Here is a 54,721-nt window from a genome sequence, read left to right on the forward strand (position 1 = left end):
GCTGCTGCGCGTCGAGCGTAACTGGACCCAGGAGCAACTGGGTCAGGCGCTTGGGGTCTCGCGCCAGGCCGTCAACGCCCTGGAAACCGAGAAGCACGACCCCTCTCTGGACCTCGCCTACCGCATCTCCGCCCTGTTCGAACGGCCGGTGGAGGATGTCTTCGAGAATCCCCACGTCTGACGCCTCTGTCAGTCAAACCTTACTTTCCGAAAAGCCGCCTTCTCCCTTCGCTCCGGGCCTGACCCGGGGATCGGTCCCGCACGCCTGATGTGCGGCGGGTCCGCCAAACACTCAAAGGAAACGCCGATGTCCAAGATCTCCGCTCCCGCCAGAACCCTCCGCGCCCTGATGCTGGCCGCCGCCGTCGGCTGGGCCGCCGCCAACATCTTTTCCCCGGCCCACGCCGAGACCGTTCGGGTCGAGCCGGCGCGGGTCGAGGCGCCCGCCTTCGCTTCTGACCGTCTGTCGGTCGAGGTGATCGGACAGGGCCCCGACGTCATCCTGATCCCCGGATTCGCCTCCTCGCGCGAGGTGTGGCGGCCCCTGGCCCAGCGCCTGTCGGCGACACACCGGGTGCATCTGGTGCAACTGGCCGGTTTCGCCGGAGAGGCCTGGACGCACGGCGACGGCGCCTTCATCCAGCCGGCGGTCGACGAGGTGGCGCGCTACGCCAAGACCCTGAACAAGCCCGCGATCATCGGCCACTCCATGGGCGCCCTGACCGGCCTTCTGGTCGCGCAACAGCATCCTGAGGCGGTCGGCAAGCTGATGAGCGTCGACAGCCTGCCCTTCTTCAGCGCCATGTACGGCCCCCAGGCCACGGCCGAAGGCGCCAAGCCCTTCGCCGACCAGGCGGCGGCGGCCATTCTGAACGCCGACGCCGCCGGCTTCCGCACGCAACAGGAGCGCGGCGCCGTGGGCCTGATCCGGAACGAAGCCGCGCGCCCCGCCATGGTCGAATGGTCCATGGCTTCCGACCGTCACGCCATGGCTGCGGCCATTCGCGAGGTGATGACCACCGACGCCCGTCCGGGCCTGGCCGCCATGACCACGCCGGTCTGGGCCGTCTACGCCTCGGACGCCAACGGCGGCGCGCCGGCCGCCGTGGCCGACGCCATGTGGGGCCGCGAGTACGCCGCCCTGCCCGGGGTTAAGCTGGTCCGCGTGGACGACAGCCGCCACTTCATCATGACCGACCAGCCCGCGCGACTGGACGCCCTGGTGGACGAATTCCTCGCAAAGGCCGACTAAGGCCTTCAGGCTTTAAACAAGGTCGCGTCCAGGACCCTTCATGAGAACCGACACTCCCTTCCTGCAGATCGACACGACGGACGAGATCGTCACCCTGAGAACCGAACGGCTGACGCTGCGGCCGCAGGTGTTGGACGACTTCGCGGCCTACGAGGCCTTCCTGGCTTCGGATCGATCGGCGGGGATGGGCGGGCCGTTCGACCGGCGGGCGGCCTGGGGCATGTTCTGCCACGACCTGGCCATCTGGCGCTTCTTCGGTCACGGCGCCCTGATGATGGTGCTGACAGAGACGGGGGAGTGCATCGGCCAGGTCGGCGTCAACCACGGTCCCCTGTTCCACGAGAAGGAACTGGGCTGGCTGCTGTACGAGGGGCATGAAGGGAAGGGCTATGCGACCGAGGCGGCCGCGGCCCTGCGCGACTGGGTCTGCCGAACCCTGAAGCCGCCGTCCCTGGTCAGCTATGTGGCGCCGGGCAATACAGCCTCCTCGGCGGTCGCGCTCAGGCTCGGCGGCGTGCTCGATCCATCGGCGCCGAGGGAGGATCCCGACGACCTCGTCTATCGCTATCAGGTCGAATAAGGGGGACCGACCGCCGGAAAGCGGCCGGTCCCGGAACGTCAGGCCTTGGGCCGCAGGTCCTCGGTCACGTCGCCGGCCTTCAGCGGCTGGCCGCCGAACTCGGCGGCGTAGGCAGGGGCCAGCAGGCCCTGGAAGGCGGACGCCGGCAGGGTCAGGTAATAGGCGCCTTCGACATAGGGGCCGACCGCATAGGCGTCGAGCAGGAAGGTCAGACCGCCCGCCTTGCCCTGGACGGAGCCGGGGGCAAGAACCACGGCCGTCTTGGTCAGCTTGGGGCAACTCCACATGTCGCCGCCGGCCGTGACCGGCTCGGCGCCGGGGCGGCCCTTCTTCGCCGTGTTGACCGCCGTGCACAGGGCGCGCTCCAGGGCGGTCAGGTCGGCGCCCTTGGCGAAGAGGTCGGCGGCGGTGACGCGTTTTTGCTCCGTCTTGTCCCACAGCAGGCCGGTCGCGACGGTGTTCGGGTGGGCGCCGCCCGAATAGTCGAAGTCGGTACGCATGGCGCTGAACAGGCGGCCGGTCTGGACGGCGCCGCCGTAGACGATGGTCTTTTCATACGGACCCATGGCGCTGTCGCCGCCGGCCTCGGTGCGGTCGGCCTGGGCGCCCTCGGCGTAGCGGCCGAGGTCGGCCACCTCCTGGCGATAGAGGTCGGCGTAGAGCTTGGGTTGGGTCTTGATCGCCTCGGGCAGGGTCAGGCTGACCTTGGCGTAGGGGGTGGCGCTTTCATAGGAGAGGGGGCCGGTCGCGGCGGCTTCGGCCGCGGGCGGTGCGGCCTCGGGCGAGGCCTCCTTCTCCTTGCGCTGGCAGGCGGCCAGGGTCGCCGCGACGGCGACGGTCAGAAGCAGGGCGCGGGCGGGGCGCGAGGGGATCATGCCGGACTCCTTGGGAAGGCTCGATCAGAAAGCTATGCCGTTGAACGCGATGGCGGCCAGAAGGATCAATCCCGCGTCGCGATTTGATTTGAACAGGCGCAGGGCCAGGGCGGGGTCGTCGGGTCGCAGCCGCCGCACCTGCCAGACGAAGTGCAGAGCGTAGAGGGCCAGGCCGACATAGAAGATCGGCCCCAGTCCGGCCGCCCAGCCTGCGGCCCCTGCGAGAAGCACGGCCAGAACGTAGAAGAGGCCGACGCCCTCCTTCACTCTGGCGCCCAGGCGACGCGCCGAGGACTTCACCCCGGCCATGGCGTCGTCCTCAATGTCCTGAAGGGCGTAGATGGTGTCGTAGCCCAGGGTCCAGAACAGGCCGCCCGCATAGAGAAGGCCCGCCGACAGGGCCAGATTTCCCATGCGGTTCAAGCCGTCGGCCATCCAGTAGGAATCACCGCTGAGTTTGACCTCCAGCACATAGAGCCAGCCCAGGGCGAACAGGCCGCCGGTCGCCGCCGCGAAGCCGAGCAGGGCGCCCCAGTTGAAGGTCAGTCCCAGCCAGGCCTGGGGCCACCAGGTGATCCGCTTCATGAAGGGATAGGCCGCGACCAGGCCCAGCGACAGGGCACCCAGCAAGACCGAGGTCAGGTTCATTGTCAGCAGGATGCACAGGCTGACCAGGCTGAGGCCGCCGACGAAGGCCCAGGCCTGCTTGACGCTGATCTGGCCCGCCGGGATGGGGCGCATCGCCGTGCGCGCCACCTGGGCGTCGAAGTCGCGGTCGACGATGTCGTTCACGGCGCAACCCGCCCCGCGCATCAGGGCGGCGCCGACGGCGAAGCCGATGATCAGCCACAGCTCATAGCCGCCGAAGGGGCGGTCGTACTGGTTCAGCGCCAGCAGGATGCCCTGCCAGCCGGGCAGCAGCAGCAGCCAGGTCCCGATCGGCCGGTCAAAGCGGCCCAGCTTCAGCCAGGGCTTCAGCCGCTCGGGCGCATGGCGGTCCACCCAGTTCTGGCGAGCGGCGTCGGGAAGCGGGGCTGTGCTCATGCAGGGGTCTTAGACCCGGAAGCCGTCGCGGGTGAAGGCCCTGCGTCCGATCCGCGTCATGCGAGGACGCTTGCGCCGCCGCGCGACGCCGCCCTTATTGACGACAGACAGAGAAAGAAAGCCGCCGATGACCGAAGCGCCGATCAAGGGCCCAGCCTCCTACTTCCCCTCCATTGAAAAGAAATACGGCCGCCCCATCGCCGAATGGAAGGCGGTCGTGCGCGCCGGCTATCCCGCCAAACACATGGAACTGGTGGCCTTGCTGAAGGACGAGCACGGCATGGGCCATGGCCACGCCAACGCCCTCGTCGCCCACACCCTGGCCGAAGACGGATTGAAGTAGGGGGCGCCTAGACGCTCTCCGGCCATAGCTGCTGTCGTCCCTGCAGCGACGGAATTGTGAAGTTTGCGTTCGAAGCTGGACTTGAGGGCCGGCGTCGCTCACGAAGTGCGAATGCCTCGCAATTCTATTCCTCGCAGCGTCTGGGTCCTGGGCGTGGTCAGCCTGCTGATGGATGTCTCCTCGGAGATGATCCAGACCCTGCTGCCCATCTATCTGGTGGTCGGGCTGGGCGCTTCGGCGGTGGTGATCGGACTGGTGGAGGGTTTTTCCGTGGTCGTGGCCACGGCGGTGAAGTTCCTGTCGGGCTTCTGGTCCGATCGTATCGCCCGGCCCAAGTGGCTGGCGGTGGCGGGCTATGGGCTGGCGGCCCTGTCCAAGCCGATCTTTCCCCTGGCGGCCTCGGTCGAGGGGGTGTTGCTGGCCAAGGGGGTGGATCGGATCGGCAAGGGGATCCGCACCGCGCCGCGCGACGCTCTGGTCGCGGCGGTGACGCCGCAGGAGATCAGAGGCCGCGCCTTCGGCCTGCGCAAGTCGCTGGACACGGTCGGCGGTTTCGTCGGACCCTTGCTGGCCATCGGGCTGATGGTGCTGCTGGCGAACGACATCAAGGCGGTCTTCTGGCTGGCCTCCATTCCCGCCTTCCTGGCCGTGGCCCTGCTGATCGGCGGGGTGTCCGACCCGCCGCGCCCGGACGAGGTCGCCAGGAAACCGCCCAGTCTGAAGGGGGCGATCCGCCTGGACGCCGCGACCTGGACCATGATCACCCTGACGGCGGTGATCGGCCTGGCGCGGTTCAGCGAGTCCTTCCTGCTGATGAAGGGCCTGGACGTGGGCGTTCCCGCCGCCTTCGCTCCGGCGGCGACCGTCCTGCTGCACCTCGTGTTCGGCCTGGCCGCCTTCCCGGTGGGGGCGCTGTCGGATCGGATCGGGCGCACCTCCTTGCTCTTGCTCAGCCTGGTCTTCCTGGCCGCTGCAGACGTGGCGCTGGCTCTGGCCGGAAATCAGGCGGTCTACTACCTGGGCGTGGCGCTGTGGGGGCTGCACATGGGCTTTTCGCAAGGCCTGCTGATGACCCTGATCGCCGATGCGGCGCCCGCCCATCTGCGCGGTTCGGCCTTCGGCCTGTTCGCCCTGATCTCGGGTCTGATCGCCCTGATCGGCAATCTGGCGGCGGGTCTGCTCTGGGACGGCTTCGGTCCCCAGGCGACCTTTGCGGCGGGCGCGGCCCTGAGCCTGGTCTGCGCCGTGGGCGTGGCCGTGTGGATGCGGCGTCAGGCCGCGCGCAGTCGCTCCAGCGCCTCGGCGTAGCGGCGGGATAGGGGAGCTTCGAAATCACCCAGCTCCACCGTCCAGTCGCCTGAGCCTTCGGGCCGCAGGCCGGTCATCCGCGCGCTGTTGACCAGCCATCCGCGGTGCGTCCGCACGAAGCCGCAGCGCGCCAGCTCGGCCTCGACCGCCGCCAGGGTGACGCGCATCAGCGGCCGCCGTCCGTCGACGAGAACGAACTCGACATAATTGCCGGCCGAAGCTGCGGCCAGGATGTCGTTCAGGGGCGCCCGGATCAGTCGCGCTCCGTCGCGGATGTCGAAGCTGACGGGCCGCAGCGGCGTCTCGCGCGCTTCGCGCAGATTGTGCACGGTCCAGAAGACGCCGAGGAAGAGGGCGTAACTGAGCAGATCCTTGCGCAGTTCGTAGATGAAGCGTTCGATCGGCGGGCCGTAGTCATAGGTCTCGCCCAACAGGGCGTAGACGCCGTGGCGCATCGTAACCATCATGCCGACGTGCAACAGGCTGTAGAGACAGGCGGCCGTCAGATGGACGGCGAGGAAGCGTCCGCGACCATTCCAGCCTTCGCTCAACAGGGCCGGCGGGGCGACCGAACCAGCCAGCCAGGGCAGCCAGACCAGCAGCGACAGGGCCAGGGCGCTGGACCCTTCCCATACCCAGGGCGCCCAGGGACGCAGGTCGGGCTGATCGGCCAGAACCGTCAGGGCGTTGACCACCATGAAGCCCAAGGTCACGACGATGATGACAGGCCAGCCGGCCAGCAGGTCGCGGCGGTTCGCTCCGCTCGTCCCTGACGGCGCGCCGCTCGCCCCCGTCGCCGGCGATCCGGCCCGGCTCGAGGTCCGCCGGTCCCGCTCCGATTGCCGGACGCGGGGCGTCGATGACAGGCCGGGGTTCGTCGTCTCCGTCATCCCAGGTCGCTCATGTCCGTCACACCCCTCGTCGCAGATCGCCGTCGCCATGACCTGGACTGGATCCGGGTCTGCGCCTTCATGCTGCTGATCCTCTATCACGTCGGCATGTTCTACGTGCCCTGGGACTGGCATGTGAACAGCCCCCGGCCTGTCGAGCAGTTGGAGCCGGTGATGCAACTGACCAATCCGTGGCGGCTGACCCTGCTGTTCCTAGTGTCGGGGGCGGCCACGCGCTTCCTGTTCGACAGCTTGCAGCGCGACGGAAGAGGCGCCGTGCGACGCTTCGCCGGATCGCGCACCCTGCGCCTGCTGCCGCCGCTGCTGTTCGCCATGTTCGTGATCGTGCCGCCCCAGTCCTATTATGAGGTGGTCGAGGCGGCGCAGGGCCTGGGGATCGTCGATCCCGGACGATCGCACTGGCTGGCCGATTTCTGGATGAAGTATGCGACGGCGTCCGGCGGCTGGTGCGACGCGGACGGATGCCTGACGACGCCGACGTGGAACCACATGTGGTTTGTGGCCTATCTGTTCGTCTACTGCCTGATCCTGGCGGGACTGTTGCTCTTCGGGCGGCGGTGGTTGCCCGTTTTGCAAAAGGGGCTGGAGCGGGCGCTGGGCGGATGGGGCCTGCTGGTCTGGCCCGTCCTCTGGCTCTTTCTCCTGCGCTGGACCTTGGGACCTGTCTTCCCGACGACTCATGCCCTGACGGACGACTGGTACAACCATGCCGTGTCGTTCGGTGCCTTCCTGTTCGGCTTCCTCAGCGCGCGGTCATCGCTGTTGCAGGCTAGATTCGAGAAGGTGAGGCTGCCGGCCCTTCTGCTCGGTCTGTGCGCCTGGGCCGGATGGGCGGCCTATAGCTGGACCTATCGCGACGGCGGGGTTCCGCCGGAGGCGCTGCGAGGGGGGATGCGGTTCGTCTACGCCCTGGATCAATGGGCCTTCATCGCGGCCGCCCTGGGCTACGGCGCCCGTTATCTGAACCGGGACGGGCCGCTGCTGCGCTATCTGACGGGCGGGGTCTTCTGCTTCTACATCGTCCACCAGACGATCACCGTGGTCGCGGCGTATCATCTGGCCAGGCTGGGTCTGCCGCAGGGACTGGAGGCCGCAGTGCTGATCGCCGTCACCTTCGGGGGCTGTCTGGCGGCCTATGAGATCGCGCGGCGCGTGGGGCCTCTGGGTCTGCTGCTCGGCGTCCGGGCGCGTTCCGCTTCTCGACCTCGCCTTGCCGGTGAAGCGGGTCCGGCCTTAGTCTGACGGAAAGGTCGACCACGGGAGAGCGCGGCATGGACGGCGAGCGTCGGGACAGGCGTCCCCCGATCATCCTCTATCCGACCTGGGCGATCCTGATCGGCGCGGCTGTGGTCGGCTTCATCACCGATGAGTTCAGCGTGACCTTCGTCGGGATCGGAACCCTGTTGCTGTCCCTGGTCCCGATCTGGCTGGGCGAGAAGGTGGGGGTCGCCCTGCCGACCGCCTTTGTCAGCGCCATCGCCGCCTTCCTGTGCGCCACCCTGCTGCTGGGCGAGGTCGGCGACTTCTATGAGCGTTACTGGTGGTGGGACGTGGTGCTGCACGGGGGCTCGGCCGTCGGGTTCGGGCTGGCCGGCACCCTTTTGATGCTGATGCTGGTGCGCGGGAACCGGCTGACGGCGGCGCCCTTCACCGTGGCCTTCTTCGCCTTCTGCTTCGCCGTGATGATCGGTGCGGTGTGGGAGATCTGGGAGTTCACCCTGGACCAGGTGTTCGGTCTGAACACTCAGAAGTCCGGCCTGGTCGACACCATGTGGGACCTGATCGTCGACGCTGTCGGCGCCCTGATCGGGGCCGGGGCGGGCTGGGCCTATCTGAAGGGCCGTGAGGGCGGGCCGCTGGTCGGAGCGATCCGCGCCTTCGTCGATAAGAACCGCCGCCTGTTCGGCGACGACTGAGACGTCAGGTCGCCTCGCCGGGGTGTCGCCCGGCGCGCTGGGGCAGGATCAGGATCAACGCCAGGATCACCGCCGCCAGAACGGCGGAGGCCAAGGGGCGGCTGAAGGCCAGACCGCCGTGATCCAGCGGCTTGTCGAGGAAGTCGCCGACCGTGGCGCCCAGAGGCCGGGTCAGGATGAAGGCGGCCCAGAACAGCATGACCCGGTTCACCTTCGTCCAGAAATAGAGGCCGGCGACGACGGCCAGCAGGACGCCGAAGACCAGGGCCGCGCCGACATAGCCCAGCCCGCCGGTGTCGGCGGTCCAGTCGCCCAGCGCCGTGCCCAGAGTCTGGGAAAAGGTGATGGTCAGCCAGTAGAAGGCCTCGGCGCGAGGAGAGCTGATCGCATCGGAAGCGATTGAGCCGGTGGTCCAACGCCATGCCGCCAGCGACGCAAGCACGCAGGTCAGCAGCAACAGCGATCCGCCTGTATAGCCTATGCCCAGGGATCGGGTGGCGAAGTCGGCCAGGGCCGTGCCCGCCGTGGTCGAGGCGATGATGGTCGTCCAATAGAGGAAGGGGTGGAAACGCCTGGCTGCGATCTGACGCCAGACCAGCACCGCCAGGGCGGCCATGAAGACGCCTGTCCCGGCCAGATAGCCCAGCTTCATCGTCATGGTGACGGTGTCGCCCGCCGTCTCGCCGAGTGTGGTGGCCAGGATCTTGATGACCCAGAAGCCCAGGGTGACGGCAGGGACCTTGCTGAGGATTTCGCTCTCTTGCCGGGTCATGACCGGTCCTTCGGGAGGAGTGAGGGAAGACCTTATTTCGCCAGCCGCCCCTCGGCCTTGTCGCCGGGGAAGACGATGTCGCTATCGGGCTTGTTGGCCTCCAGGCCGGGGTAGTCCAGGCGGCGCAGGACGTGGCGGATGATGTTCAGCCGGGCCTTCTTCTTGTTGTCCGTCGCCACCACCGTCCAGGGCGCGTAGTCGAGATGGGTGCGCTTCAGCATCTGATCGCGGGCGTCGGAATAGGCGTCCCAGCGAGCCTGGGCCTCGGCATCCAGGGGCGAGACCTTGAAGCGCTTCAGCGGGTGATCGCGGCGCTGCTCCAGACGACGGGCCTGCTCCTCGCGGCTGATGTCCAGCCACAGCTTGATCAGCAGGACGCCGGACTGGGTCAGCATGCGTTCGAAGTGCGGAACGTCGTGCAGGAAGCGCTCATGCTGTTCGGGCGTGCAGAAGCCCATGACCGGTTCGACTCCGGCGCGATTGTACCAGGAGCGGTTGAAGATCACGATCTCGCCCGCCGCCGGCAGATGGGCGGCGTAGCGCTGGAAATACCACTGGGTGGTCTCGCGCTCGGTCGGCTTAGGCAGGGCGACGACGCGGGTCTGGCGCGGGGCCATGTGCTCGGTCATCCGCTTGATGGCGCCGTCCTTTCCAGCCGTGTCGCGGCCCTCCAGGACGATGACGACCTTCAGGCCCTGCTCGATGGCCCAGGCCTGGCTTTCGACCAATTGAATCTGCAGGGCTTCCAGGGCTTCGTCGTAGTCGATCTTGGCCATGCGCTTTGCGTCCTTGTGTCGCGATAGGCCTACATTGCGGCGAATTCACTGGCGTCGCCAGAGGCGGGCGGCAGGCTGGGCTCGCAAAGGAGCATGAAATGATCGATCGCCGCAAAGCCCTCATCGCCGGAGCCGCCGTGGCGGCCGGGTCCGGCCTGGCCGCAGACCCGGCCGCCGCGCAGGCGGAAACTGCCGGGCGCGACGCCGCCTTGGCCAGGGCGTTCGAGCAGGTGAAGCCGGTGGCCCTGGCGGGCGGAATCGCGACGCGACAGGGACTGGCCTGGTCGGGAGCGACAGGCCTGCGCCGCGCGGACGGCGAGGCTGTCGTGAACGCCGGGGATCGCTGGCACCTGGGCTCCAACACCAAGGCGATGACGGCCGCGGTCCTCGCCCGGTTGATCGAGCAGGGGCGGGCGCAGTGGGCCATGCCCCTGGCGGCGGCCTTCCCCGGCATGACCATGGATGCGGGTTGGTCGGGCGCGACCCTGGACGACTTCATGTCCCATACGGCCGGGCTGAAGGACGACGCCGTCATGGGCATGGCCTGGCTGATGACGGCGCGGGCTGACGCCAGGTCCCTGCCGCAGCAAAGGCGGGCCATCGTCGAAAAGGCCCTGGCCGCGCCGCCGTCGGGGACGCGCGGGACCTTCGAATACGGCAACGCCAACTACGTCCTGATCGGGGCGGCGATCGAGGCGATCACCGGCCGGTCGTGGGAGGATGTCATGCAGGCCGAGATGTTCGCGCCGCTGGGCCTGGCTTCGGCGGGCTTCGGCGCGCCCAAGGGCGACAACGCCTGGGGGCACCGCAGGGTCGGGGCGACGGCGACGCCTATGGATCCCGAGGACTCCGGCTCGGACAATCCCCTGGCCCTGGGGCCGGCGGGGACGGTCCACATGTCGGCTGCGGATTACGCCCGCTTCCTGAAGGTCTTCCTGAACGAGGGCGACGGCTGGCTGAAGCCCGAAACCGTCCGACGCCTGATCACGCCCGCCGAGGGGCAGGCCTACGCCTGCGGCTGGATCGTTCTGCCGCCCCAGCCCTGGGCCAAGGGGGCGGTCGTGGCGCATGAGGGATCGAACACTATGTGGCACGCCATCGTCATCGTCGATCCGGCGGGCGGCCAGGCCGTCATGGGGATGTCCAACGAAGGCGTGCGCGGCGGGCCGGCCTGCCAGGCCCTGGCCCTTGGCCTGCTCGGAGCCTGATCAGGGAAGGCCGTTTCGCCGTCTGATCTTAACCAAGCCCTGCGGCGATCGGATTCGCTTTACAGTTGACGACTTGTGGATAGTCGGGTGACAACATCGCCGCAGTCCGGATTTCACGTGGGGTCCAAACCCGCGTCTCGCTCCTTCGCCTGAACGAGCTTGTCCCAGATGGGCTGACGGGTGCTCCCGTGTGGACGCCCGCCTGGCAAAGCGCGTTTACGGAGACGCAGATATGGCGACCGGCACGGTCAAGTGGTTCAACCCCACCAAGGGCTACGGCTTCATTCAACCCGACACCGGCGGCTCGGACGTTTTCGTCCACGTCACGGCTGTTCAGAAGGCCGGTCTGGCCGGTCTGGATGAAAACGCCAAGGTCGAATACGAGCTGGAAACCCAGCGCGGCAAGACCTCGGCTGTGGACCTCAAGGTCCTCTAAGGCCCTGGAGCCTACGGGTTCCGACGATTGAAGACGCGGGGGGCGACCTCCGCGTCTTTTTTGTGCGCTATCGCTTGCCGCGCGGCGGCTCGCTGCTTGAGCGCGCGGGGTTATTCGCGGCGTCGGGCTTGAGCGTGGCGGCGCTTGAGGATCAGAAGCCCAGTTCGACCTTCAGGGCTTCGGCCGTCATGCCGCTTTCGCGCAGTTCGGCCAGGGTGACGGAGCGGTCGCGCTTGGCGTAGCGGCGGCCGTCGGGGCCGGTCAACAGGCGGTGGTGGCGATAGACGGGCTCGGGCCAGCCCATCAGGGCCTGGATCAGGCGCTGGACATGGGTCGCTTCGAACAGGTCCTGGCCCCGGATCACATGGCTGATCCCCTGCAGGGCGTCGTCATGGGTCGCGGCCAGATGATAGGCGGTTCCGGCGTCCTTGCGCGCCAGAACGACGTCGCCCGCCGTTTCTGGCCGGGCGCGGATGCGGCCTGTCTCGCCGTTCGGGCCCTGGCCCTCCTCGAAGAAGCTCAAGCCGTCCCAGGCCTCGCGGCCCAGGGCCTCGCGCGCCCGATCCAGCGACAGCCGCCAGGCGAAGGCTCGTCCCTCGGCCGACAGCCGGGCCTCTTCCTCGGCAGGATGCGGGCCGGGGCGGGCGGCTTCGACCGGTCCATGCGGCGCATCGCCGATGGCGTCGAGAATTTCCTTCCGTGTACGGAAACAGCGGTACAGAAGACCACGCGCGGCCAGGGCCTCGACCACGGCGGCGTAGTCGGCCAGATGATCGGACTGACGTCGCACAGGCGCTTCCCAGCCCAGACCCAGCCAGTCCAGGTCTTCAAGGATTCCGACCTCGAACTCGGGTCGACAACGCGTCGGGTCGATGTCCTCGATCCGCAGCACGAACCGGCCGCCGGCCGCCCTGGCCGCCATCCAGGCCGTCAGGGCCGAAAAGGCGTGGCCCCTATGCAGTCGGCCGGTAGGGGAGGGGGCGAAGCGGGTGGCGAACATGGCTCGAGTTGGGTTTGCGGCTGTTGGTTGATCCGACATCTGTGCGGGCGGCAGCGCGGCGACTCGGATGGAGTCTGAATTTATTGCATTGATTTTTAACAAATTAATTTTTTATATCAACGATATTCAAGCCTGAGTGTCGGGCTGTCTCATTCTCTCAGGGTTCGCTTTTGGGCGATCGCTTGTTGGAGAGAATATCTTGAAGTCACATTTTCAGTACACCCGGGCCGCAATGTTCGCTGGCGGCGCCCTCGCGGTTCTCGTGAGCGCTGGTCCCGCAGCGGCGCAAGCAACGCCGACTGATTTCCTGACGCAGATGGTCTGCGTGGACGCAAACGACACGGCGATCAGCGCGGACCCCGTCGGCTGCCCGAACTCGCGCAGAAAGCTTCGTGTCGGCGAGGCCTTGCCGTATCACAAGATCGACTTCCTGGACGTCCAGATCAGCGACTCCTACCCGATCGCCGACACGGCAGGTGTGTCGCGCGGCGTCCAGACCTACTTCTATGCGTCGGAGATCAATGACGATCCCCTGTTCCCGGGGATGGTCAACTTCAACGCAGAGCACGGCGGCTACAACATCCTGGGCGCCGACGCTCAGAATGTCTTCTTCCGCGGCACCTTCGATCCGAGCGGCGGTTGGCAGCCCTGGTGGACCTCCGACTGTCGGGCGGCGGGCTGGAAACTGTTCCCGAACTCGTCAGCGGCCTTCGCACAGGGCGGGTCCGCGTCCCCGACGACCTATGCTCCGGCCTGCCCGGGGCAGATTGCGACGTCCGCAGCCACGGTGGATTGGGATTGGGTTCCGTCCCAGACCTATGCGACGGGGAAGACGATGGACACGATCCGAGTTCATCATTTCGCGCCCAACAGCGATGCGGTCGAGGTCAACTACTTCACCCGCGAGTACGGCGTGACCCGCTGGGAGGCCTGGCGATTGGGCACGGGGCAGACGCCGCAGCTCATCAAGGACCAATGCCCGAACAGTCTCTATGACGCTCAGATGCGGAAAAAGGCCTTCTATCTCGCCGACTGTCATGACTGGTCCAAGGTCGTGCCGTTGACGACGCCGTGGCAGCCGGCGGGCGTGTCGCCGGTCGACAGTCGTGCCCTGACCTGGCCGGTCGATCCGCTCTACACCTCGCGGAACCACCTTGCGAACACGCATGTCGGCGGCCCCTACGCCTATCCGGGCTCCAGCTCCGTCTGCCAGCTTTCGCCCTGGACGACCATCAATCCGACATCGAGCATGACGATGGGGTGGCTCGCCGGCGCGCCGTGGAGCACCAACGGCAACTGCACCATGACCTTCAAGGTGTCGCAGGTTCCGAACGGCGAGGTCGTGGCCCAGACCATCCCCAAGCCGAACGTCGCCGGGGCGCTGCGGTACGGGGCGATGATGTTCGCGCCTGACTGGCAGGCGGGGCAGCCGAAGCCGGCGGTTCAGGTCCAGGTGATCGAACGCGACAGCACGGGCGCATTGACGGGATCGGACCTGATGACGGTCGAGCTGACGAACCAGCCGCAGACCTTCCAGAAGGCCTTCACCCCGAATGCGAACACCGACTATCTGATCTTCGCCCTCTATCCGCTGACGGCGAACAGTCGCTATGCGGCGACCGGAGCCTATGTGGCGAAATAGAGCAGTCCAGCGCGGCCGGGAGATGTCCCGGCCGCGCGTTCGCATCGGGGATGGCGGTTTCCGGACATGGACCGCCTTGTCGCCGGACAAAGCGCTTTCAAGCGAGGGCGGCCTCAGCCTAGCATGGCGACATGCCCGTCGCTCCTTCCTCCGTCGCCCTGGCCGCTGCGCGCGAAGCCCTGGCCGCCGCCGATCCGGCGCTGGCGCGGGCGCACGCCTCCACCCCCGTGTTCGAGTGGCGGTTGCGGCCGGGCGGCTATGAAGGCCTGTTCCGCATGATCGTGGAGCAGCAGGTCTCGGTGGCCGCCGCCGCCTCCATCTGGAAGCGGACGGTCGAGGGGCTGGGCGGGACGGTCACGCCGCACGCCGTGCTGGCGCTGGATGTCGAGACCCTGCGCACCTTCGGCCTGTCGGGTCAGAAGGCGAAATACGGCCACGAGATCGCTCGCGCCCACGCCGAAGGCCGCATCGACTTCAATCATCTGGAACGACTGGACGACGCCGAGGCCGTCGCAGCCCTCGTCGCTATCAAGGGCGTCGGCAAATGGACGGCCGAGACCTTCCTGATGTTCTGTGAGGGACGTCTGGACGTCTTCCCCGGCGGGGACGTCGCCCTGCAGGAGGCGATGCGCTGGGCGGATCGCGATGAGACGCGGCCGAACGAGAAGCAGGCCTACGCCCGCGCCGAAATCTGGCGGCCGCATCGCGGAGTCGCGGCGCATCTGCTGTGGGGATGGTATGGAGGGGTCAAGCGCGGCGATATCGCGCTGGAGGACCTCTGACTTGACGCCTATCCAGCCCGACCTCGCACGGCCCGAAACCGTTCTGCCCCTGCTGGATTTCGCGGGTGTGGCCGTCTTCGCCGCCACCGGCGCCCTGGCCGCCGCGCGTGAGAAGCACGACCTCGTCACCTTCGCCTTCTTCGGGGCCATCACGGGCGTGGGGGGCGGGACGCTGCGCGACCTGCTGATCGGGGCGCCGGTCTTCTGGGTGCAGGACTGGCGCTATATCGCCGTCTGCCTGGCGGCGGCGGTGGGCTTCTGGATGCTGGGCGCGCGCAGCTGGCGTTTCCGGGCCCTGCTGTGGCTCGACGCCGTGGGGCTGGGCGCATACGGCGTGATGGGGGCGGCCAAGGCGGCCTCATACGGCGTGTCGCCCCTGATCTGCATCGTCATGGGCACGGTGACGGCCTGCTTCGGCGGCATCGTGCGCGACGTCCTGGCGGGCCAGCCGTCCATCCTGCTGCGACGCGAACTGAACATCACGGCGGCGCTTCTGGCCGCCACCCTCTTCGTGGTGTTGAAGGCCCTGACGGTTCCGACCTGGCCGGCGGTCGGGGCGGCGGTGGTCGCCGGTTTCGCCCTGCGGGCCGGGGCCCTGCTGTGGGGATGGAGCCTGCCGGGTTTCCCCAGCGCGCCCAGCCGATATTGAGCTCCTGAGAACGACGATATAAAGCTGAGCGGCGCCGGGCTTCGCCAGCGCTGTTCAACCGATATCGAGGTCCTGATGAACGCGATCCCCGCCGCCTATCGTGACGCGCCCCAGTGGCCCTTCGGCGACAGCCCTGAGCTGGCCGACGAACTGCTGGCCCTGGTGCTGGCGGGCGGCAAGCGTGCGACCTGTTCGTCCCTGGCGTCGTGCGAGGCCGACATCATGCCGACCGTGGGCGAGATCAGCGTCATCCTGGACGGAGCGGGAAATCCGCGCTGCGCCATCCGCACGACCGAGGTCGAGATCATGCCCTTCGAGGAGGTCAGCGAGGACTTCGCCCGCGCCGAGGGCGAAGGCGATCTGACCTATGAATGGTGGCGCGACGCGCACGAGGCCTACTACCGCCGCGAAGGGACCTGGGCGCCGGGCATGAAGGTGGTCTGCGAACGGTTCGAGCTGGTCGAGGCCTTCTGAAAGCAGCGTCACGAAAACGCTGCGCGACGGTCATGGCGATGAGCGGGAATCAGGCGTAGGCTTTCCCTGCAAGACTAGGGAAGGAGACGTGTCCTCACTCCTGTCGCCTCGATATCCCCCCGCGTGAACGGGAGGGCCCGATGCAGGTCCTGACCCGCCCTCCGTCCGGTTTTCCCGCCCTGGTGCTGAACGCCGACTTCCGCCCCCTGTCCTACTACCCCCTGTCGATCTGGCCCTGGGAAGAGGTCGTGAAGGCGGTCTGGCAGGAAAGGGTCGATGTGGTCGCCGTCTATGACAAGGTGGTGCGCAGCCCTTCGCTGGAGATGCAACTCCCCAGCGTCATCTCCCTGAAGTCCTATATCGACCAGGATCGCCAGCCGGCCTTCACCCGCTTCAACGTCTTCCTGCGCGACGGCTTCGCCTGTCAGTATTGCGGACGGTCCTCGCCGGCCCAGGACCTGACCTTCGACCACGTCATTCCCCGCGCCCAGGGCGGGCGCACCACCTGGCGGAACATCGTCGCCGCCTGCGGCCCCTGCAATCTGCGCAAGGGCGGCCGTACCCCCCAGCAGGCCGGCATGCCCCTGATGCGCCGCGCCGCCCACCAGCCCAGCAGTTGGGAGTTGCAGGAGGCGGGCCGTCGCTTCCCGCCCCATTATCTGCACCAGAGCTGGCTCGACTACCTTTACTGGGACATTGAACTGGAGCCCTGACCGCCTTGACGGCCGCCCGCCTCTGAGGGACAGTCCCGTCCAGCTAACACTGGTCCGGGGAGGGGCCATGGGTAAGCGATCATTGCAGGAAGCGCAGACCGTCGATCTGGATGCGGCCTGCCGCGAGCACGCGGCGGGCCTGCGCGCCATCACGCGCAAGGTGCGTGATGATGAAGCGGATCTGGCCCAGGACGCCTGTTTGAAACTGGTGGAGACGGCGCGGCGCGAGCCGGTTGCGGCGCCGGCGCATCTGCTGTTCCGCATCGCCCGCAACCTGGTGATCGACCGGATGCGCAGCCGCGGACGGGCGGCCCGCCTGTTCCAGGAGGCGACCGCCTATGAGCAGCAGCCTTCCTCGGCGCCGGACCCGGAGCGGGCCCTGCTGGCCAACGAACGATTGCGCCGGGCCCTGTCCGTCATCGACGGCATGCCGGACCGACGACGCGAGGCCTTCCTGCTGCACCGTATCGACGGGCTCAGCTATCCGCAGATCGCACGTCGCATGGGCGTCACCGTCAAGGCGGTGGAGAAGCATATCTCGGCGGCCATGCTGCAGCTGGCGCGCGGCATGCGAACAGATGACGGCGACGACTAGGGCGTAGCGCTGTTCACTCGTCTATGGTTGTATCGTTTCAACCTCCCCGGTTTCGCCCACGTTCTTGTGCATGATTGTAGACGACGACATCGAACAAGAAGCGGCCCAGTGGTTCGCGGCCCAGCGCCGCGGTCCCATGCCTCTGGACGAGCGTCAGGCCTTCGACGCCTGGCGCGCGGATCCCGTTCATCAGGCCGCGCTCAATCGCATGCACGAGGTCTGGGGCGAGGTGTCCAGCGTCGGGAAGATGGGCGTCGCAGCACGTCGCCGCGCCTTCCGGCCGAACCGCGCCGCGATCGCCGCCGTCCTCGTCCTGGGCCTGGCCGTCAGTCTGGGCGCGGGCGCCTGGTGGCGGTTGGATCGCCAGACCGCCCAAACCGGCGTCGGGGAGCAGCGCAGCCAGGAGTTGTCGGACGGCAGCATCATGGCCCTGAACGTCGTCACCCAGGCCCGATACGACATCAATGCCCGCGAGCGCGTCGTGCATCTGAACGAGGGCGAGGCCGCCTTCGTCGTGCGCAAGGATCCGGAGCGGCCCTTCCTGGTGCGCACGGCCGGCTATGAGGTGCGGGCCGTCGGCACCGCCTTCAACGTCCGCAATCGGGACGAAAGCCTGGACGTCGCCGTCAAGGAGGGCGTGGTCCAGGTTCGGCGATTGGACGGCGGAGGCAGGCCGGTCCTGTTGCGCGCTGGCCAGCGACTGCACGTCAAGAATACGTCGAGCCCGCCGCGCACGGACCTGAAGGTGACCCAGGTCGCCGCCGGCTCCGTCGATGAATGGCGTCAGCGCGTCCTGACCTATGAGGACGCGCCGGTCAGTCAGGTCGTCCGCGACGTCAACCGTTTCTATGAGCGGCCGCTTCTGGCTGATCCGATCCTGGGACGCCGCCATGTGACCCTGCGTCTGGTGATCGACGACCGTGCGGACACGGTGAAGCGGTTGGCTGCGCTGCTTGGGGCGGAGGTGCATGACGCCGGCCGCGAGGACGCGCTGAAAGCCGCCGCCTGACGGCCGCGTTCGGAAAAATCTTCATGCTTCGGTAGGGTGTCTGCGGGGCGGGAACGTCTACCTCCCAAACAACCATCTCTTGGGAGGGAGAGGCACATGGAAGCTCGGCCTACGCCTGTTCGTTTTTCGCGTCTGCGCATGTTGGCGGGGGCCGGTTGCGCCGCCCTCTTGATCGCGGTCTCGGCCGTCGACGGGGCTGCGGCCCAGTCCGCCCGAGCCAACTTCAACATTCGGTCCGCCGCCCTGTCGCAGAGTCTGCTGGAATTCGGACGCCAGGCCGGGATCTCCGTCGCCGCCGATCAATCCCTGACCGCGGGCCTGCGCGGCACCGCCGTCTCGGGCGAAATGCCGGTGGGTGAAGCGCTGGACCGCCTGCTGGCGGGCACGGGGCTAAAGGCCGAGTTCGCCGGTCCCAATGCTGTTCGCCTTGTGCGCGCGGGCCAGGGGGACGCGGGGGGAAACGACCTCAGACCGTCCGGCCAGGACGGGGGACAGGACGCGACCGCAGTGGCCGACGTCATCGTCACGGCCCAGAAACGTGAGGAATCCATCCAGGACGTGCCGATCGCCGTCTCGGCTTTCTCGGCGGAAACCCTGGATGCGATGAAGATCGAAGGCGGGTCGGAACTGCTGCGCGCCATCCCGAACGTCAGCTTCTCCAAGGCCAACTTCAGCATGTACAATTTCTCGATCCGCGGGATCGGGACCAAGGCCGTGTCTGCATCCTCGGATCCGGCCGTGGCGGTCAGCTTTAACAACACCCCCCTGATACGGAACCGTCTGTTCGAGCAGGAATACCTGGATGTGAACCGGGTCGAGGTTCTGCGCGGGCCTCAAGGCACTCTGTACGGGCGCAACGCCACGGCAGGCGTGGTGAACATGATCCCCAATCTGCCAGGGCCGGACTTCGAAGCGATGTTGAAGGCGGAAGCGGGGAATTATGGCTCCATGCGGGGTCAGATGATGGTCAATATTCCGCTCACCGACACCTTCTGGGTGCGGGCGGCAGCGGCGGTGACGAAGCGAGATGGCTTTGATCACAACACCTTTAACGATACGTGGGTAAACAATCGCGACCTATATTCGACCCGTCTGTCAGCGATGTGGGAGCCTAGTGATCGGCTCAATATCAACCTGATTTGGGAGCATTTTGGTGAAGACGATAATCGTTCCCGTACAGGAAAGCAGCTCTGCACCCGTGATCCAGGTCCGACCCAAATTGGATCGTATGCTGTAACGAGTAAAGTTATCCAAGGCCGTCTCAGTCAAGGGTGCCTTCCAGGTTCGCTATATTCAGATGAAGCTTATGGAACTCCCAATGGTATGGGAATGGCGCAGGTTTGGGCCGCCAGTGGAGTTCTTTACGGTGCTCGTCCCACTGGAAATCAGTATGTCGCTGTAAATGGCATAGATCAAAATATAGATCCCTATTCAGGTGTTGTTCAGTCCAGAAATTTGAGAGAAATATCTACAAGCTATGATCCAAAATTTATAGCAACAAACGACGTCTATCAATTAAATGTAAATTTTGATATCAGTGAAAATCTAAAATTCATATCGCAAACGTCATATAGTAAGGATGATTTTTGGTCGTCTCAAGATTATATGAGATTTGCTTCTAATGAAATTATAAATAATAGTGATAATTTGGTTGATGCTGTTTATTTGAGGCCGATACAAAATTCCCTGTCGGCCCCAGGTGGGGTATTTACAGACCCTCAACTCGGGCCATCTAGAAGGATGCTTGCTGCAGATTTAAGTAAATCAGACAATAGTCAATTGTTTCAAGAGTTCAGGCTGCAATCAAATTTTAATGGCGTGTTCAATTTTAATATAGGCGCAAATTATCTTAAATTTGATACAAAAGATGATTATTATGTATTCAATAATCTTTTCACTATGGTAGCTCAGTATTTTTATAATGTTGTTCTCCTTCCGGATGGAAGTAGAGTAACTAGCAATTGTACTGATGGTAAAAAGGCTGAGTGTGTTTATGTGGATCTTTCTCCTATGAGTAATTTGTCTGGAGATGGTCATAATTATTTTAGAAGTAAAAATGAAGTCTCAACTAGATCGTGGGGCGTATTTGGTGAGGGGTATTACAATATTTCAGATTCCCTTAGATTGACTGCCGGTTTGAGATACACGAACGATAAAAAGACATCGACTCCGTACCCTACGCAGCTATTGCTAGGCTCCAAAGATGATGGGCAGCCTGGGCCGGCGACTGGTGGGGCTGTATCCAGGGGGTTCCCCGCGTTGCCGGACATACGTCAGTCGTGGGGCGCGGTCACTGGCCGCTTGGTTCTGGATTGGAAGCCGTCGGATAATCTGATGGCTTATGCTTCCTATGCTCGTGGATATAAGGGGGGTGGATCGAATCCTCCCCGAGCCGATTTGGATCCGCGTGTGGTGCAATATCATCCCCTAGCAGAAACATTCGATCCAGAGTATCTCAATGCATTTGAACTTGGCATTAAATCAAAGCTTTATGATGAGCGTGTACGTTTTAACGCGACGGCTTTTTATTATGACTATAAAGATTACCAAGTTTCACAAATTGTGGACAGGATTTCTTTAAATGAGAATTTTGATGCTGTAATTTATGGGTTAGAATTTGAAGCAAATTACAATGTAACTCCGAAGTTTAGAATTGATGCAAATGTTGGATATCTGCAAACTAGGATAGATGATGGTGAGGGCTCTATTGATGTAATGAATAGAACTCAAGGTAATGATGATTGGGTTGTTTTGAGGCCATGGGTTCAGGTTCCATCCAATTGTGTTGCTCCGGCTAATATTGCTGAAAAAATATTAAAGTCAGCTTATCCGGAAGCCTTTAAGCTAAATGCTCTTCAGGTGCTTTGTGGGGGGTCGGCTCGATTGGGATCTTTTGATCCCGCTATGGTTGGTGGTTTGCCATTCTACAGGTTATTTGGCGTAGAGTATAATCCGCTTCGGGATGCTCCTAATCGTGGGCGCGGCTTTATGGCTGATCTGGGTGGAAATGAACTGCCAAATTCTCCGAGGTGGACTGCAAGCGTTGGTGCTCAATACGAGTGGAATATTGGGCATCTCGATATTACTTTAAGGGGTGATTATTATGCTCAGGCCGAAAGTTATTTTCGGGTATATAATACAGAGTTTGACAGAATAAAATCATGGAATAATGCAAATGTATCATTGAGTGTTGAAAATAGAAATAGTGGAGTGATGTTCAATGCATACATTAAGAATGTTTTCGACAATTCTCCAATTGTTGACGCCTTTGTTAACAGCGATGATACGATGTTAACTACAAATGTATTTACTCTCGATCCAAGAGTTTATGGATTTTCAGTAACTGCTAAATTCTAGAATTAACGATACAATTGCGTTGACTATTTTTTTCGATTGTTGCAGGTTTGCGTTGGTCAATTCATTCTGAATGATCAAATTTAACTATGGAGGTTGCTGTGAAGAAGTTTCTTACTGTCGCTTCGGCTGTAGCGTTTATCTCTGTTATGGGCGTTTCTGCTGCTAGTGCACAATCTTTTGTTACGCCTGGAAAGTATAATCTGAATGGTAACTTGAATTTATACCAAACCATTCCGGGTGTTGTCTGTGCTGCTCAGTTTGAGCTTGAGGTCTTTTCAAATGGAACGGCCCAGATCAATTCTGGAACCTTTGGTCCAGGGCTTCATCCTGCCTGCGGCGCTCCCGTAATCCCTGTTAACTTCCCGTGGAGCGTGACTGCTCTGAATGCGGCGACCAATCAATTCGAGTTCAATGTTGATGTTTTCGCTGTAAATGGCCAATGCCAAGGTACCCTGTCCGTTACGGGTCCTGATCCCTTCATCTCCGTTGTCGCCAATCCGGGCGAGATTACCATTCCGGTGGGGGCTACTTCGCCTGGCTATCTGTTCTCGACCGGCGCAAGTGCACCTTGCACGGTGGATGGTAAGCTGAAAGTGACGCCTACCACTGCAACCGGACCGCTTGATATCGTCTAGTATAGTGATGGTCTTTGGCCCGAAGATTAATCTTCGGGCCATATCCGGCGCAAGCGTTATGATTGTTGCTTGTTTTCTCTGATGTTTCCACATCATACTAAGCCGAACATTTAATGTTCGGCTTTTCTTTTAATTTACTTATATGTAATCGATTTATGTGGATTTCCATTTTTCTATATATTCTATTCTGCGTAGTACTTTTGATCGCGGGTCCAGTAAAATATGTGCCGCCTTTGGCGCGATGAAGCTTGCCTGCCCGCCCGTCATGGGCAGCGTGCGGATGCGCCCGTCTACCTCGACCTCAACCGGCAGGGGGAAGGGGCGGCCGTTTCCGGTCTTCCATTCCAGGGTCACCTGGTCGCCTTCGCGGGTCATGACCAGGTCAGGCAGGGCGGCCTGATACAGATAAGCGTCGAAGAACCAGGTCAGGTCGCGGCCCGTCACCGCGTTGACGATGGCGATATACTCCGGGGTCGTGGCGTAGCGCGGCGTGAAATTCCCCGGTGCAGGGTCCGGGCGGCCGTAGACCAGGCGGCGCAGGGATTCATAGAAGGCCTGGTCCCCGATGAAGAGGCGCAGGGTGTGGGCGATCAGCGCCCCCTTGTAATAGAGATCCAGCCCCGGCCCGGTGTCGTCGTCATAGACGGTCGCCGCGTCCTGCGGCCGGCCTGAAACCACGGGGAAGCGGTTCGACAGGGTCAGGCGCATGGTCTGCAGCTCCGCCTGCATGGCCCGCTCTCCGTTCAGCCAACGGGCGTAGAGGGGCTGCATGTAGGTGCCGAAGCCTTCGTGCAGCCACATGTCGTCCCAGTCGGCGTTGGTCATCTGGTTGCCGAACCATTCGTGGGCCAGTTCGTGCTGCAGCAGCCAGTCGTAGCCCTTGCCGTCCAGCTTGTAGCCGTTGCCGTAGGCGTTGATCGTCTGGTGCTCCATGCCCAGGTGGGGCGTCTCCACCACCCCCATCTTCTCGTCGCCGAAGGGGAAGGGGCCGACCGTCGCCTCGAAGAAGTCCAGCATCTTGGGGAGCTCGTCGAACAGGGCCTGGGCCTTGGCCGGATCGGTCGAGGCGAGCCGCCAGAAGTGCAGGGGCACGACATTGCCGAAGCGGCTGCGATAGTCGGCGCTCATCTCTACATAGGGCGCGACGTTCAGGGTGATGGCGTAGGTGTCGGGCTGGCGCGCGGTCCAGTTCCAGGTGGTCGTGTCGTCTCCGTTGTCGGTCTTGCCCAGGAAGCGGCCGTTGGCCGGGGCGCTGAGCTCGGACGGGACGGTGATGTGCAGGTCCGCCCGACCCGGCTCGCCCTGCGGGTGATCGATGCAGGGCCAGAACAGGTCGCAGCCCTCGCCCTGGACGGCGCTGGCGATCCAAGGCCTGGCGTCCGGCGTCGTGGTCCAGACGAACCCGCCGTCCCACGGGGCGCGCCTGGCCTGATGCGGCCGACCGGAATAGGCGATGCGCAGGCTGACAGGCTCGCCCGCCGCGAAGGGGCGGGGCAGGGGGATGGTCAGCCGGCCGTCCGGATTGCTCCAGGCGCCGCGCGGCAGGGACTGGCCGTTCACCTGGACGGCGGAGATGTCGAAGACGACGTCCAGCTCCAGCTCGATCGTCTCGATCGGCGCCTTGGGCGTGAAGTCCAGCACGGCTTCGGCGCGCAGCGCCTGCTCCGCAGGCAGGACGGTGAAGGACAGGTCCGCCTTGTCGAAGGTCAGGGCCGTCTGGGACGCCGTACGCGGCGTCCCGCTGGACAGGGTGAAGGGCGTGCTGTCGCGCGCCGCTTGCGCCTCCTGGGCCAGGGCGGGCGAGGGCAGCAGGGCCGTGGTCAGGCAGAGGGCGGCGGTCAGGCGCAAGGCTTCGGCTCCGGAAGACGAGGCAGAGACCCTAGCGGGCGAGGCGGTCCCCGCAAGCCTTTCGCCCATCCTTGAAACGGGCAAAGAAAAAGGCCGGCGTTTCCGCCGGCCTCTTCATATTCCGTCAGTCGACGCCGATCAGGCGGCGGCTTGCTCGGCCAGCTTGGCGCGAACCTGGCGCTTGATGCGCTGGGCGGCCATCGACAGCTGCTCGTCGCGAGCCTTGACGATGAAGGCGTCCAGGCCGCCCTTGTAGTCGAGGGTGCGCAGGGCGGCGTTCGAGATACGCAGCGAGAAGGTTTGGCCCAGAGCGTCCGAAGTCACCTTGACCGTCTTCAGCGACGGCAGGAAACGACGCTTGGTCTTGATGTTCGAGTGGCTCACATTGTGCCCGACGATGGGGCCGATGCCCGTGAGTTCGCAACGACGCGACATCTTAAGATCCTCAAGGTCACATCCGCGAAGGTCGTTGCGGACGCATGAAACAGGTGCTCGTCAGAGGCAGGACCCCTGCGAGAGAGGGGGCCGTATAGAGGAATGACTCGGCGTGCGTCAAGGCTGGAGTCGAGTCAGGCCGGGGATTCCGCCGAGACGCGGCCCAAGAAGCGAGATGAAGGCCGGGGATCGGCTTCGTTCAGCCCGCGTTCAACGATATGAGGCTATAGCCCATCCCATGAAGAGCCAAATGCACGTCAAGCCGATGAAGTCCCTGATCCCCTTCGCCAAGGTCATGGCCGCCGCCGCTCCGATGGTCGCCGGCGCCGTCATGCTGGCCGCGCCGGCCTCCGCGCCCCAGGCCCAGGCCAGCCGGACCGAAGTCCTGCCCGGCTACTGGGAATACACCACCAGCGTCATGGGCGCGCGCGACACCGAGCAGAAGTGCGTGCGCCCCAGCGAGATCAACCGCTTCTTCGGCGGTCTGTCGACGCGTCGCTGGCAATGCACCTATCCGACACGCCAGGTCGGGGACGGAAACGCCCGCTTCGAAGGCAGCTGCCAGGACCGCAAGGGCCGCCGCATCAACGTGCGCCTGAATGGAACCTATCAGCCCGAGAGCTTCCGCTTCAGCGGCGGCGCCCAGCTGGCGCGCGGCACGCCCTATATCCCCGCCAGCATCACGGCGCGCCGCATCAGCGCCCAGTGCCCGGCCGGCGCCGAGTATTTCTGACGACGTCGGAAGGACGCCTGGGCGACGACAGTCGTCCGCTCAGGCAGCCGCGGCCGTGGGCGCGTCGAGCGGGTGCGGGGTGCGGAAGCTGACCGCCAGCCGGTTCCAGACGTTGATGACGCCGATGGCGACCGTCAGCTTGGCGATCTCGCCTTCGCTGAAATAGGGTTTCAGGCCTTCGAACGCAGCGTCCGGCGCGCCGGTTTCGGCGAGGCGCGTCACGGCCTCTGTCCATTCCAGAACGGCTCGCTCGCGCGCCGTATAGACGGGCGACTCGCGCCAGACGCACATCAGGGCGATCCACTGTTCCGAGTGACCGTCGTGGCGGGCTTCCTTGACGTGCATGTCGACGCAATAGGCGCAGCCGTTGATCTGCGAAGCGCGCAGCTTGATGAGATGGATCAGGCCGCGATCGAGGCCGGAATCCTTGGCGACATAGGTCTCGAGGGCCATCACCGCCTTGTAGGCGTCGGGGGCGGCCTTGTAGCCGTTCAGTCGTTCCTGCATGGGTCTTCTCCTGATTGAGGGGGCGTCAGCCGCCCTGTCTGCGTTCATGGACGGCGAGGAAGGCGCAGCCGCGAGCTTCGATGGCTCCGTCCTCGTCCTTGGCGGCGACCTCCGTCAGGACGTCGGCGATGGAGGTCCGCCGCAGTTCGGCGCGATAGGACTGCTCGGCCCGCAGCATGGCGGCGTTGATCTGGCAGGGACCCCTGGGCTTCACCGGCAGGGGATTGGGGCCGCGCTGACGGATTTCCTGGCAGCGGAAGGCCGGCTCCGGCCCTTCGACGGCGAGGAGGATGTCGAGCAGGCTGATGCTCTGGGGCGCGCGCGCCAGGCGATAGCCGCCTTTTGGTCCGGGCAAGGTGCGCAGGACGCCGGCGCCGGACAGGGCCTGAAGATGCTTGAGCAGATAGCTGGTCTTGACCCCATGAAACTCCGCCAGGGCCGCGGCGGACAGCACGCCGTCCTCGGACAGTTGCGAAAGCATGGCCACGCAATGGATCGCTTGTTCGACGCCTTCGCTGAGCTTCATCGTCTCGTCTCTCTTATCGCGGATAAATAATATCCATGATGTAGCGCCGTCAAGGCGCGCAGGGTCCGCGTGGGAGGAATCTCTCGGGCGACTGCATCCGAACGTCTCCTCCGCCGCCTCATGTCCTGAAACGGAGGGCGTCGGTTCATGTCTGGGTTCAGGGTCTGCGCGGTCGCCATGACGGCGATGCTGTCATGGTCGTGCGCCGGAGCATCCGTCGTCCGGGCCGAACCGGCGCAGGAACGGGCGGCGATGGCGGACATCGACGCCTTCGTGCGCCGGGCCATGGCCGAGGTCGCGGTGGTTCCGGGCCTGTCGCTGGCGGTGGTGCGGGGAGACGAAGCGATGATGACGGCCGGCTACGGCGTGGCCGACGTGGAGACGGGGGCGCCAGCGGATGCGCGGACCCGCTTCTATATCGCCTCGGCGACCAAGGCCTTCACCGCCCTGTCCATCGCGGCCATGGCGCGGCGGGGCGAGGTCGATCTGGAGGCGCCCCTGGCGTCATGGAGCGGAGAGACGGCCTTGCCCGCGGACATGGCCGCGCAGACCAGTCTGACCGACCTGCTCAGTCATCGCTCGGGCCTGGACAATGAGCCGATAAGCTTCCGTGCGGCCTACAGCGGCGATCACTCATGGGAAGGCATGCAGGCCTTGCTGGCCGAGACCGTCAGGCGCCCGGACGCGCCGCGCGGGACCTTCCGCTATTCCAACGTCGGCTACAACCTGGCCACGACCCTGCTGGAAGGCCGCTTCGGTCGCGACTGGCGAGAGCTGGTGGAGCGGGAGACGACAGGGCCCCTGGGCATGACGGCCACGACGGCCCGTATCGAGGAGGCGCGCCTGAGGTCCGTGATCGCGTCGGGGCATCTGGCCGACACGGGTGCGCCCCGGGTCAGTCCCTTGCAGAAGGAGGACGCGACCATGCAGTCGGCGGGCGGCCTGGTTTCCACGGCCCAGGACATGGCCCTGTGGCTGGAGGTCCAACTCAACGACGGGGTGCTGGACGGGCGCCGGGTGTTTCCGGAAGGCCTGGTCGCCTCGACCCACCGCGCCCTGGCGGCGCAGGACACGACCTTCGGAGCCTATCGCCGCGAGGGCTACGGCCTGGGGTGGCAGATCGGGTGGTCGGGAGATGAAAGGCTGATCCACCATTTCGGCAATTTCGCCGGATCGCGCGCCCATGTCTCCTTCATGCCGGAGCGGGGCGTCGGGGTGGCCGTCATGATCAACGAGGACGCCGTGGCGGGGGAGCTGGCCGATCTCGTGGCTGACTACGTCTATGATCGCCTGAACGGCCGGGCGGACCTTGCGGCCGCCTATGAGGAAAAACTGACGGCCCTGAAGGCGCGGCGGGATCGCCGGGTGGAGGGGCTGGCGCGGGCGCGGGCCGAACGCGCCCAGCGGCCCTGGACCCTGTCGCAGCCCCTGTCGTCCTACGCCGGAACCTATGTAAGCCCGGCCATGGGGCGAATGCTGGTCGCGGCGGAAGAAGGCGGACTCAGGGTGTGGATCGGCGTCCTGGCGGCCAAGGCGGAGGCCTATCCCGATCCGGAGACGATCCGGGTGGAGCTGGTCCCCCTGAACGGGCAGACGATCCGGTTCGAGGCCCCGGATCGTCTGGTGTTCGAGGGCCGCGCCTTCGTACGCGAGGCGGCGCGGCCCTAGGATCAGTCAGAGGTCGCCGGCGGCCTGGCGGCGCATGGACTGGGCGGAGCGCTGCATTTCATCGGCCCGGTCCGGCAGGCTGCGCGACAGCCTGACCAGTTGGGCGTCGGTGACGTCGTTGCCGCGCGCGCGGTTGTCGGCGATCACCTGGGCCCGGTAGGCTGGGTCGCGCAGGCGGACGGCCTCGTTGCGCATGTCGCGGGCGCCCCTGTCCATGTCGTCGGCGCCGCTGCGCATCTGGGCGCGGGCCTGGATCATGGCGATGCGAGCCTGTTCCTGGGCGTCCCGGGCGGCGACGCGAGCGTGGGCCTGGGCGTCGGCGGCGGCGAGGGCGGCTTCGCGGGCGGCGCGCTGGATTTCCGTATGGTCGATGCGAGCGGCCTGCAGGGCTGCGCGACGGCTGTCCTCGGCGGCGCGACGGGCGGCTTCGGCCACGCGGCGGCCTTCGGCGGCGGCCTGGCGGCCGAGTTCGGCCTGGCGACGGCCGTCATAGGCGTCCTGTCGGGCGGCGTCGGCGGTCGCCCGGGCCTCGGCCATGGCGGCCGCCAGCTCGCGGCGCTCGCTCTCGTCGATCTCGCCCAGATAGATACGGCCGCCGTCCTCCATGATCACGCGGGAGACGGAGCGCGCCGACGGAGCGGGCGGGGCCGGAGGCGCGGGAGGTGCAGGGGGCGCCGGGGCGGCGGGATCGGCGGGCGAAGCCGGAGGCGCGGGCGGAGCAGGCGGCGTCGGGGGGCTCCAGGACGAGGCGCGGGCCTCGCGCGGGGTCAGCTCGACGGCGGCCAGGGGCGTGGCGACGGCCAGGAGGGCGCCGGCGGACAGGGCCAGGGCCAAGGGGCGGGACGGGGTCTTGGAGCGGGTCTTCATGATGCGGCTGATCCTTTTGGCGAGAGAGGCGTGAGAGTCGGTCATTCCCAGGGCGGCTAGGCCTGCTGGGGCCGGTTGGGCGAAGTCGGAGGCGATGTTGATCAGGACGCGGGCGTAGGCGCGGCGGTCCATGCGATCGACGGCCAGGGCGTCTGCGGCCTCTTCCGTGCGGGCGGCGAGGGCGGCGTGCAGCAGCCAGACCAAGGGGTTGAACCAGAAGAGGGCCAGGGCCAGGCGGGACAGCAGGGCGAACAGCCAGTCGCCGCGCCGGATATGGGCCAGTTCATGGGCCAGGACGGCCTCGGCGGCGTCCGTGCGGGCGACGCAGTCCTGCCCGATCAGTATGGTTCCGGGAGGCAGGCCCCAGCTCAGCGGAGCACGAACCCGTTCCGAGGCGATCAGGCGAGCGCCGCCCGAGGCGTCGAGGCGCTTCAGGGCCTCGGTCCAGACGCGGTGGGCGACGGGACGACCGTCCTCGGTCCAGCGACGCAGGGTCCACAGGCCCAGGAGGAAGCGGCCGGCGATCAGCACCAGGCCGGCGGCGTAGGCCAGGGCGGCGATGACGGGGAAGGCGATCTCGGGCCAGGCCGTTCCGACAGGGGCGTCGCCGCTGACCGCGACCCCGGCGAGCGGCTGAAGGTCCAGGCTCCAGGACCGGGTTTCGGCCAGGGCGGAGGCGGGCGCTGCGACCGACGCCGCCGAGGGGGCGGCCAGCAGGGCCAGTTCCAGGCGCGGCCCGATCCAGAGGAAGACCGGCAGGGCCAGCAAGAGACAGACGGCGGCGCGCAGGATCGCGGCCCGCTCGGCGGGCGGACGGCGGACGGCCAGGGCCGACAGCCCCAGGCCGGCGCCGGCTACGACGCCGGACTTGAGCAGGAGTTCGAGGAGCAACTGCCAGGTCACGACGGCTCCTCCTCTTCGGCGGCGTCGAGGGCGCGGCGCAGGGCGGCGACCTCTTCCGGCTTCAGCGTCTTGGTCAGCCCCAGCAGGGCGGTCGCCGCGGAGGCGGCGGATCCGGCGAAGAAGGTGTCCACCATGCGCCGCAGGGCGGTGTCGGCGACCGCGCGGGCCTGGGGCGCCGGGCGCCAGGCGCCGTCGCCTGCGCGCGCGACCAGGCCCTTGGCCTCCAGCCGCTTCAGCAGGGTGCGCACGGCCGAGTCGCTGAGCGGATCATGCAGGGCGTCGCGGACGGCGGCGGTGGCGCCCTGTCCCAGTCCGCACAGGGTCTCGAACACCTCTCGCTCTCTTCGGGGCAGGGTCTCGATCATGGCGCGCCTTCATGTCCGCTACATTTGTAGCGCTACATGTGTAGCGAAATGGGGCTTAATTGCGGCGCATTTCGTGAAGTTTCAGACAGGCTCGGAGATGTGGGAAATCGAGTCTGAATCGTCTGAAAGCCGTCCATGAAAAAGGCCCGGCGTCGCCGCCGGGCCCTTGTCGTTTCAGCGAGGCGCCTGGGATCAGGCGGCTTCGGCCTCGGCCTCTTCGGCGGCGGGGGCCACAGGCTTCTTGGCGCTCAGCGACTTGGCCAGCAGGGCCACGGCGGCGTCCTTGTCGATGCGGTTGGCGGCGGCGACTTCACGGGCCATGCGGTCCAGGGCCGATTCATAGAGCTGACGCTCCGAATAGGACTGTTCCGGCTGAGTGTCGGCGCGGTGCAGGTCGCGGACCACTTCGGCGATGGAGATCAGGTCGCCCGAGTTGATCTTGGCTTCGTATTCCTGGGCGCGACGCGACCACATGGTGCGCTTGATGCGGGCGCGGCCCTTCAGCGTCGTCAGGGCCTTGGTCACGGTGTCGTCGGCGGCCAGGGTGCGCAGGCCGGCGGTCTTGGCCTTCTTGGTCGGGACGCGCAGGGTCATTTTTTCGTGGTCGAAGGTCACGACATAGACTTCCAGCGACATGCCGGCGACTTCCTGAGTCTCGATCGCGGCGACCTTGCCGACGCCGTGGGCGGGATAGACCACCGCATCGCCAACCTTGAATTCCAGACCGGTCTTGCTCGTCATGTCATTCCTTTCCCGGAACAGGGGTGAAGCGAGGCGCCGTGCCTTCAATGAGCGAAAACAACCCCGCCGCCGGGAAAGCTTCCCGTCGGTTGAGCGGAAACATCACACATCAGAAGCGAAAGCGGATCACCGAACCTCTGGCCGCCCCGTCTCAACGGCGGGGTTCTGTCGTAAACGCGGGCGGCGCGCATGACTGCGGACCGCCCGTTTCGAATAGGGAGGAACATATCATAAAATTAGGAAATCTCAAAACATCCACAGAGACGAGGTGGGGTTTGAGGCGAATATGACCGGATTGTGGCCAGAAATCAGGAGCCCTTGCCGGGCTTTTCGCTGAAGTATTTCTCGAACTTGCCGGTTTCGCGTTCGTACTGTTCACGGTCGGCGGGCGGCGTGCCCTTGACCGTGATGTTGGGCCAGACCTTGGCGTACTGGGCGTTGATCTGCAGCCACTTGCCGTCCGGTTCGTCCTCGGTGTCCGGCACGATGGCGTCCACCGGGCATTCCGGCTCGCACACCCCGCAGTCGATGCACTCGTCCGGCGCGATCGCCAGGAAGTTCTCGCCCTCGTAGAAGCAGTCGACCGGGCACACCTCCACGCAGTCCATGAACTTACATTTCACGCAGGCGTCGGTGACGATGTAGGTCATGGGAGGGAACGGGGTCCGTGGCTGGACGACGGGAGGGGTCGCGGGCAGGGGACATGACCCCGCCGGAACCAACTGTCAACCGAGCGCGCTGACACGGCGACGGCGCGGGCCTTGACCACGGTTCGCCAAATCAGTATCTGAGATTATTACAGATTGATCCATCGGAAGGGTTCCCTCATGCGCATCCTCGCTCGCTACGCCGTCGCCGGCGTCTTGGCGCTCAGCCTCGCCGGGGGCGGCGCCGTCGTCGCCCGTCAGGCCGCCACCACGGTCCCGGCCGAGGTTCAGGCCGGCGACTACAAGCTGGATTCCAGCCACGGCAAGATCACCTGGTCGGTCGATCACCTGGGCTTCTCGACCTATTATGGTCAGTTCGTGAACGTGACGGCGGATCTGAAGCTGGACCCGGCCAACCCGGCGGCCAGCACCCTGACCGCGACCATTCCCCTGACGGACGTGGCTCCGAACGACGACCGCCTGAAGGCCCACCTGCAGACGGCGGACTTCTTCGACACGGCCAATCATCCGACGGCGACCTTCCGTTCGGTCCACATCATGATCGATCCGTCCGATCCGGACGAGGCGACGGTCCACGGCGAACTGACCCTGCGCGGCGTCACCAAGCCGGTGACCATGGAGGTCGAGTTCAACAAGGCCGGCCCGTCCATGGGCGGCGCCTATCGCGTCGGCTTCGACGGCGAGGCGACGATCAAGCGTTCCGACTTCGGCGTCAGCTACGCCCTGCCCGCCGTCAGCGACGAGGTGAAGCTGCGCATCGAAGGCGAGTTCGTGAAGCAGTAAACCGCAGAGGGACCCATCAGGTCTCCGGCGCCTCGAGCGCCTCGTAAAGGGCGCGGGCTTCCGAGGGAGGCCCGCGCCTTTCGCCCAATTGCAGGACGCGCACGGCGATCAGGCGTCCGCCCTGTGCGAACAGGATGTCGTCGCCCGGGTGGACGCTGCGGCTGGGCTTGTCGAGGCGGGTCTGGACCCCGTGATGGGTCAGGCGGACCGCGCCCTTCTCGACCAGGGCGGCGGCCAGGCTCCGCGTCTTGGCGAAGCGCGCCCGCCACAGCCAGACGTCGACGCGGCAGCTCTCCAGGCCCGGGGTCACGGCGTCGCCGACAGGCGGTCGAACCAGGCCAGGACGGGGGCGTAGGAGGCGGCGGCGGTTCCCATGTGGTCGGCGCCTTCGATCGACACCCACTCCACGGCTCCGCCCCGTGCGCGGGCATGATCATAGAGGGCGCGAGACGAGGCGGGCGTCACGTCCCGGTCGGCCTGGCCGGTGATGATGCGTAGAGGCGCGCGCGGAACCCAGGCGTCGGTGTCGTTCTCGGCCAGGGCGCGATGCAGCCAGTGATCGGGCCGGGCCTGGAGCGCGGCCAGGACCTCGGGCCGGAACAGGTCGGCCGCGTCGGCGGGCAGGGCGGCGATGATCTCGCCCGGCTCATGGCTTCCGTCGAACAGGCCAGGCAGGCGGGCCGCCAGATCGGCCGGAACCGTCTGGGCCAGGGGCCGGTCGTAGTAGACCGAATAGGCCGTCACGGCGAAGGCGACATAGGCGATATTGACCGGCTCGATCGAGGCGGGCGGACGCGTCTTCTCGACCAGAAGATCCGCCAGGGCGTGGGGACCGGCGATCGCCGCCGTCGCCTTCAGGACATAGCCGGGCAGGGGCGTCCGCTCCAGTTCCCGATGCAGGCCCGCCGCGCTTTGTCCGCCCTGGGAGAAGCCCATCAGGAAGAGGTCGGAAGGAAGGGGCCAGCCCTCCCGTTGGGCGAAGGTCCGGGCCGCGCGCAGAAGGTCCAGCGACGCATCGACCTGAGGCTGGACCACCACATAGGCCTGGGGTTCGGTCGAGACGCCCAGGCCTATGTAGTCGGGCAGAAGGGTCAGGTAGCCGGCGCCGGCGAAGACGGCGGCCTCCTGGTTCCCGTCCGCACGGTCAGGCATGGAGGGCGACAGGGCGCGGGTGACGTTGGTGCCGTGCAGATAGGCGACGGTTCCCTTCAGGCGCGCCGGATCGGCCGGGACCGCGACCAGGGCGGAGGCCTCGACCGAACGGCCCTTCGACACCGTGCGGTAGGTTAGGCGGTACAGGTCGGCGCCCTGGGCGACGCGAAGGCCGCCGGGCAGGTCGTCGGCGAAGGCCTGAAGCGCCGCGCGGTCCGGGGATTCCAGCAGGACGGCGGACACCAGGGCGCCGCGCGTCGGGGCAGCGGGGCTTTCGATGCGCGCGGGCGCTGCGGCGGCGCAGGCGGACAGGGCCAGGGGCGTCGCCGCCAGGACGCAGGCCAGCAACGATCCTCGATTCAGCCTCAGGACCATGGAACCCCTCTTCCGCGTCGCTCGAAGACGATCGGGTTTGTGCCGTCGCTCAGGTCGCGAGGCAATGGGCGGCGGACAGCGGTCAGGGGCGTCACGCGCCTGCGTCTGCGCGAGGCTTGCGCCGCCGACGCGGGCGCGCAGCCTTGACGCGACGTTCGGACTTCGGCGCAGACGCTTCGGCGGGCAGCCGTAGTTGCGCCAGGGCGGCGAAGGGCGAGGCCTGGGGCGGGGCCGCGTCCGCCTTGCCCGGGCGCGGGGCCTTTTCCGCCCGGGGAACCCGCAGGGCCGCCTGGATCGCCCGCGCCTGGTCGGCGGTCCAGCCAAGGGCGGTCAGGGCCTCCTGGTCCAGGGGCGCCTTTCCGGCCGCGCGGGACAGGTCGGCGAACCGCTCCAGGGCTTCGATCGGCGCGCTCCAGGCCCCGACGGCGCGACGGCCGAAGGCGGAAAGGGCGCGAGGCGAGGGGGCGGGCGAGGGCAGGGGGAGGAGGCCGTCCCCCGTCGGGCGAAAGCCCTCGTTCACGACGAAGGCCTGGGCCAGGGCCAGGGCGCGGGGCTTGACCGCCTCGGGCAGCCAGACGGAGCAGGCGCCGACGCGGACGGCGAAGGTCTTGAGCGTGCGCCGCTCATGCTGGCTCAGGGCGGCCAGGTCGCGCTCGACCTCGCGTCGGGGCAGGACGCCGCCCGCCTCGATCAGGCGGAAGGCCAGGCCGCGCGGCAGGCCGGTCAGGGCGCCGCTCTCCACCGCCTGACGCAGGCGACGCAGGGGGCGCAGCGCCCGCCCGGCCTCGGCGGCCAGCCAGGCCTCCATCCGTCGCTGCGCCCTTTCCCGGGCCGGAGCGGGACCCAGGTCGCCCAGCAGGCGCAGCCGAGGGGAGAAGGGATCGCCGCCGACCACCTTGGCCGTCAGGGCGCCGCGCCACAGGACGTCGCCGTCCGGCGTCACGCCGAAGGCCGCGTCCCCGTCGGCGGCCAGCCGGCCCAGGCGTCGGGCGATCTCGGGCGACACGGCGCGGGTCGCGGCCTGGCGCAGGGCGCGATCGGCCAGGGCCGAGCCTCCGGCGTCGGGGGTGAAGCGCACCCCGTCCAGGCGACCGACCGGTTCGCCCTCCACCGTCACCTCTCCATCCTCGGCCACTCCGGCCAGGGTGTCGGAGCGCACGTTCAGCGCCCGCATCAGGGCGGTGGTGCGCCGGTCGACGAAGCGCGCCGTCAGCCGGTCGTGCAGGACGTCGGACAGGCGCTCCTCCAGCGCCTTGGTCCGGTCGCGCCACGCCTGCGCCCCCGCCACCCAGTCGGGCCGGTTGGCGATATAGGACAGGGTGCGAACCCCCGACAGGCGGGCCGACAGCTGGTCGATCTGACCGTCGTCGCGGTCCAGGTCGTTGAAGCGCGGGGCGATCCAGTCCTCGGTCAGCCGCCCGCGGCCGCCGGTCAGGGCGGTGAAGATCTCCTTCGACAGGCGGGCGTGTTCGTCCAGGGTCGTCTTCTGGAAGTCCGGCAGCTGGCACGCCTCCCACAGGCGCATCAGGGCGCCGCGTGAGCGCGCGATCTTCTTGACGTCCTCGTCCGCCGCGAAGCGCCGCAGCAGGGTCTCGTCCAGGGCCTGGGCCGTCAGCCGCAGGCCGAAGCGTTCCGGCGTGACCGTCAGCGAGCGCAGCAGGTCCGGCAGGGTGTCGAAGTCCAGCCGGGCGTTGCGCCACTCGGCCGCCTCGACCGGGTCGAAGCGATGCTCGACCACCTGTTCGAGGATGTCCTCGTCCAGGTCCTCGGCCTCGCCCGTCACGCCGAAGGTTCCGTCGCGCAGATGGCGTCCGGCGCGGCCGGCGATCTGGCCGATCTCGGCGGCGTGCAGCCAGCGGGTGCGTCGGCCGTCGAACTTGCGCAGACCGGCGAAGGCCACATGGTCCACGTCCATGTTCAGCCCCATGCCGATGGCGTCGGTGGCGACCAGGAAGTCCACCTCGCCCGACTGGAACAACTCGACCTGGGCGTTGCGGGTGCGCGGCGACAGCGACCCCATGACCACGGCGGCCCCGCCCCGCTGGCGGCGCAGCAGTTCGGCGATGGCGTAGACCTGCTCGGTCGAGAAGGCGACCACGGCGCTGCGGCGCGGCAGGCGGGTCAGCTTCTTCGACCCGGCGTAGGACAGGGTGGACAGCCGCTCGCGCGAGACGATCTCCGCATCCGGAACCAGGGACCGCATCAGGGGCGCCATGGTCCCGGCGCCCAGGAACATGGTCTCGAACCGGCCGCGCGCGTGCAGCAGCCTCTGGGTGAAGACATGGCCGCGCTCAGGGTCGGCGACCAACTGGATTTCATCGACGGCTAGGAACTCGACCTGGCGCTCCATCGGCATGGCCTCGACCGTGCAGACGAAATAGGCCGGGCGCGGCGGGACGATCTTCTCCTCGCCGGTGATCAGGGCGACGGAGGCCGCGCCGCGCAGTTTGACGATCCGCTCATAGATCTCGCGCGCCAGCAGCCGCAGCGGCAGGCCGATCATGCCCGAGGCGTGACCCAGCATCCGCTCGACCGCCAGATGGGTCTTGCCGGTGTTGGTGGGCCCCAGGATCGCCGTGACGCGCGATGGGGCCAGACCTGCGGAACGGTCGCTCATACCTGGATGAAGGTGGCGACTTCCGCGCCGGGGTCAAGCGCGGACGCGAAAGGAAGGGCATTGGTAAACAGATGCGGCGGGCGCCTGGGAACAGGCGCGAAACGAATCATGACCGAATCAGCGACACGGCCCGATTCAGGATTTGTTCCGCACAACATATTGTAGCTTAACGTGGATTAACCGCTAGAACTTTTTTGCCCACCGCAAAACAACCGCGTCCCGTCTTTCCCTGACGCCCGCGACCCGCTAGGGACGACCCGTGACGGCCCCGTAGCTCAGCTGCATAGAGCAAGGCTTTCCTAAAGCCGAGGTCGCAGGTTGGAGTCCTGCCGGGGTCGCCATTTTGTAAATTTGTCCTTTTAAATCATAAGGATAAATAGGTTTGGCAATAGGTTTGACGCTGCCCTGTTCGCGTTTTGCTCTCGCCGACCTTTTCATGGGCGAATCCGAAAACTTCGCTTGGTCCGCATCCCTCTTGTAGCGGGCTGCTTCATCAAGCAGCGGGAGTGTCAGACGGTGTGGTTCATACACGTGCGATTCCGTCTCATGTGACTGACCGGGCGTGATGCTAGGCGCAGGACTCATAGCCAGAAGGGCACGGTTGCGGCGAGGGCTATTGCGGAGAGGAATATAGGTTTCGACGGGCAGGATGCCGATGACGCCAAGGTTGCCGGCGCCGGCTTCCCGCACTCGAGGCGATGGCCTCTTGTGGCGTAAAGTGGAAGAAGGCTGCCTTGGGGCGAAAAAAAATCGCCCAACCATGTCACATCCTGTCTCCTCATCTCGTCTTCGCGGTGAAGGTCGACCGAAGGCTCCGATGGTGAAGCCCGGTGCGGCCCGGGAGACGGACATGAAAATCGTTGTAATCGGCGGGACCGGCCTGATTGGATCAAAGGTCGTGTCAGGCTTGAAGGCGCTTGGGCACGAGGCGATCGCGGCCTCGCCCAATACCGGCGTCAACACCATCACGGGTGAAGGTCTGGCTGCGGTCTTGGCGGGGGCGGACGCTGTTATCGACGTCGCCAACTCCCCCTCATTTGAAGCGGATGCCGCGTTGGACTTTTTCCGCACCTCCGGCGCCCATCTGCTTGCGGCCGAACAGGCGGCGGGCGTCGCGCATCACGTGGCCCTGTCGGTCGTCGGCACGGACCGGCTGCAGTCCAGCGGATATTTTCGCGCGAAGCTGGCCCAGGAGGAACTGATCAAGGCCTCGCCAGTCCCCTGGACGATCCTCCGCTCGACGCAGTTCTTCCCCTTCGTGGCGGGTATTATCCAATCCGGCAGCGTCGGCGACGAGATCCATCTGTCGTCGGCGCTTGTCCAGCCGGTCGCGGCGGAAGACGTCGTCGACGCCCTGATCGAACTGGTCCTCGCCGCGCCGCTGAACGACACCGTTGAAATCGCGGGCCCCGAGGCGATCCGCATGAACGCCTTCGCCCAGCACTACCTCTCGGCTCAGGAGGATCGCCGCAAGATCGTGGCCGAGCCGCACGGCCTGTATTTCGGCTCCCCGATTGATGACCGGTCCCTGACGCCGGGACCAGGGGCGCGCCTGGGCGCGACGACGCTCAGCGACTGGCTGCGCAGCGCCATCACCGCCGATTGACCTCGCCAGCATCAGGATCACGACCATGAAACTCTACTACAGCCCGCTGGCGTGCAGCCTCGCGGACCACATCGCTCTGCGCGAAGCGGGCTTCACCTTCGACCTCGAGCGGGTCGATCTGAGAAGCCATCGCACCGAAACCGGCCGCGATTTCCACGAGGTGAGCGCCAAGGGCTATGTCCCGGTCTTGGTGCTGGCCGACGGCGAGGTCATCACCGAGAATGTCGCGGTTCTGGACTGGATTGCGACGGCCGCGCCCTCGCTGTCCATCGGCGGGCCTTTGGGGCGGACGAGGGTGCTGGAAGCATTGACCTACATCACCACCGAGGTCCACCGGGCGTTCAAGCCGATGTGGCATGGCGGTTCGGCCGAGGAGACGGCCAGAGCCGGGGCGACGGTCACAGCCCTCCTCGCCCCGCTAGGTCAGGCGATGCGAGGGGCCTATCTGTTCGGGGACGACCCAGGCGTCGCGGACTTCTATCTGTTCGTGATGCTGCTCTGGGCTGAACGGTTCGGCGTTGCAGCGCCGGCGTCGCTTGAGGCGATGCGTGACCAGATGCGCATGCGACCCGCCGTCCGCGCCGCCATGATGTATGAAGGTCTTCTACCTGCTGGACAGCCGGCCTGATGATCTTGTCAGATCCTTCGACCGACACCTTCGAGCGGCGCCGTCCACGCCTGCTGCGGCTGGCCTATCGGATGTTGGGATCGACGGCGGAGGCGGAGGACATCGTACAGGAAGCCTGGCTGCGTTGGCGACGGGTCGATCCCTCGGCCATCGCGCAGCCCGGCGCCTTCCTGGCGCGGACGGTGACCCGGCTTTGCCTGGACACGTTGAAGTCGGCGCGGGCGCGACGAGAGGCCTATGTCGGCAACTGGCTGCCCGAGCCGATTTTCGAACCGGAAGAGGCGGGACCGACGCTGGATGATCTGACCCTGTCGCTGATGTTGGCGCTGGAGCGGCTGTCTCCGCTCGAGCGGGCCGCCTTCCTCCTGCACGATGTGTTCGGCACGCCCCTGGCCGAGGTGGCGCGGACGCTGGACCGCGACGCCGCGGCGGTCCGGCAACTGGCGGCCCGCGCGCGCAAACATGTCCGGGAGGCCCGTCCGCGTTTCCCGGTCAGCCGCGAGGAGGGCGATCGTATCGCCCGCGCCTTCTATGTTGCGTCGAACCAGGGTGATCTGGAGGGCCTGCGCGCCTTGCTGGCCGACGCCGTGGTCCTGAGGGCGGATGGCGGCGGCAAGGCCCATGCCTGGCTCCGACCTATCGTCGGCTTCGAGCGTGTGGCGCGCCTGTTCGCCGCGCTTCGCCACAAGCTCACCCGGGTTCCGCCCGTGCTGGTCGACTGGGTCTGGATCGACGGCCTGCCGGGCTATGTCAGCTACGAACGCGACGGTGCGCTGCAGACCACCGCTCTGGAGATTGAGGCCGGTCGGATCGTGTCGATCTTCATTACACGCAATCCTGACAAGCTGGCGCAGGCGGAGCAGTTCTCAAGGGGTCGCTCAAGCGGTCAGATTTCCCGACCCCAATGATTGCAGGCTCGGAGTGAGCGGTCTCAAATGATCCCGGCGGTGACTGTAGAGACCACCTGGAATCGCCTCCCGACGCGCTTGACCCGGGGTAGGCGTCGATTAGGGGCGCGGTTCTCGATACATCGGGTTGGTCGACGCCTCGGGATCCGCTGGGCCGCCGTGAAGATGTAATCCAACCGTAGCTTCGCCGTATCACTGAACGCCTACAGCCCCCTGACTTTTCGGGGAGCGCAAGGCGTCATGTCGTCACACATCAAACACGGGGTTCTGGCCCGCCTGCTGGCCGGTACGGCTCTGGCGGCTGTTGCAGGAGCCGCGTCGGCCGCGGACCTTCGCAATGAGGCCGACGTCGCGACCGCGCCTGTGACGACGCCAAGCGCCGATCCGGTCGAGATCGCCCCCGCAGGGGATCCGAATCCCTATCAGGTCGACGACATCATCGTCGTCGGCTCCGGCGAAACCCGCTCGGTCTCGACCCTGACGCCGTCGAACCTCGATGTCCTGCCGCCGGGGACCAGCCTTCAGAAGGCGCTCAACTTCCTGCCAGGCGTCAGCGCCCAGTCGATCGACGCCCTGGGCGTCAACGAACAGTCGCTGACCCTGCAGGTGCGCGGCTTCAACACGACGCACCTGGGCTATACGCTGGACGGCATGCCGCTCGGCGACGGCGCCTACAACAACTACAACGGCCTGACGATCAGCCGCGCCCTCATCTCCGAGAACCTGGGCCGCGCCGACCTGGCGACGGGGATCGCCGGCCTCGGCATCGCCTCGACCAGCAACCTGGGCGGCGCCCTGATCTACACCTCGCGCGACCCCAGCCGATCCTTCGGCGTCTCGGCCAGCCAGGGCGTCGGCAGCGAAAACTCCCAGCGCACCTTCCTGCGCCTGGACACCGGCGAACATCGCGGCTTCTCGGCCTACCTCTCGGGTCAGTACAGCAAGCAGGACCTGTTCGTGGACCAGGGGGACTACAAGACCTCTTACGGCCGTCAACTCAACGGCAAGCTGAAGTATGAGTTCGAACGCGGCGCGATCACGGCCTTCGTCGACCTGTCGCGCACCAACCAGGCCGACGACGCCTATCTGTCCAAGGACATGCTGAACCGCCTGGGCTGGGACTGGGCCGGCTATGCGCCCGACTGGCAGGCCTATCTCGACCGCGCCTATTGCACCGTGACCGGCCCGACCGCGCCGGGCAAGTGCGTGCCCGCGACGTCGCCGCAGAAGAACTCGGACGTGACCTTCACCAATGGTCAGATCCTGCGCAACGACGACCTCTATTACATCGCCGCCGACTACGCCCTGACCGACAACCTCAGCGTTCGCGGGCAGGTCTACAGCCACAAGAACAAGGGCGCCGGAAACAACTTCATCACCGGTTGGTCGACGCAGGGCACGGCGACCACGGCCGACGACCTGCCCGTCCAAATCCGCGACACGCGCTACACCATCGACCGCTCGGGCGTTCTGGGCAGCGTCAGCTGGGAATTCGGCGTCCATCACATCCAGGCCGGATTCTGGCTTGAGGAGAACACCTCCAGCGCCGCGCGCTATCTGCGGACGAACGTCACCGGTCCCTTCAGCCTGGCCCATTATCTCAGCGGCCGTCCGGACAAGGCCCAGTGGGTGCAGGAAACCGACTGGGAGACGCGCCAGTTCTACATCCAGGACACGGTGTCGTTGTTCGACGACGCCCTGACCGTCGATTTCGGCTTCAAGAGCACCTACGCCAAGTCCGACGCCAGGGCCGTGGACGGCGTCGCGCTGACGCCCCCGCCCGCGTCCAGCCAGTTCGCCAGCGGCAGCCTGACGGCCGAGGACAACTTCCTGCCGGAGATCGGCGTCCACTGGCAGGTCGCGCCGGGTCATGAACTCTACGCCAGCTACGCCGAGAACATGGCCATGTTCCAGGGCGGCTTCAAACTGGGGCCCCAATCCGTGTCCCAGGCCGTCTGGGATCTGCAGGGCAAGCATCTGAAGCCCGAGACGTCCAAGAGCTTCGACGCCGGCTATCGCTATGTCAGCGGCCCCCTGCAGGTCTCGCTGGCCGCCTACCACGTCAAGTTCAACGATCGACTGCTGCAGTATAATCCCTGCCCGACCAACCAGCAGCAGAACCCCGGTTGCGGCAACTCCTTCCACAATGCGGGCAGCGTGACGAGCACGGGGGTCGAGCTCGGCGTCCTGTGGAAGCCGGCGCCCTGGCTGACCTGGTACAACTCCGCCTCGTACAGCGACACCACCTATGACAACGACCTGAACTGGTGCACGGGCGCGACCTGCGTGATCAAGGCCACGGCCGGCAAGCAGCAGGTGGACACGCCCAAGGAGATGTTCTCCAGCGTCGTCACCGCCAACTGGGGCGGTCTCTCGGCCTCGCTGATGGGCAAGTATACGGGCGAGCGCTTCTACACCTACACCAATGACCAGGGCTTCGGCGGCTACACCACCTTCGATCTGGGCGTCAGCTACGACCTCGGCGAGATCGGGGCTCCGGGTGCGAAGTTCGCGGTCAACGTCACCAACCTGACCGACAAGCGCTATGCGTCGAACTTCGACGGCAGCGTCTTCGCGCCGGACGACGCGACGGGCAGCATCGTGGTCTTCCACGCCTCGGCTCCGCGGCAGATCTTCGCGACGCTCAGCTACGACTTCTAGTTCCGGGCGCGTGGCTGCGCGGCGCCCCCTTCCTGTTCATCGCGGGAAGAGGGCGGCGCGGTCACGCCCATTCGCGAAAAGAGGCCGTCGCTCGACAGCCCGCACAGGGCCGTCATCGCTCCGACAGGGCCAGTTCGGCCGCCATGAAGTCCACGAAGGCGCGGACCTTGGGCATGGGGTGGCGGCTTGAGGGCCAGACGACCCGAAGCTTGCCCACGCTTGCGACGAAGGGCGTCAGCACGGGCTTGAGCGCGCCGGAGGCGAGTTGCGGCCTTATCGTGAACGTCGGCACGCAGGCGAGGCCCTGTCCCTGTTCCGCCAGATAGATCAGCGGCTCCAGCGTGCTTGCGATCAGCGACGCCGGCAGATCGTTTCCGACGAAGACGCCGTCTCGATAGAGCGGCCAGGGCTCGAACTTGCCCGTCGAAGGGAAGCGGTGCTGGAAACAGACGTGCGCGGCCAGATCCTCGGGCGTCGCAGGTTCTTCCATGCGCTCGAAATAGGCCGGCGATCCCACGACGCGGTGCTCGAAGGCGCCGAGGGTGCGGGTCATCAGTCGGGAGTCGGAGACCTTGCCGGTGCGAACGACGGCGTCGAAACCCTCTTCGACGACATCGACGATCCGGTCCGTGAAATCGAGTTCAAGCGTGAGCGCGGGATAGGCGCGCATGAAGGCCGAGAGGGTCGGCATCAGCAGCATGCCGACCAGAGGCAGGCTGACGCGCAGACGGCCGCGCGGCGCCTCCTGAGACAGGGACATGTCGCGGGTCGCCGCCTCGACCTCGGCGAAAATCCTGCGGCATCTTTCGAGCAGCCGCTCCCCCTCGGCGGTGAGCGCGATGCTGCGCGTGTTCCGGTTGAACAGGCGGGCGCCCAGCCTTTCTTCCAGCCGGGCGATCGACTTTCCGACCGCCGAGGGTGAAACGCCCAGGCGCCGGCTCGCGCCCACGAAGCTGCGCGTCTCGGCGGCGCGCATGAAGACGTTGAGAGCGCTGAGACTGTCCATTGCGGACATCTATGTCGTGAATGTCCGGAATGACAGCCTGTGTTTCGCCTGTCTGGCCCCGTCTACCTGAAGGGCGCGGTCGAACCTGGCCGCCTGCTTTCGAGAAGTCCGATGTCGTCACCCGCCCATTTCACCGACGGTCCCGCGCCCACCGTCTTCATCGTCAACGTGATCCACGCCCATCCCGGCCGTCAGGACGAGGCCTTCGCGATCATCCAGGACGTCGTGCGCTATGTCGCGGAGCGCAAGCCCGGCTTCCTCTGGAGCAACCTGGCCAAGAGCACCGACGGCCTGACGGTCGTGAACATCGAAGCCATCGCGGACGAGGGCAATGTCGGCGAATTCTTCTCCGACCCGGTCTTCGTCGACAAGTTCAAGCGGCTGGACGCCGTGTCGACGAGCGAATTCCATACCTATCGCGTCACGGACCTGGTGCTGCCGAACATTGGGAGGGAGGGCTGAGGTGGGGCTCGTTCCTTCTCCGTCCAGCGACCGCCTTCCGGTCCTCGGCCTTCTCGCCCTGGCCGCCGCCGGCTTCCTGACCATCCTCACCGAGGCCTTGCCGGCGGGGCTGCTTTTTCAGATGAGCGCCGATCTTGCGGTGTCAGAGGCCATGGCGGGGCAGTTGATCACCGCCTACGCCCTGGGCTCCCTGTTGGCGGCCGTTCCGCTGACGGCCGTCACGCGCGGGTGGCGACGGCGAGGGTTGCTGATGTCGGCGGTCGGCGGCTTTCTACTGGTCAATGCGGTGACGGCCCTGTCTTCCAGCTATCTTCTGACCCTGGCCGCCCGGTTCGTCGCCGGCGTGTTCGCGGGGCTCGTCTGGGCGCTGTTGGCCGGCTACGCCGCCCGGATGGCGCCGGATCGTCTTCAGGGACGCGCCATCGCCCTGGCCATGATCGGAACGCCTCTGGCGCTGACGATCGGCATTCCCGCCGGGGCCTTGATCGGCGGCCTGATCGGCTGGCGGTGGGTCTTCCTGGCGACCAGCGGTCTGAGCATCCTGCTGATCGGCTGGATCGCCTGGCGCGTTCCCGACTTCGCGGGCGAGACCGAGGCGAAACGGGGCTCGCTTGTCGCGGTGGCGTCTCTTCCGGGGCTGAAGTCCGTCTTGGCGGCGATGTTCGGCTTCGTGCTGGCCCACAATATTCTCTACACCTACATCGCGCCGATCCTGGAGCGTGCGGAACTGGGCGAGCGGGTGGATGCGACGCTCCTTCTGTTCGGAGCGGCGGCCATCGTCGGCATCGCCTTCGTCGGGGTGAGGATCGACGCCCATCTCCGGACGCTGACGCTCGGGAGCATGGGGTTGTTCCTGGTCGCGGCGGTCATGGCGGCGGCGTTCGGACAGACGGCCTGGGCCGTATTGCTTGCTGTCGCGCTCTGGGGCCTGGCGTTCGGGGGCGCCGCATCCCTGTTCCAGACCGCCTCCGCGCGGATCGCGGGCGAGGCGGCGGATGTCGCCCAGTCGATGATCGTGACTGTCTGGAACCTGGCCATCGCCGGCGGCGGCCTGCTGGGCGGATTGATGCTCCAGCACGGAGGAGCGGCGTCACTATCCTGGAACTGCGCCCTTCTGCTCGGAGCGGTCGGCCTGGTGGCGTGGAAGGGGCGCTGCGGGTTCGCGCCCGCCGTCGCGGGGGAGAAGCCTCAGGGCGTTTGAGCCGCGAAGGCTTCGGCCAGGCGGGAGGACAGGCGTTGCTGCGTGTCGAGATAGTTGGCGAGGTTGGTCGGCTCTGAAACCTGGCGGGTCCAGATCACCTCGCCGTCCCTGGCGGACACCAGGGACAGGTTGGCGATCGTGCGGTCCGGCATCTGTCTGACGCCCAGGTCCAGGACATAGGCGGCCTCGGGATCCTGCGGCTGCGTTTCCTTGGCGTCGATCTTCAGGAAGGCCACTTCGGCGTTTGCGGGGGTCTGAAGGTCCGCGATCAGGTTCTCGCGCAGGCCGTCGATGAACATCGGAAACAGGGTCGTGTCGCACAGGTTGCGTCCAGGAGGCACGGCGATGCGCACCGCCTTCGGCGACGCGACGGTCGCCGGAGAAGACCCGGGCGACGGCGCGGGAAGGGCGCCGACATAGACCGCGCCGACGGCGACGACAGCGACGGCGGCGGCCGAGGCGCCGATCAGGACAAGCCGAGTTCTCGGCTTTCGGGCGGCGCGATCCTGAGCGTCGATCGTCCCGACGAAGCGATAGCCGATCCGCGCCTGGGTTTCGATCAGGTCCTCTCCGCCGCTTTCCACCAGGGCCTTGCGCAGCCGTTTGACGCAGGTGTTGAGGTTCTGGTCGGCGCCCGCATGATCCATGGACCAGAAGCGCCTGATCAGGGCTTCCCGGGGCGCGGGGCGGTCGCCGCATGCGATCAGATAGGCGAGGAGCTCAAGCGACTGGCGCGGGACATTGACCAGAACATCGCCGCGCCAAAGGGCCAGGGGGCGTGCGCGCAGCAGGTAGCCGTTGAAGCGGACGTCTTCGTGAAGACGCGACGGCTCGTCGGCCGATACGGAAGCCGTCATGGAAACGCGCCCGGGGCAGGAGATGTCATCAGTTGTCCCATCATGTCACTTGCCGTGCGGACGACCAGAGCCCTTTCCTCCCGCTCAAGTCGGGCCGACGAGGCCGTCTCCCTGAGGATATGCTCATGTTCGTCATCTTGCGCACAGGTCTTTGCGTCCTGACGGTTTTCGCCCTGTCGGCTGTCTCCGCGGCGGCGGAGGAAACCCGCATCGACGTGCGGGTGCTGGCGCGGGGCGCCAAGTTCCTGCCTGGCGGCCGAAGCGTCCCGGTGACGCTGCGCGACGCGGACAGCGGCGAGGTGCTCGCCCGGGGATGGACGGCGGGAGGAACGGGCGACACGGGCCGGATCATGAGCGCGACGACAGGCGGGCGGCGACAGCTCCCGGAAGACGGCGCGGCCCTCTACGCCGCCGTGATCGACATCGCGCGCCCCCGGCTGGTGGCGCTGGAAGTCGGTCCGGTCGAGGGACCGTCGCGTTCCGGGATGCAGGTCAGCACGCAATGGGTCCTGCCTGGCCGGCATCTGATCAATGGCGACGGCTGGCTGGTGGAGGCGCCGGGCCTGCTGGTCGACCTGTCCACGCCCGTCGCCTACGGCGTCCACGCGGTCGGGGAGGAGATACGCCTGCTTGCGGGCGTGACCATGATGTGCGGGTGTGGCCTGGAGCCGGGCGGAATCTGGGATGCGGACGGGGTCGAGGTCACGGCGACGGTCTATCTCGACGGCGAGCGGATCGCGGTCCTTCCTCTGCCCTATGCCGGACGTCCCAGCCGGTTCGAAGGACGCTACAGGCCGGACCGGCCGGGCGTGCATGAGATCGAGGTCCAGGCCTGGGCCCCGCAGGGAAACAACGCCGGCGTCGGTCGCACCGCCGTCGTTGTGCGATAGGAGGCGTCGACGTGCACAGATTTCATTCCCCTCGTTTCGCCGCTCTGCTCCTTCTGATCGCCTCCGCGGCGGGAACGGCCTGTTCAGCGGAGCCGGAGAAGGACAGGGCGCCTGCGGGCGGTCCGACGGCCGCGGCGACGCGCCAGATCATGAGCGCGGTCGAGCCGGAGGTCGAAAGGCTCATGACCGATCCCGGCTATCGAGCCGTGTCCGGCGTCGTCTATTTTCGTGGACGCGCGCAGACCTTCCATTTCGGCGTCCTGCCTTCGGGACGCAGGCCGGACGACCGAACCCTCTATGAGGTCGCATCCATAACCAAGACCTACACCGGTCTTCTTCTCGCCCAGGCGGTGCGCGACGGAAAGGTCGAACTGGATGTTCCGGTATCCGCCTATCTGCCCGAAATCGATCCCGCGCGGTTGGCGCGCGACGGCCAGGACGTGACCCTGCGCCATCTTGCGACCCATACGTCCGGCCTGCCCGTCTTCCTGACGTGCGATGAGGGCGACATGCCTGACCCCGCCCGCATCGCCTGCCTTGAGGCGCATGACGATCGGGATTTCCTGACGCGTCTCGCCAGGGTGGACCTGCTGTCGGAGCCTGGCCGGACCTATCTCTACAGCAGCGTCGGTTCTCGCCTCATCGGCCTTGTACTGGAACGGCGGTACGGCGCGAGCTACGAGGACCTGCTGCAGCGCTTCGTCTTCGCGCGCACCGGGGAGACGGACGTGCATTGCCGTATCGGTCCGCAAGACCAGGCGCGCCTGGCGACGCCGGAAGGGATAGGGCCGGGCTGCAACGGCGGAAGCGGCCTGATCGCCTCGACCGCCGATATCGCCCGCTATCTGGCCTTCTATCTGAGCGGCGGAAACGACCTGGTCGTCCAGGCGACGACGCCCCTTGTGCAGCAGGGACAGTGGGGACGCGCCTATCAGTGGAACACCTACCGTCCCGATACGGAGGGCATGCTCTATCATGGCGGCGGGGCGTTCAACACCTCGTCCTGGGTGTCGATCTATCCCAGGGAAGGCATGGGCGTCTTCCTGACGACGCCCCATGTTGCGTCGGACGCCCAGGAAGAACTGAACGAGCGCGCCAATGCGATCGTCGCGAGGCTGCGTCGCCTGCCTGAATGAGGACGCCTGTCGAGTCGGCGTCTTGCGCGGCGGTCAGCTCGGTGAAAGATCGCCGCGCGCGATCAGGCCCCGGACCACTGGATCTTCCAGCGAGGCGGCGACCTCTCGGGCGAAGGCGCGGTTGGCCATGGCCTCGTCGGGATAGAGCTTGGGCTGGACCTCGCGGTGGGTGCTGACGCGGAACAGGATCTGGCGCTGCCTGGTCGCCAGGTCTTCGATGCGGTGAAGGCGGACGCCCGCCTGGGATCGCAACAGGGTCTTGTTCTGGATCATGACCGCCTCCGCTTTTCCACAGAAGGAACGAGGGGCGTCAGGGTTCCCTGCGGCGTCGGCGCAGGATCAGGTGAACCGCCAACCAGATGGCGATCACAGGGAAGATGATCAGGCCCATCTGGCCGTCCGAAAGCTCCAGAAAGCGGACCAGCCAGGGGTGCTCCGCCTGGGTCGCCGGATCGAAAACCCAGTAGACGTCCGGACCGCGCACCCCGGCGCCCGAGGTCTTTCGCACGCCTCCGATCGCGGTCGCCAGCCAGGGGCGGATCACGCCATTGAGCAGGGTTCCGGCGCCCAAGGGCAGGATCAGCCAGGAGTAGTCCCTAAGGGTGGTCGGCAGGCGCATCCTCGGCGAACGTCAGGCGTCGGACGGCTGGCCACGCAGGCGGATGGCGTCGAAGCCGCCGGTGAAGACGGCCTCCATGGCGTCGCAGATGGCGCCCATTTCCGACGACTTGCACAGGCCGCCGGACAGGACGTCGATGCGGCCGGTCTGGGCCAGGGACAGGGTCAGCGACCCCGACAGCAGATGATAGAACCAGTAGATCTGGCGCGGCGGCGTCTCCGGCGCGATCCGCCTCAGGACGTCGATGAAGCGGTGGATCACCGGGTCGAAATGCTGGTGCATGGTGTCGCCGCCCCAGACCGGGGTGTTGTTCACCTGGGCCACGAGGGCCGCATAGTTGAGCCAGGCCTTGTCGCCCTCGTCGAACAGGACGAACAGCGGGCGCAGGAAGGCGTCGATGGCGCCGCGCACGGTCATGGCGTCGCCGTGCTCGGCCTCGTAGCGGTCCAGGCTGTCGAGGCGCAGTTTGTTCACCACCTCCGCACGGCGACCGAAGACGGTCGAGAACAGCCGGTTCTTGTCGTCGAAATAATAGTGCAGCAGGGCCGTATCGACGCCCGCCTCCTTGGCCACCGCCTTCAGGGTGACGCCGTGCAGACCGTCGCGCGCGAACAGGGCCTCGGCCACGTCCAGGATGCGGGTCGTCGTCTCCTCGCGCCTCTGGGCCTTGGGCTTGGGCGGAGCCTTGGCCTTGGCTGGGGCCTTGGCGGGCGCCTGGGTCGCCGTGCGGGGACGGGGCTTGGACTCGATGGCGGTCATCGCGTCATCCTACCGCGAACAGGCGTCGCAGGCGATCCCGCGCCCGCAGCAGGAGGATCAGCAGGCGGCCCTTGCGTTCATGGCGGTCCAGCGCCGTCTTCCACCAGCCGCGCTTCACCTGGCCGCCGGGCGTCCTGTCGAACACCATCCAGGCGTCTTCGGCGGGAACATAGGCGGGCCAGTCCGCGCCGGGCGCGCTGGTCTTGGCGAAGGCGATCCAGCGGGCGTGCATGGCGGCGCTGACCGCCCGGTCGGCCGGCGTCGCCGGCGGTGGGCCGTCGGGGCGGCGGTCAAGGGTCTCGAAGACGTGGAAGATCTCGGCGGCATGGTTGGCGCGGGGCATGGCCTCGCGCCGGGCCTCCTCCACATAGTCGAAGGCGTAGAGCCAGGCCCTGGAGCGGCGCGGACGCGAGGCGACCCAGCGCGCCGGGGCGGCGAAGGCGAAGTCGCGAAAGCCCAGACGGATCAACTGCTCCTCGTCGCCGTTCGCCTGCGGGTAGAGGCGGGCCAGGGCCGCGTTCGGCTTGATCAGCTTGCCGAAGCGCTTCAGCCCGCCGCCGTAGTTGAGCAGGGAATCCTCGCCGCTGTTGACCCCGATCATCAGGGGGACGTCGGCGAAGTCGCCGCGCGCGAAGGCGCTGATCGGGTCGCGGTCCAGCAGGCGGCCGTCGACGACGGGGCCGAAGGCGCCCTCGACCGCCGTCAGCCGTTCGGGCGCGACGGCGCGCAGGGCGGCGGCGTCGGGATCGGTCAGGCCGAGTGCGGTCGCGGCGGCGACGCCTCGGGCTTCGGCCGTCTTCAACGGGGTGGCGGGCAGCCAGCCGCCGCCGGACTGGACGACGGCCTTGTGGAACAGGCCGCGCGCCCGCCTGGCTGTCATCAGGGCCAGGATGTCGAGGCCGCCGGCGGATTCTCCGAACAGGGTGACGTCGGCGGGATCGCCGCCGAAAGCGCTGATATGATCGCGCACCCATTCCAGAGCGGCGATCTGGTCCAGCAGGGCCTGGTTCCCCAGGGGGGCGTCCGGCGCCGCCTCGGCCGTCAGCGCCGGATGGGCGAAGAAGCCCAGGTGTCCCAGGCGATAGTTGACGCTGACCAGCACCACGCCGTCGCGCGCGAAGGCGGCGCCGTCGTAGAAGGGCAGGGATCCCGCCCCCATCCGGTTCGATCCGCCGTGCAGCCAGACCATGACCGGTGCGGGCGCGGGGGTCTCGGCGGGCGCCCAGACATTCAGCGTCAGGCAGTCTTCGCCGGTCGGCTCCGGCGCGCCGCCGATGGAGACGATGTCGGCCACGTCGGCGGGGCCGGCCTGGGGCGCCGAGGGGCCGAAGTCGGCGGCTTCGCGCACGCCTCGCCAGGCGGGGAAGGGCAGGGGCGGCCGCCAGCGCAGGTCACCGACCGGGACGGCGGCGTAGGGCACGCCGCGAAACACCAGGGCGGGGCCTTCGCGCCGACCGCGCAGGTCGCCGGACGGGGTGCGGACGACGGGATGCGTCGCGTCGTGATTGATCTGATCCATGGTCCGCTCCTCGACCTTTCCGCCCTTCGCGATCTTCGCCGCATTTGTTCATTTCAGAATGAAGAACGACCCGGCGCCTGTCGAGGCGTTTCGTGAAACATCATTCACGAAAGAATGAATGATATTGACAGCGAGGCCTTTCACGGATCACCGTCGCCTCAACACAGATCAGCGGCGAGCGAACGACCGCGCCTGGAGAGGAAATCGAGAATGGGATCGACACGACGGTTGCGTCTGGCGCTGATGAGCAGCGCCTTCATCACGGCCTCGCTCTGCGCGGCGCCGGCCCTGGCCCAGCAGGCGACGGAGACGGAACAGGCCTCGTCCGTCGACGACATCGTCGTCACCGCCCGCCGTCGCGAGGAAAGCCTGAAGGACGTGCCGGTCGCCGTGACGGCTGTCACCAGCGAACGCCTGGAACAGACCGGCGCCGCCGACATCACCACCCTGCAGCAGCAGACGCCGAACGCCACGGTCCAGATCGCGCGCGGCACCAACTCGACCCTGACCAGCTTCATCCGCGGTGTCGGCCAGCAGGACCCTTTGTGGGGCTTCGAGCCGGGCGTCGGCCTCTATGTCGACGACGTCTATGTGGCCCGTCCGCAGGGTGCGGTTCTGGACATCTTCGACATCGAACGGCTGGAGGTCCTGCGCGGGCCGCAGGGCACCCTCTATGGCCGCAACACCATCGGCGGTGCGATCAAGTACGTCACCAAGCGCCTGGGCCAGGACCCGGAGCTGACGCTGAAGGGCGCCTACGGCAGCTATAACCAGGTCGACCTGATCGCCTCGGGCTCGACCCCGCTGAACGACACCCTGCGCATCGGCGGCGCGATCGCCCGATACACGCGCGACGGTTACGGCACGAACCTGACCACGGGCGCCGAGCACTACAACAAGGACGTCACGGCGAGCCGCCTCAGCGTCGAATGGACGCCCAGCGACAACCTGTTCTTCCGCCTTGCGGGCGACATGACGACGGACGAGTCCAACGCCCGTCACGGCTACCGCCTCAAGGCGCCGATGACGAACGGCGTCTATGATACGCGCGCGGGCATCGGCGACGACGGCTATGTCCGCACGCGCGGCCTGTCCTTCACCGGCGAGTGGAACGTCAGCGACGCCCTGACCTTCAAGTCGGTCACGGCCTGGCGCGATGGCGACACCAAGGGCGACGGCATCGACTTCGACGGCCTGCCGCAGCCGATTCTCGACATTCCCGGCTATTACGCGGACAGGCAGTTCACCCAGGAATTCCAACTGCTGTTCGAGGGCGAGCGCTGGCAGGGCGTGGCCGGCGTCTTCTACATGGACGCCTCGGCCGAAGGCGCGTTCGACACCGTCGTCGGTCTGGCCAATCTGACGACCTTCACCGGCGGCAAGGTGGACACCGAGAGCTTCGCCGTCTTCGCCGACTTCAGCTACGATCTGACGGACCAGCTGTCGCTGTCGGTCGGCGGTCGCTGGACCAAGGACAAGAAGAGCGTCGATCAGCTGCGCCAGAACTACCTGGGCATCAAGAGCCCCTTCTTCCATAATCTTGCGGCCATTCCGCTGGGCGCGCCCCTGACCGACTACACCAACTCGGACGACTATTCGGAGTTCACGCCGCGCGTCAGCGTCAGCTACAAGTTCACGCCGGAACTGACGGGCTACGCCTCCTATGGACGGGGCTTCAAGTCGGGCGGCTTCGACATGCGCGGCGACGCCAGCCTCTATCCCGAGACGATCAACGGCTATCAGCCGGAACTGGTCGACACCTATGAGATCGGGCTGAAGGGCTCGCTGCTGGACCGCCGGATCAACTTCGCCACGGCCCTGTTCAAGTCGGAATACACCGACCAGCAGATCACTTCGCAGTTCTTCATCCCGCCGACCTCGGTGGTCAGCTTCGTCGACAACGCCGGCTCCAGCGAGATCTGGGGCTGGGAGCTGGAGGCCAGCGCGCGGATCACCGACAGCTTCATCCCGCGCCTGACGCTCGGCTACCTGGACGCCAAGTTCAACGAGTTCGTCACCTTCAACCCGCTGACGGGCAAGCGCGAGAACATGGCCGATCAGCGCCACTTCCAGAACACGCCGGATTGGACGGCCAACATCGCTCTGCCCTACAGCTTCGATCTGGGCGATCGCGGCTCGGTCGTCTTCACGCCGACGGCGTCGTATCGTGGGGCGACCCAGATGTTCGAGACGCCGATCCCCTTGCTCGATCAGGGCGCCTACTGGCTCTATGACGCCACCCTGATGTGGACCTCGCCTGATGCGCGCTATCGCGTCAGCCTGGCGGGCCGGAACCTATCGGACGAGCGTTATCGCGCAGGCGGATACAACTTCCCGGCGCCGATCACCGGGGACTCGGTCATCGGCTTCTACGGCGCGCCGCGCACGGTGACCTTGGGCGTGACCGCCCGGTTCTGACGCCGTCCTGCAAACAAGGGGGCGGGATCGCTTGGCCCGCCCCCGGCGTTTCACCGTCATGCGCGACGGACTCTACAAGGTGGGCTTCAAGACGCGGCTGGGCGTGGGCTACGGCGTGGTCGTGCTTCAGGACGGCCGCATCCAGGGCGGCGACAGCAGCTCCTATTATGTCGGAACCTATCAGGTGGACGGGACGCGCTTCACGGCCGAGATCCAGATCGACCGCCATACCCTCGTGCCTGTCCTGCGTCCCCTGTTCGGCGTCGAGCGCGCCCGGATCGTCATCGCCGGCGATGTGATGGAGGATGCGGCTGTCATGTCTGGCTCCTCGCCCGACGCGCCCGAGGTGGTGTTCGAGGCCGTGCTGTCGCGACTGGTCTAGGGCTGGACGCCTATGCCCTTCAGGAAGGCCTGGAGCGGGGATGGAAGTTCTCGCTCGATCGGCTCCATGCAGGCGGGCATGGGTGTCGTCGGATAGGCGGAGCAGTTCCAGGTCGTGCTGTTGACCCCCCTGGTCCGATCCGACTGATAGCTGAAACGCTGGGCCGCGACCTGCTGCGCGGAAAAGGGCAGGGCCTTGGGCGCCGCCTGTTCGATCCAGACGCCGACCGTGCAGGGGTCCAGGTCGCCGCAGGTCCGGCGCGCCAGTTCGTCGAAGGTGGTCGGATCGGCGCTGCCCAGGACCGCAATTGTAAAGACGCCGGGCTTCACCTGGTGCAGGGTCAGGGGGCGCGCGGCCTCCTTGCGCTGCGGGTCCTTCAGCGCGCTGACCGACAGGCCGGCGGCGAGCAGCATCAGGCCGCAGACCACGGCCGCTTCCCGTTTCTTCATGGTTTACCGGCCCCCATCCGGTTTCATGACTGTCACATAGCGCGCTCGCACAACATCGGTCCACAATGTTCTATTCTGAAACATGCGGCGCGGTGGGGCTGTGCGCGAAAGCCCCGGGTGGAGCAAGGGGCAGGAATAATTTTACAATTGGATCTGCGAGTGACCCTGCAAGGGAAGACGCCGACGACGTTTAAGAACGCCCGATCGTCGTATTCGAAGTCCGTCAGGTTGTCGTTGAACTTGGTGAAGTTGTCGCCGAGGTTGATGTGCAGATAGGCGTTTAGGCCCCGGTCCACGCCGATGGGGAAGTCCCTTGGGTCCCGCCGTCGCAATGGTGCTTGGCTAGGGCGTGCCAGCGGTCGCGAACCCACGGCGCGTCTGGATGGCCAGGAAAATGGCGGCGGAATCCGCCCCGTGCCGAACTTCCACGTCGTGTCGGAGTTGTCGGTCCGCTCGAGCCGCAGGACCTGTGTGCTCTGGGGGTATCTAGGATGCTGTTCCCGACCTGAACAGGCCCGAGACCTCATAGAGGGTAGGCGTGCTGGCCGCAAAAGCCCAAGCGGTGCTTCCGCCGCGGATAGGCGAAGCCCAGGTTGTTATAGAGGAACGTGGTTTGTGGTTCTGACGTCGAGGTCCTCCGTCAGCCGTCCTCGCGGAAGGCTTGCAGGGGCAGGGGGGCGGCGGTGTTGGCGATCAGGGCCTTGCGGCGGAGGAAGCGGCCCAGGCCGTCGGCGCCCATGCGTGAGGGGCCCAGG

At 66.4% G+C, this 54,721-nt stretch carries 56 protein-coding genes and 1 tRNA gene (2 of these 57 only partly in view); 32 read left to right on the forward strand and 25 right to left on the reverse strand.

Annotation, left to right across the window (positions count from 1 at the left end; genetic code table 11):
* The 3 genes from ABIE19_RS01835 to ABIE19_RS01845 all read left to right on the forward strand — a co-directional run.
* A protein-coding gene (locus ABIE19_RS01835) for a helix-turn-helix transcriptional regulator (protein WP_354087405.1) crosses the window boundary here: on the forward strand, positions 1 to 181 show its 3' portion. It extends 17 nt beyond the left edge of the window; only the last 181 of its 198 coding nucleotides appear in the window; the start codon falls outside the window, past its left edge; its stop codon occupies positions 179 to 181.
* A gap of 126 nt (positions 182 to 307) precedes the next feature.
* Positions 308 to 1,252, forward strand: a complete 945-nt coding sequence (locus tag ABIE19_RS01840; RefSeq protein WP_354087406.1) for an alpha/beta fold hydrolase — start codon at positions 308 to 310, stop codon at positions 1,250 to 1,252.
* A gap of 40 nt (positions 1,253 to 1,292) precedes the next feature.
* The gene (locus tag ABIE19_RS01845; RefSeq protein WP_354087407.1) at positions 1,293 to 1,832 is read left to right on the forward strand and encodes a GNAT family N-acetyltransferase; all 540 of its coding nucleotides are present in this window, start codon (positions 1,293 to 1,295) and stop codon (positions 1,830 to 1,832) included.
* Between the two features lie 38 nt (positions 1,833 to 1,870).
* On the opposite strand, the gene ABIE19_RS01850 is transcribed toward ABIE19_RS01845, so the two are convergent.
* Both ABIE19_RS01850 and ABIE19_RS01855 read right to left on the reverse strand, forming a co-directional pair.
* Entirely contained in the window at positions 1,871 to 2,707 is an 837-nt protein-coding gene (locus tag ABIE19_RS01850) for a DUF3298 domain-containing protein (RefSeq protein WP_354087408.1), read from the reverse strand.
* Positions 2,708 to 2,731: 24 nt separating this feature from the next.
* The gene (locus tag ABIE19_RS01855; protein WP_354087409.1) at positions 2,732 to 3,751 is read right to left on the reverse strand and encodes a UbiA family prenyltransferase; all 1,020 of its coding nucleotides are present in this window, start codon (positions 3,749 to 3,751) and stop codon (positions 2,732 to 2,734) included.
* A 127-nt stretch (positions 3,752 to 3,878) separates the two neighbouring features.
* Here ABIE19_RS01855 and ABIE19_RS01860 point away from each other — a divergent pair, with 127 nt between their 5' ends.
* Together ABIE19_RS01860 and ABIE19_RS01865 are read left to right on the forward strand one after the other, a co-directional pair.
* Positions 3,879 to 4,094: a DUF4287 domain-containing protein gene (locus ABIE19_RS01860; protein ID WP_354087410.1), complete on the forward strand. Its 216-nt coding sequence runs from the start codon at positions 3,879 to 3,881 to the stop codon at positions 4,092 to 4,094.
* A 111-nt stretch (positions 4,095 to 4,205) separates the two neighbouring features.
* Positions 4,206 to 5,402: an MFS transporter gene (locus ABIE19_RS01865; protein ID WP_354087411.1), complete on the forward strand. Its 1,197-nt coding sequence runs from the start codon at positions 4,206 to 4,208 to the stop codon at positions 5,400 to 5,402.
* On the opposite strand, the gene ABIE19_RS01870 is transcribed toward ABIE19_RS01865, so the two are convergent.
* The gene (locus ABIE19_RS01870; protein ID WP_354087412.1) at positions 5,366 to 6,292 is read right to left on the reverse strand and encodes a LytTR family DNA-binding domain-containing protein; all 927 of its coding nucleotides are present in this window, start codon (positions 6,290 to 6,292) and stop codon (positions 5,366 to 5,368) included. The two genes, ABIE19_RS01865 and ABIE19_RS01870, sit on opposite strands and share 37 nt — an antisense overlap.
* Before the next feature lie 12 nt (positions 6,293 to 6,304).
* Between ABIE19_RS01870 and ABIE19_RS01875 the strand changes: the two genes are divergently transcribed.
* Both ABIE19_RS01875 and ABIE19_RS01880 read left to right on the forward strand, forming a co-directional pair.
* Positions 6,305 to 7,555, forward strand: a complete 1,251-nt coding sequence (locus ABIE19_RS01875) for an acyltransferase family protein (protein ID WP_354087413.1) — start codon at positions 6,305 to 6,307, stop codon at positions 7,553 to 7,555.
* 29 nt (positions 7,556 to 7,584) lie between these two features.
* Positions 7,585 to 8,229 (forward strand): DUF2238 domain-containing protein, encoded by a 645-nt coding sequence (locus tag ABIE19_RS01880; protein ID WP_354087414.1) that lies wholly within the window; start codon positions 7,585 to 7,587, stop codon positions 8,227 to 8,229.
* 4 nt (positions 8,230 to 8,233) lie between these two features.
* Here ABIE19_RS01880 and ABIE19_RS01885 read toward each other — a convergent pair whose 3' ends face one another.
* The gene (locus tag ABIE19_RS01885; protein WP_354087415.1) at positions 8,234 to 9,001 is read right to left on the reverse strand and encodes a COG4705 family protein; all 768 of its coding nucleotides are present in this window, start codon (positions 8,999 to 9,001) and stop codon (positions 8,234 to 8,236) included.
* A 32-nt stretch (positions 9,002 to 9,033) separates the two neighbouring features.
* Positions 9,034 to 9,777: a polyphosphate kinase 2 gene (gene ppk2 / locus ABIE19_RS01890; RefSeq protein WP_354087416.1), complete on the reverse strand. Its 744-nt coding sequence runs from the start codon at positions 9,775 to 9,777 to the stop codon at positions 9,034 to 9,036.
* 98 nt (positions 9,778 to 9,875) lie between these two features.
* On the opposite strand from ppk2, the gene ABIE19_RS01895 reads away from it, so the two are divergent.
* Positions 9,876 to 10,985 carry a serine hydrolase domain-containing protein gene (locus ABIE19_RS01895; RefSeq protein ID WP_354087417.1) on the forward strand — a complete coding sequence of 370 codons (1,110 nt, stop codon included), beginning with the start codon at positions 9,876 to 9,878 and terminating at the stop codon, positions 10,983 to 10,985.
* 232 nt (positions 10,986 to 11,217) lie between these two features.
* Positions 11,218 to 11,421 (forward strand): cold-shock protein, encoded by a 204-nt coding sequence (locus tag ABIE19_RS01900; RefSeq protein ID WP_354087418.1) that lies wholly within the window; start codon positions 11,218 to 11,220, stop codon positions 11,419 to 11,421.
* Between the two features lie 151 nt (positions 11,422 to 11,572).
* Here ABIE19_RS01900 and gluQRS read toward each other — a convergent pair whose 3' ends face one another.
* Positions 11,573 to 12,421 (reverse strand): tRNA glutamyl-Q(34) synthetase GluQRS, encoded by an 849-nt coding sequence (gluQRS, locus tag ABIE19_RS01905; protein WP_354087419.1) that lies wholly within the window; start codon positions 12,419 to 12,421, stop codon positions 11,573 to 11,575.
* A gap of 325 nt (positions 12,422 to 12,746) precedes the next feature.
* Here gluQRS and ABIE19_RS01910 point away from each other — a divergent pair, with 325 nt between their 5' ends.
* The 9 genes from ABIE19_RS01910 to ABIE19_RS01950 all read left to right on the forward strand — a co-directional run bounded on the left by ABIE19_RS01910 (position 12,747) and on the right by ABIE19_RS01950 (position 22,277).
* The gene (locus tag ABIE19_RS01910) at positions 12,747 to 14,063 is read left to right on the forward strand and encodes a hypothetical protein (protein WP_354087420.1); all 1,317 of its coding nucleotides are present in this window, start codon (positions 12,747 to 12,749) and stop codon (positions 14,061 to 14,063) included.
* A 131-nt stretch (positions 14,064 to 14,194) separates the two neighbouring features.
* A complete protein-coding gene (locus ABIE19_RS01915; protein ID WP_354087421.1) occupies positions 14,195 to 14,845 on the forward strand; it encodes a DNA-3-methyladenine glycosylase family protein in 651 nt (216 codons plus the stop codon).
* 1 nt (position 14,846) lies between these two features.
* Positions 14,847 to 15,494 (forward strand): trimeric intracellular cation channel family protein, encoded by a 648-nt coding sequence (locus tag ABIE19_RS01920; RefSeq protein WP_376855284.1) that lies wholly within the window; start codon positions 14,847 to 14,849, stop codon positions 15,492 to 15,494.
* A 75-nt stretch (positions 15,495 to 15,569) separates the two neighbouring features.
* Complete coding sequence (locus ABIE19_RS01925) at positions 15,570 to 15,968, forward strand: ASCH domain-containing protein (RefSeq protein WP_354087423.1); 399 nt, start codon at positions 15,570 to 15,572, stop codon at positions 15,966 to 15,968.
* A gap of 140 nt (positions 15,969 to 16,108) precedes the next feature.
* Positions 16,109 to 16,681, forward strand: a complete 573-nt coding sequence (locus tag ABIE19_RS01930) for an HNH endonuclease (protein WP_354087424.1) — start codon at positions 16,109 to 16,111, stop codon at positions 16,679 to 16,681.
* A gap of 67 nt (positions 16,682 to 16,748) precedes the next feature.
* A complete protein-coding gene (locus ABIE19_RS01935) occupies positions 16,749 to 17,276 on the forward strand; it encodes an RNA polymerase sigma factor (RefSeq protein WP_354087425.1) in 528 nt (175 codons plus the stop codon).
* Positions 17,277 to 17,346: 70 nt separating this feature from the next.
* Positions 17,347 to 18,285, forward strand: coding sequence for a FecR family protein (locus ABIE19_RS01940; protein WP_354087426.1), 939 nt, complete (start codon positions 17,347 to 17,349; stop codon positions 18,283 to 18,285).
* Between the two features lie 96 nt (positions 18,286 to 18,381).
* On the forward strand, positions 18,382 to 21,642 hold the full coding sequence (locus tag ABIE19_RS01945; protein WP_354087427.1) for a TonB-dependent receptor: 3,261 nt from the start codon (positions 18,382 to 18,384) through the stop codon (positions 21,640 to 21,642).
* Positions 21,643 to 21,740: 98 nt separating this feature from the next.
* Positions 21,741 to 22,277, forward strand: a complete 537-nt coding sequence (locus ABIE19_RS01950; protein WP_354087428.1) for a PraA/PraB family alkane oxidation protein activator — start codon at positions 21,741 to 21,743, stop codon at positions 22,275 to 22,277.
* A gap of 153 nt (positions 22,278 to 22,430) precedes the next feature.
* Here the strand turns inward: ABIE19_RS01950 and ABIE19_RS01955 are convergent, their stop codons facing one another.
* On the reverse strand, positions 22,431 to 24,125 hold the full coding sequence (locus tag ABIE19_RS01955; protein WP_354087429.1) for a M1 family metallopeptidase: 1,695 nt from the start codon (positions 24,123 to 24,125) through the stop codon (positions 22,431 to 22,433).
* Between the two features lie 138 nt (positions 24,126 to 24,263).
* Entirely contained in the window at positions 24,264 to 24,560 is a 297-nt protein-coding gene (gene rpmB, locus ABIE19_RS01960; RefSeq protein ID WP_354087430.1) for a 50S ribosomal protein L28, read from the reverse strand.
* Between the two features lie 238 nt (positions 24,561 to 24,798).
* Between rpmB and ABIE19_RS01965 the strand changes: the two genes are divergently transcribed.
* Positions 24,799 to 25,293, forward strand: a complete 495-nt coding sequence (locus ABIE19_RS01965) for a DUF3617 domain-containing protein (RefSeq protein WP_354087431.1) — start codon at positions 24,799 to 24,801, stop codon at positions 25,291 to 25,293.
* A 39-nt stretch (positions 25,294 to 25,332) separates the two neighbouring features.
* On the opposite strand, the gene ABIE19_RS01970 is transcribed toward ABIE19_RS01965, so the two are convergent.
* Together ABIE19_RS01970 and ABIE19_RS01975 are read right to left on the reverse strand one after the other, a co-directional pair.
* Positions 25,333 to 25,800, reverse strand: coding sequence for a carboxymuconolactone decarboxylase family protein (locus ABIE19_RS01970; RefSeq protein ID WP_354087432.1), 468 nt, complete (start codon positions 25,798 to 25,800; stop codon positions 25,333 to 25,335).
* Between the two features lie 25 nt (positions 25,801 to 25,825).
* The gene (locus ABIE19_RS01975; RefSeq protein WP_354087433.1) at positions 25,826 to 26,326 is read right to left on the reverse strand and encodes an RrF2 family transcriptional regulator; all 501 of its coding nucleotides are present in this window, start codon (positions 26,324 to 26,326) and stop codon (positions 25,826 to 25,828) included.
* A 147-nt stretch (positions 26,327 to 26,473) separates the two neighbouring features.
* On the opposite strand from ABIE19_RS01975, the gene ABIE19_RS01980 reads away from it, so the two are divergent.
* Positions 26,474 to 27,994 (forward strand): serine hydrolase domain-containing protein, encoded by a 1,521-nt coding sequence (locus ABIE19_RS01980; RefSeq protein WP_354087434.1) that lies wholly within the window; start codon positions 26,474 to 26,476, stop codon positions 27,992 to 27,994.
* Positions 27,995 to 28,000: 6 nt separating this feature from the next.
* Here the strand turns inward: ABIE19_RS01980 and ABIE19_RS01985 are convergent, their stop codons facing one another.
* The 4 genes from ABIE19_RS01985 to fdxA all read right to left on the reverse strand — a co-directional run bounded on the left by ABIE19_RS01985 (position 28,001) and on the right by fdxA (position 31,520).
* Entirely contained in the window at positions 28,001 to 29,764 is a 1,764-nt protein-coding gene (locus ABIE19_RS01985; RefSeq protein WP_354087435.1) for a M56 family metallopeptidase, read from the reverse strand.
* Positions 29,761 to 30,129, reverse strand: a complete 369-nt coding sequence (locus ABIE19_RS01990; RefSeq protein ID WP_354087436.1) for a BlaI/MecI/CopY family transcriptional regulator — start codon at positions 30,127 to 30,129, stop codon at positions 29,761 to 29,763. The genes ABIE19_RS01985 and ABIE19_RS01990 overlap by 4 nt, the downstream gene beginning before the upstream one ends.
* A gap of 192 nt (positions 30,130 to 30,321) precedes the next feature.
* Entirely contained in the window at positions 30,322 to 30,870 is a 549-nt protein-coding gene (locus ABIE19_RS01995; protein ID WP_354087437.1) for a CarD family transcriptional regulator, read from the reverse strand.
* Between the two features lie 308 nt (positions 30,871 to 31,178).
* Positions 31,179 to 31,520: a ferredoxin FdxA gene (gene fdxA, locus ABIE19_RS02000; RefSeq protein ID WP_354087438.1), complete on the reverse strand. Its 342-nt coding sequence runs from the start codon at positions 31,518 to 31,520 to the stop codon at positions 31,179 to 31,181.
* Between the two features lie 177 nt (positions 31,521 to 31,697).
* Here fdxA and ABIE19_RS02005 point away from each other — a divergent pair, with 177 nt between their 5' ends.
* The gene (locus tag ABIE19_RS02005) at positions 31,698 to 32,321 is read left to right on the forward strand and encodes a YceI family protein (protein WP_354087439.1); all 624 of its coding nucleotides are present in this window, start codon (positions 31,698 to 31,700) and stop codon (positions 32,319 to 32,321) included.
* 16 nt (positions 32,322 to 32,337) lie between these two features.
* Here the strand turns inward: ABIE19_RS02005 and ABIE19_RS02010 are convergent, their stop codons facing one another.
* The 3 genes from ABIE19_RS02010 to ABIE19_RS02020 all read right to left on the reverse strand — a co-directional run bounded on the left by ABIE19_RS02010 (position 32,338) and on the right by ABIE19_RS02020 (position 36,465).
* Positions 32,338 to 32,631 (reverse strand): RNA-binding S4 domain-containing protein, encoded by a 294-nt coding sequence (locus ABIE19_RS02010; RefSeq protein ID WP_354087440.1) that lies wholly within the window; start codon positions 32,629 to 32,631, stop codon positions 32,338 to 32,340.
* Positions 32,628 to 33,848 carry an alpha/beta hydrolase family protein gene (locus ABIE19_RS02015; RefSeq protein WP_354087441.1) on the reverse strand — a complete coding sequence of 407 codons (1,221 nt, stop codon included), beginning with the start codon at positions 33,846 to 33,848 and terminating at the stop codon, positions 32,628 to 32,630. Before ABIE19_RS02015 ends, ABIE19_RS02010 begins: the two co-directional genes overlap by 4 nt.
* Before the next feature lie 91 nt (positions 33,849 to 33,939).
* Positions 33,940 to 36,465, reverse strand: coding sequence for a helicase-related protein (locus tag ABIE19_RS02020; protein WP_354087442.1), 2,526 nt, complete (start codon positions 36,463 to 36,465; stop codon positions 33,940 to 33,942).
* 264 nt (positions 36,466 to 36,729) lie between these two features.
* Between ABIE19_RS02020 and ABIE19_RS02025 the strand changes: the two genes are divergently transcribed.
* From ABIE19_RS02025 to ABIE19_RS02045, 5 genes are all read left to right on the forward strand, one after another.
* Positions 36,730 to 36,806 (forward strand) — tRNA-Arg (locus tag ABIE19_RS02025).
* 509 nt (positions 36,807 to 37,315) lie between these two features.
* Positions 37,316 to 38,071 (forward strand): SDR family oxidoreductase, encoded by a 756-nt coding sequence (locus tag ABIE19_RS02030; RefSeq protein ID WP_354087443.1) that lies wholly within the window; start codon positions 37,316 to 37,318, stop codon positions 38,069 to 38,071.
* A 25-nt stretch (positions 38,072 to 38,096) separates the two neighbouring features.
* Positions 38,097 to 38,699 carry a glutathione S-transferase C-terminal domain-containing protein gene (locus tag ABIE19_RS02035; protein WP_354087444.1) on the forward strand — a complete coding sequence of 201 codons (603 nt, stop codon included), beginning with the start codon at positions 38,097 to 38,099 and terminating at the stop codon, positions 38,697 to 38,699.
* The gene (locus tag ABIE19_RS02040; RefSeq protein WP_354087445.1) at positions 38,699 to 39,607 is read left to right on the forward strand and encodes a sigma-70 family RNA polymerase sigma factor; all 909 of its coding nucleotides are present in this window, start codon (positions 38,699 to 38,701) and stop codon (positions 39,605 to 39,607) included. The genes ABIE19_RS02035 and ABIE19_RS02040 overlap by 1 nt, the downstream gene beginning before the upstream one ends.
* Positions 39,608 to 39,847: 240 nt before the next feature.
* Complete coding sequence (locus ABIE19_RS02045; RefSeq protein WP_354087446.1) at positions 39,848 to 42,268, forward strand: TonB-dependent receptor; 2,421 nt, start codon at positions 39,848 to 39,850, stop codon at positions 42,266 to 42,268.
* Between the two features lie 112 nt (positions 42,269 to 42,380).
* On the opposite strand, the gene ABIE19_RS02050 is transcribed toward ABIE19_RS02045, so the two are convergent.
* Positions 42,381 to 43,274 (reverse strand): LysR family transcriptional regulator, encoded by an 894-nt coding sequence (locus tag ABIE19_RS02050; RefSeq protein ID WP_354087447.1) that lies wholly within the window; start codon positions 43,272 to 43,274, stop codon positions 42,381 to 42,383.
* 111 nt (positions 43,275 to 43,385) lie between these two features.
* Between ABIE19_RS02050 and ABIE19_RS02055 the strand changes: the two genes are divergently transcribed.
* Together ABIE19_RS02055 and ABIE19_RS02060 are read left to right on the forward strand one after the other, a co-directional pair.
* Entirely contained in the window at positions 43,386 to 43,736 is a 351-nt protein-coding gene (locus ABIE19_RS02055; protein WP_354087448.1) for an antibiotic biosynthesis monooxygenase, read from the forward strand.
* Between the two features lies 1 nt (position 43,737).
* Positions 43,738 to 44,937 (forward strand): MFS transporter, encoded by a 1,200-nt coding sequence (locus ABIE19_RS02060; RefSeq protein WP_354087449.1) that lies wholly within the window; start codon positions 43,738 to 43,740, stop codon positions 44,935 to 44,937.
* On the opposite strand, the gene ABIE19_RS02065 is transcribed toward ABIE19_RS02060, so the two are convergent.
* Positions 44,925 to 45,794: a winged helix-turn-helix domain-containing protein gene (locus ABIE19_RS02065; RefSeq protein WP_354087450.1), complete on the reverse strand. Its 870-nt coding sequence runs from the start codon at positions 45,792 to 45,794 to the stop codon at positions 44,925 to 44,927. The genes ABIE19_RS02060 and ABIE19_RS02065 overlap by 13 nt on opposite strands.
* A 125-nt stretch (positions 45,795 to 45,919) precedes the next feature.
* On the opposite strand from ABIE19_RS02065, the gene ABIE19_RS02070 reads away from it, so the two are divergent.
* A complete protein-coding gene (locus ABIE19_RS02070; RefSeq protein WP_354087451.1) occupies positions 45,920 to 46,684 on the forward strand; it encodes a hypothetical protein in 765 nt (254 codons plus the stop codon).
* Between the two features lie 11 nt (positions 46,685 to 46,695).
* On the forward strand, positions 46,696 to 47,820 hold the full coding sequence (locus tag ABIE19_RS02075) for a serine hydrolase domain-containing protein (protein ID WP_354087452.1): 1,125 nt from the start codon (positions 46,696 to 46,698) through the stop codon (positions 47,818 to 47,820).
* Positions 47,821 to 47,853: 33 nt separating this feature from the next.
* On the opposite strand, the gene ABIE19_RS02080 is transcribed toward ABIE19_RS02075, so the two are convergent.
* From ABIE19_RS02080 to ABIE19_RS02095, 4 genes are read right to left on the reverse strand one after another with little or no spacing between them, the layout of a single operon-like run.
* Positions 47,854 to 48,093 (reverse strand): hypothetical protein, encoded by a 240-nt coding sequence (locus ABIE19_RS02080; RefSeq protein WP_354087453.1) that lies wholly within the window; start codon positions 48,091 to 48,093, stop codon positions 47,854 to 47,856.
* 37 nt (positions 48,094 to 48,130) lie between these two features.
* Complete coding sequence (locus ABIE19_RS02085; RefSeq protein ID WP_354087454.1) at positions 48,131 to 48,439, reverse strand: hypothetical protein; 309 nt, start codon at positions 48,437 to 48,439, stop codon at positions 48,131 to 48,133.
* Between the two features lie 12 nt (positions 48,440 to 48,451).
* The gene (locus ABIE19_RS02090; protein WP_354087455.1) at positions 48,452 to 49,198 is read right to left on the reverse strand and encodes a TetR/AcrR family transcriptional regulator; all 747 of its coding nucleotides are present in this window, start codon (positions 49,196 to 49,198) and stop codon (positions 48,452 to 48,454) included.
* 4 nt (positions 49,199 to 49,202) lie between these two features.
* On the reverse strand, positions 49,203 to 50,717 hold the full coding sequence (locus ABIE19_RS02095) for a carboxylesterase/lipase family protein (RefSeq protein ID WP_354087456.1): 1,515 nt from the start codon (positions 50,715 to 50,717) through the stop codon (positions 49,203 to 49,205).
* A gap of 210 nt (positions 50,718 to 50,927) precedes the next feature.
* On the opposite strand from ABIE19_RS02095, the gene ABIE19_RS02100 reads away from it, so the two are divergent.
* The gene (locus tag ABIE19_RS02100) at positions 50,928 to 53,135 is read left to right on the forward strand and encodes a TonB-dependent receptor (RefSeq protein WP_354087457.1); all 2,208 of its coding nucleotides are present in this window, start codon (positions 50,928 to 50,930) and stop codon (positions 53,133 to 53,135) included.
* Between the two features lie 31 nt (positions 53,136 to 53,166).
* On the forward strand, positions 53,167 to 53,517 hold the full coding sequence (locus ABIE19_RS02105; protein WP_354087458.1) for a GrlR family regulatory protein: 351 nt from the start codon (positions 53,167 to 53,169) through the stop codon (positions 53,515 to 53,517).
* Here ABIE19_RS02105 and ABIE19_RS02110 read toward each other — a convergent pair.
* Positions 53,514 to 53,966 carry a hypothetical protein gene (locus ABIE19_RS02110; protein WP_354087459.1) on the reverse strand — a complete coding sequence of 151 codons (453 nt, stop codon included), beginning with the start codon at positions 53,964 to 53,966 and terminating at the stop codon, positions 53,514 to 53,516. The two genes, ABIE19_RS02105 and ABIE19_RS02110, sit on opposite strands and share 4 nt — an antisense overlap.
* Positions 53,967 to 54,606: 640 nt before the next feature.
* Positions 54,607 to 54,721, reverse strand: the 3' portion of a protein-coding gene (locus ABIE19_RS02115; RefSeq protein ID WP_354087460.1) for an aldehyde dehydrogenase family protein. Its footprint extends 1,355 nt past the window's final position; only the last 115 of its 1,470 coding nucleotides appear in the window; its start codon lies off the right edge, out of view; its stop codon occupies positions 54,607 to 54,609.

This window comes from Brevundimonas faecalis, from assembly GCF_040549405.1.
Lineage (GTDB): Bacteria > Pseudomonadota > Alphaproteobacteria > Caulobacterales > Caulobacteraceae > Brevundimonas > Brevundimonas faecalis.

Coding starts and splice junctions, on each gene's coding strand:
- ABIE19_RS01840 (WP_354087406.1), top strand. CDS start 308: ATGTCCAAGATCTCCGCTCCCGCCAGAACCCTCCGCGCCCTGATGCTG.
- ABIE19_RS01845 (WP_354087407.1), top strand. CDS start 1,293: ATGAGAACCGACACTCCCTTCCTGCAGATCGACACGACGGACGAGATC.
- ABIE19_RS01850 (WP_354087408.1), bottom strand. CDS start 2,707: ATGATCCCCTCGCGCCCCGCCCGCGCCCTGCTTCTGACCGTCGCCGTC.
- ABIE19_RS01855 (WP_354087409.1), bottom strand. CDS start 3,751: ATGAGCACAGCCCCGCTTCCCGACGCCGCTCGCCAGAACTGGGTGGAC.
- ABIE19_RS01860 (WP_354087410.1), top strand. CDS start 3,879: ATGACCGAAGCGCCGATCAAGGGCCCAGCCTCCTACTTCCCCTCCATT.
- ABIE19_RS01865 (WP_354087411.1), top strand. CDS start 4,206: ATGCCTCGCAATTCTATTCCTCGCAGCGTCTGGGTCCTGGGCGTGGTC.
- ABIE19_RS01870 (WP_354087412.1), bottom strand. CDS start 6,292: ATGACGGAGACGACGAACCCCGGCCTGTCATCGACGCCCCGCGTCCGG.
- ABIE19_RS01875 (WP_354087413.1), top strand. CDS start 6,305: ATGTCCGTCACACCCCTCGTCGCAGATCGCCGTCGCCATGACCTGGAC.
- ABIE19_RS01880 (WP_354087414.1), top strand. CDS start 7,585: ATGGACGGCGAGCGTCGGGACAGGCGTCCCCCGATCATCCTCTATCCG.
- ABIE19_RS01885 (WP_354087415.1), bottom strand. CDS start 9,001: ATGACCCGGCAAGAGAGCGAAATCCTCAGCAAGGTCCCTGCCGTCACC.
- ppk2 (WP_354087416.1), bottom strand. CDS start 9,777: ATGGCCAAGATCGACTACGACGAAGCCCTGGAAGCCCTGCAGATTCAA.
- ABIE19_RS01895 (WP_354087417.1), top strand. CDS start 9,876: ATGATCGATCGCCGCAAAGCCCTCATCGCCGGAGCCGCCGTGGCGGCC.
- ABIE19_RS01900 (WP_354087418.1), top strand. CDS start 11,218: ATGGCGACCGGCACGGTCAAGTGGTTCAACCCCACCAAGGGCTACGGC.
- gluQRS (WP_354087419.1), bottom strand. CDS start 12,421: ATGTTCGCCACCCGCTTCGCCCCCTCCCCTACCGGCCGACTGCATAGG.
- ABIE19_RS01915 (WP_354087421.1), top strand. CDS start 14,195: ATGCCCGTCGCTCCTTCCTCCGTCGCCCTGGCCGCTGCGCGCGAAGCC.
- ABIE19_RS01925 (WP_354087423.1), top strand. CDS start 15,570: ATGAACGCGATCCCCGCCGCCTATCGTGACGCGCCCCAGTGGCCCTTC.
- ABIE19_RS01930 (WP_354087424.1), top strand. CDS start 16,109: ATGCAGGTCCTGACCCGCCCTCCGTCCGGTTTTCCCGCCCTGGTGCTG.
- ABIE19_RS01935 (WP_354087425.1), top strand. CDS start 16,749: ATGGGTAAGCGATCATTGCAGGAAGCGCAGACCGTCGATCTGGATGCG.
- ABIE19_RS01940 (WP_354087426.1), top strand. CDS start 17,347: ATGATTGTAGACGACGACATCGAACAAGAAGCGGCCCAGTGGTTCGCG.
- ABIE19_RS01945 (WP_354087427.1), top strand. CDS start 18,382: ATGGAAGCTCGGCCTACGCCTGTTCGTTTTTCGCGTCTGCGCATGTTG.
- rpmB (WP_354087430.1), bottom strand. CDS start 24,560: ATGTCGCGTCGTTGCGAACTCACGGGCATCGGCCCCATCGTCGGGCAC.
- ABIE19_RS01965 (WP_354087431.1), top strand. CDS start 24,799: ATGAAGAGCCAAATGCACGTCAAGCCGATGAAGTCCCTGATCCCCTTC.
- ABIE19_RS01970 (WP_354087432.1), bottom strand. CDS start 25,800: ATGCAGGAACGACTGAACGGCTACAAGGCCGCCCCCGACGCCTACAAG.
- ABIE19_RS01975 (WP_354087433.1), bottom strand. CDS start 26,326: ATGAAGCTCAGCGAAGGCGTCGAACAAGCGATCCATTGCGTGGCCATG.
- ABIE19_RS01980 (WP_354087434.1), top strand. CDS start 26,474: ATGTCTGGGTTCAGGGTCTGCGCGGTCGCCATGACGGCGATGCTGTCA.
- ABIE19_RS01990 (WP_354087436.1), bottom strand. CDS start 30,129: ATGATCGAGACCCTGCCCCGAAGAGAGCGAGAGGTGTTCGAGACCCTG.
- ABIE19_RS01995 (WP_354087437.1), bottom strand. CDS start 30,870: ATGACGAGCAAGACCGGTCTGGAATTCAAGGTTGGCGATGCGGTGGTC.
- fdxA (WP_354087438.1), bottom strand. CDS start 31,520: ATGACCTACATCGTCACCGACGCCTGCGTGAAATGTAAGTTCATGGAC.
- ABIE19_RS02005 (WP_354087439.1), top strand. CDS start 31,698: ATGCGCATCCTCGCTCGCTACGCCGTCGCCGGCGTCTTGGCGCTCAGC.
- ABIE19_RS02015 (WP_354087441.1), bottom strand. CDS start 33,848: ATGGTCCTGAGGCTGAATCGAGGATCGTTGCTGGCCTGCGTCCTGGCG.
- ABIE19_RS02020 (WP_354087442.1), bottom strand. CDS start 36,465: ATGAGCGACCGTTCCGCAGGTCTGGCCCCATCGCGCGTCACGGCGATC.
- ABIE19_RS02030 (WP_354087443.1), top strand. CDS start 37,316: ATGAAAATCGTTGTAATCGGCGGGACCGGCCTGATTGGATCAAAGGTC.
- ABIE19_RS02035 (WP_354087444.1), top strand. CDS start 38,097: ATGAAACTCTACTACAGCCCGCTGGCGTGCAGCCTCGCGGACCACATC.
- ABIE19_RS02040 (WP_354087445.1), top strand. CDS start 38,699: ATGATCTTGTCAGATCCTTCGACCGACACCTTCGAGCGGCGCCGTCCA.
- ABIE19_RS02045 (WP_354087446.1), top strand. CDS start 39,848: ATGTCGTCACACATCAAACACGGGGTTCTGGCCCGCCTGCTGGCCGGT.
- ABIE19_RS02050 (WP_354087447.1), bottom strand. CDS start 43,274: ATGGACAGTCTCAGCGCTCTCAACGTCTTCATGCGCGCCGCCGAGACG.
- ABIE19_RS02055 (WP_354087448.1), top strand. CDS start 43,386: ATGTCGTCACCCGCCCATTTCACCGACGGTCCCGCGCCCACCGTCTTC.
- ABIE19_RS02065 (WP_354087450.1), bottom strand. CDS start 45,794: ATGACGGCTTCCGTATCGGCCGACGAGCCGTCGCGTCTTCACGAAGAC.
- ABIE19_RS02070 (WP_354087451.1), top strand. CDS start 45,920: ATGTTCGTCATCTTGCGCACAGGTCTTTGCGTCCTGACGGTTTTCGCC.
- ABIE19_RS02080 (WP_354087453.1), bottom strand. CDS start 48,093: ATGATCCAGAACAAGACCCTGTTGCGATCCCAGGCGGGCGTCCGCCTT.
- ABIE19_RS02085 (WP_354087454.1), bottom strand. CDS start 48,439: ATGCGCCTGCCGACCACCCTTAGGGACTACTCCTGGCTGATCCTGCCC.
- ABIE19_RS02090 (WP_354087455.1), bottom strand. CDS start 49,198: ATGACCGCCATCGAGTCCAAGCCCCGTCCCCGCACGGCGACCCAGGCG.
- ABIE19_RS02095 (WP_354087456.1), bottom strand. CDS start 50,717: ATGGATCAGATCAATCACGACGCGACGCATCCCGTCGTCCGCACCCCG.
- ABIE19_RS02100 (WP_354087457.1), top strand. CDS start 50,928: ATGGGATCGACACGACGGTTGCGTCTGGCGCTGATGAGCAGCGCCTTC.
- ABIE19_RS02110 (WP_354087459.1), bottom strand. CDS start 53,966: ATGAAGAAACGGGAAGCGGCCGTGGTCTGCGGCCTGATGCTGCTCGCC.